Consider the following 57671-nt stretch of genomic DNA (forward strand, 5'->3'; position numbering starts at 1 on the left):
AAGTTGGGGAGGGAGTTTGTACACACCAGTTCGCCGCGTTCGTGATTGACCTTTTGGCCGGAAGAATTGAACACATTGATGTCGACCCCGAGCCCGGCCTGTTGGCATTCGCCGCGATACACAGGCGAGATTGGGTTACCTAAAACAAAGCAGCCACAAATATCCGTACCGCCAGAAATTGAGGCTAAATGCAGGTCTTGTTTGATGTGTTTGTAGACATAATCGAACTGCTCTGGGTAGAGCACTGAACCCGTCGAGCACAGTGTTCTTAATTTAGGAAGGTTGTGACTGTCGATCGGTGAGAGTTCCGCTTTCTCAATCGCTTCTAAATACTTGGCTGAAGTGCCAAATGTCGATACATCAGCTCGCTGCGCTAAATCCCACAGAACGTTAGGTTGCGGATAAACTGGGCTACCATCAAAGATAACCAAACACGCACCGCTCGCGAGCGCAGAGACGTGCCAGTTCCACATCATCCAACCACAAGTGGTGTAGTAGGACACGCGATCTCTCGGTTTAATATCGCAATGAAGCTGATGCTCTTTTAGGTGGTTGATGGTAGTGCCACCAACAGAGTGAACAATACACTTAGGCTTTCCGGTGGTACCGGAAGAGTAGAGCACGAACAACGGTTCATTGAAGCCGACACGAGTAAATTGAAGAGGTTTTGGCTGATAGTGATTAATGATGCTTTGCCAGCTTTGGATCGACACATCATGTTCAACTTTGTTCTTCTTTAAATCGTTCCTCTCTAAATCGCTCTTATCTAAATCATTGTTCGGTTTCAAATAACCGATCTCACACACCTGTTTTAATTCGTTTAAGTGCTCGATGATTTCACGGTTTTTGTCCGTCATATCGAACGTTTTGCCATTGAAGGTGTAGCCATCACAGGTGAGCAGCACCTTAGGCATGACTTGGCCAAATCGTTCAATCACACTCTCTATACCAAAATCAGGTGAAGTCGATGTCCAAATCGCACCCAAGCTGGTGGTCGCTAGCATTGCAATCACGGTTTGAGGAAGATAAGGCGTATAAGCAGCAATCACATCACCTTGTTGAACGCCACAATCCACGAGCCATTGTTGAACGCTAGAGACTGATTCACACAGGGTTTTCCATGTATAACTCTGTTGTTCGCCACGCTCGTTCTCAAACCAAATCGCACGCTCGTCAGGCATTATTTGCGCTAAACGCAGTAAGTTCTCGGCGTAGTTTACTTGCGTATTCGGGAACCAAACCGCATCACGATTCGATTTCGGCTGTTGCCAGCGGCTCTCACCTTGAGTTTTGATGCGCTCGCCTTGTGCTTTATTAATACAGTCTTGCGAGCCGACCATTCCACAAAACTGCCATACGTTCTGCCAAAACGACTCTGGATGTTCCACAGACCATTGATGGAGATCCGTGTAGTTTTTCAATTCCTGCTCGAGTATGCCCTGCTGAACGAGGTTATCCATAAATCGGGTTACGTTGGCGTGTGCGATGCGCTGGTCGCTAGGTTGCCAAATTGGCTTATTGCTCTCGTGCATTCCTTTACCTTTAACAAAAAGTTAACGTTTTCAGTCTGGTATTTAGGTTTTACAAAGTCAAAAGAACAGCAAAATAAGGGGTTTCTGGAATTGTGTAAATAAAATGTTACACGATCGCCTATTTCGAAAAGTCGCGCAAATTGGCGGATATAACGAGTGGAGATAGGCTTAAAGTGAGACATTCGAAAGGAGGTGTGTAATGACTCAATATCATTCTAAGCCCGTGAGCCAAGAGGGATGGGTTGAGTGGAGCCTCGAAGAAGACGCCATTTGGCAAGACTTAGTGAAAAGGCAACTGGACGTCATTAATGACCGCGCATGCGATGCCTATTTGCACGGTTTGACCCTGCTAAACCTGCCATTAGACCGGGTTCCCCAGCTTCCAGAGATAAATAAAGTGCTAATGGAAACAACAGGTTGGCAGGTTCAGCCTGTGCCTGCATTGATCGATTTCGACCGTTTCTTTGATTTGCTCGCCAACAAGAAATTCCCAGTCGCGACATTTCTGAGAACGCGAGATGAGTTCGATTATTTACAAGAGCCTGATTTCTTCCATGAAATTTTTGGCCACTGTGCCATGCTCACCAATGCCGATTTTGCGACATTCACTGAGCATTACGGAAAACTAGGCCAAGCAGCCACACCTAAACAGCGCGCGTATCTTGCCCGTTTGTATTGGTTTACGGTTGAGTTCGGTTTAGTAAAAGAAGGTCATCGGCTGAAAATCTATGGCGGTGGCATTCTTTCGTCTCCGGCGGAAACCATGTATGCGTTGGGAGGGGACTTGGCCGTTCGTGAGCGGTTTGACCTGCAAACCGTGCTAAGAACGCCTTATCGTATCGATATTATACAACCGAAATATTACGTGATTGATGAGCTGTCTGAGCTCTTCAAAATCAGTCAGGAAAACCTATTGCAGCAAGCAGATCTCGCGATAGACGGGGGATTACTACCACCACTTTTTGAACCTAAGGAACCAACACATGTTGAATGAACAAAAATGCGAAGCCTGCAGTATCGACGCGATTGCCCTCAATAAAGATGACCAACAATCTTTACTGTGGGAGTTATCTGATTGGCAGATCATCGAAAGAGATGGCATCCCACAGCTTGAGAAGGTATTTAAGTTTAAGAACTACAAACAAGCATGGGCATTCAGCAATAAAGTGTCAGAGTTGGCAGAAGAAGAATTCCATCACCCTTCGATTTTATTGGAGTGGGGCAAAGTCACTGTAACGTGGTGGAGCCACTCAATCAAAGGCCTCCACAAGAATGACTTCATCTGTGCCTCACGCTGCGATGTGTTCGCCGTGAGTGAATAGTCTTTTTTGGTCTAGATGAGGCTTTTTTCCGACATCTGTGATGTGATTATCTTATTATTCGGCTCATAAGGTGAGTCGAATAACTGCTTAAACGGCTCATGGTATGAGTTGAATAAGCGATACTTTCGTATCATAGAGCGTAACTTCTCCAAAACTAGCTTGACCTGCATCAGCGACTTGCTGGTTTCTTGCCCCACAACCCCCTCTATTGCTCATAGTATTGGTTTTATGAGGCTGCTCTATGATATATTTCTCGGCCAAGTGTATTACAGACGAAGGCTAATAATGTCTATCAACCTTTCACTCCTTCCACCCAGTGAGAAAAATAAAATCGAACTGGATAAGCAGGCATCGTTTCTTGTATGGAAATTGAAGCAGGCGAAATGTGGCCCTGAAGCCATTGTTGAAGAAGCAATGAAGCTAGGTGACCCAGAAGAAAAGGCTTGGTTTGATCAGTCTGTAGAAAAATACAAACGGGTAATGGGTGTCGCATAAACGCACATAAACCTTACCCAGCAAAGCTGTAGAATTGAAATGACACAGTAATTTGCTAGAATTTGCTCCGTTAATTGAATCAGAGAGAAGATCCCGATGGGAAGAAGTTTTGAAGTGCGCAAGGCCTCAATGGCGAAAACTGCAGGCGCAAAAATTAAAGTTTATTCTAAATACGGTAAAGAGATTTACGTACTGGCTAAGAACGGCAGCTCTGACCCAGACATGAACTTACCTCTTAAGCACCTGATTGCTAAAGCTAAGAAAGACCAAGTACCCGCTCACGTTATCGACAAAGCGATCGATAAAGCGAACGGCGGCGGCGGTGAAGACTTCCAACCAGCTCGTTACGAAGGTTTCGGCCCTGGTGGCACAAGCGTAATCGTTGACTGTCTAACTGACAACGGCAACCGTACTTTCCAAGACGTTCGCCAATGTTTCGTTAAGACTGGTGCGAAAATCGGTGTTGAAGGTACTGTTTCTCACATGTTCGCTCACCAAGCTGTATTCCAGTTTGCTGGCGAAGATGACGAGATCATCCTAGAAACGCTAATGATGGAAGACGTAGACGTGACTGACGTTGAGCTAGAAGACGGTGTTATCACTGTATTCGCTCCAACGACTGAGTTCTTCAAAACGAAGACTGCACTACACACTGCGTTCCCTGAGCTAACTCTAGACGTTGAGGAAATCACTTTCGTTCCTCAAACAACTACGCCAGTAGCTGAAGAAGATTCTGAGAAGTTCCAGAAGTTCTTAGACATGCTTGACGACTGTGATGACGTTCAGCAGGTTTATCACAACGCTGAGCTGTAATATCAATCTATAATTGATAGCTTTGCTCTTGTGAGTAGAATGTAGAATACAAAAAACCGAGCCTAGTGCTCGGTTTTTTTATGCCGTTTATTCAGAGATAGAAGAACTTAAAAGTGTGCCTTTGAGTGTTGGCTGTTTTCTTTGGTCTGCTTCTGTGATTGCTTACTGTTTTTATTCACTGTACCCGTTCGTAGTATCTGTTCGGAACCGCTGATCGAATTTCCCTTGATCATCGTTCCGTGGGTAGCGACATGATCCGCCTGGCCTCGAGATCGACTTAGTTAGTCGTTTCAGTTGAAATTAATGGGTTAGGTATCGTTTTAGTTCTTGGCTTACATATCCACGCTGCTAATTTTCGAATCAATGGCAGTACGGTTAGGTTAAGTGTTAATGCGCAAGGCCAAGCAATAAAGAAGCTTTGTAGCCAAATAGGTGGCCATTCGTGGCTAACCCCCATTTTGTAGCCTGAGATAACCCCAGACATAATCATTGCCATGGTCAGGGAAGATAAAATAGCAGTTACCCAAAATTGTTTATTGTTCATTGTATGTTTCTCCCGTGATTTTCTGTTGTTGATGAGATAAGGTTACATCTATCCATTAATGAGAAAAATAGGCACATATAGAAGTATGAATTCCATATTTGGAAACATTGATGATCTGTTCTTATTCTGTGCAGTGGTTGAAGAGGGTTCTTTGCTTTCGGCATCGAAACGCCTGCAATTACCTGTGTCGACCATGTCGCGTCGATTAACCGCATTGGAAGAGCGCCTGAGTATCCGACTTTTAGAAAAGAAAGGTCGTGAGTTGGTGGCCACTAAAGATGGCGAGGCGGCCTTTGCTGCGTTGAGCAGCGGTATGGAGTCGCTGCATCAAGGATTCAGTAGCTTGTTGGAAGAGCGCGATGCGATTCAAGGTAAGATAAAGCTTGCAGTGCCTCATAACTTCTACAGTGGCTTTCTACGTTCGACCATTGAGCAATATCTTGTTGAGTATCCCAATGTGCAGCTTGATTTAACTCTGAGTCAGCAGCAAGTGGTTCCTCAAACTGATCGTGATTTGTTGATTACGTTTAAGATTTCCGACATGGAAGGCATGATTGCTCGGCCACTGTTTAAAGCCAAGCACGGTTTCTTTGCGAGCCCAGATTATTTGGATTCCCACAGTGCGATTAAAAATCCAGGTGATCTAGAGCACCACGACTGGATTAATGTCGATGATGTTTTTGATATGCCGCTCTACAAATCCGACCGCTTAGAGCAGATGGTGACGATTAAACCGAAGTTTATTGTTAATGACATCAATGCTGTGGCCGCCGCAGCGTTGAAGGGGTTGGGGCTTGCTTCACTGCCTTTTCGCCATGTATCTCCAGATATGAATCTGATTCAAGTGCTCCCTGAGTATCATCGGGGTGATCGCCAAGCGTATTTAGTGTACAAAGAAAGAAAATATCAGCCAAAGGCTTTGACCCTGCTTATCGATGCATTGATTGAGAGTGTTCGATCTTTCCATAGTGATGACTTGGTCAAATAAAAGGAGAAAGGAATGAAAGTAAGTTTTATCGGGCTAGGCGTTATGGGTTTTCCAATGGCAGGCCACCTAGTCAAAGCCGGTTTTGAAGTAACGGTATTTAACCGCACTCATAGTAAAGCGCTAGACTGGGCTGATAAACACCAAGGTAAAGCCGCAGAAAGCGTAGCTGAATGTGTAGCAGATGCGGATGTTGTACTTGTCTGTGTTGGCAACGATGACGACGTACGCAGCATGACGACCAGCGAAACAGGCGCACTGGCTGCAATGAAGCCAAACGCGATTCTTGTCGATCACACCACAACGTCTGCAGTACTGTCTGAAGAGCTTGAAGTTGCATCGAAGGAAGCAAATGTTCGCTTTATGGATGCACCAGTGTCTGGTGGCCAAGCGGGCGCAGAAAACGGCGTGCTAACCATCATGTGTGGTGGCGAACAAGATTTGTTTGATGACCTTCAATCTGTGTTCAAAGCTTACGGTAAGTCGTCGGTTCTGATGGGTAAAGTAGGTCAAGGCCAACGCGCGAAAATGGTCAATCAGATCTGCATCGCAGGTGTATTGAATGGCCTTTCTGAAGGCTTAGTGCTTGCCGAGAAATCAGGCTTAGATATCCCAACTCTGGTTGATTGCCTTAAAAATGGCGCAGCTGGTTCATGGCAGATGGAAAACCGCGCAACCACAATGGCGCAAGACAAGTTCGATTTCGGTTTCGCGATTGATTGGATGATCAAAGACTTAGGCTTCTGTCTAGATGAAGCTGAACGCCAAGGTATCCAACTTCCACTGACTGAAAAGACCAACAACGCATACAAGGCACTGTCTGCCCAAGGACAAGGCCGCATGGATACATCAGTATTGATGAAAGCTGTGGTTGAAGAAACTAAAAAGTAGAAGAAACGAAGAAACAGTCGCAGCGAAGAAGCCGTAAAAGCTTTGCTTAGATAACTAAAAATAGCCGCTGATTAGCGGCTATTTTTGTTTGCGTGAAACGATAACGAGCCTTTTTAACTCGTTTCGGGGCACTAACTATCTAGATTAAAGCCTATCTAGATTGAAGCATGACCCTTTTAATCACGTCATGAACGGCAAGGTTTAGAGGGCTTTGGCGATCGACAAGACGCATGCAGGACACAAGGTTTAGATCGATTCTAAACTCTTTGGGTGGCTCTATGGTATTAAGCGAAGCATCCTTCCAACTATCGCTTAGTACGCAGGCGTGTTCCCCCTGCTCTAGAATTTGCCTCGCAACTGAAAAATTGTCCACCGTGATACTGATGTGAGGCTCAATACCACTACTTTTCAACATTTCTAAATATCGGTAACGATCTTCATTCCAACCTTGACTGCGGATCTTGATAAAAGGCAATTGCAACGCCTCTTCCCATGTTAATTGCCCCAATGACTTTGAAACGGCGATCACCAGTTGATCGGCCATGATGCGTTTCTGGAAGATATTCGTACTGCGGTCTTCATTTAAAAAGTGCACACCTAGAGTGATGTCACCCTCTTCTAACTTTTGCTCTGTATCTGATGCCCAAGTCTTCAGCTCTATTTGCGCTTTGGGAAACGTTTTCGAGAGTTCCCTAAATAGATCAACACCTGAAAACTCCAGTGTGTAGGCGAAAAAAGCAAGAGTGATTGACCCATCATAGGTGGCAGAATCGAATGTCACAGGTGAAGTCGCAGAGTGCATCAAGGACAAGGCGTGTTCAATATTGGGCAAAATAGATTTGCTATAATGTGTTGGCCTTAGTCCTTCAGTGGTGCGTTCGAAAAGTGGGTGCCCTAATTGATCTCTGAGCTTGGTCATTTGCTTGCTGACTGCGCTCTCAGAGATCCCTAGCTTCATCCCCGCCCTTTTCAGGCTGTTCGACTGACACAGCAATACAAAAGTACGCAGCAAATTCAGGTCTATACTTTCCATTTGGGCAAGTCCTATTTTCCACACTTTCCTTTTGGGAAGTATAAAGTAATCACTATCGGCAGAGCAAATAATACTCTTCCAAATGACATTCACTTTGAAATATAAAGGTCGCTATTATGAAAAAGTTATTCCCTCTTACTGCTGTCGCTTTATTCTCAACCAGCGTTTTTGCAGCGCCAACTATCGTCACGGAAGATAATTTTGCTCAGGCATACACCAACATGCGTCTCGGCTCGGTGGTAGAGAAAGCCGGTGGTATTAATACATTCTTTGAGATGCCAGTGCCGAGCAGCGTTCCAGAAGAGCAGTTCGTTGTACGAATGAATCGAGACACTTTTTATTCCGTTTCTGTCATCGATATGTCGAACGATGATGTCTATGTGACTGTTCCAGAAACTGACCAATATGTGTCACTGCAAGTCGTAGACGAAAACCACGAGACGCAGCCAATGATCTACGGTTCAGGTCGTCATAAAATCAGTGCAAAAACCGATCATGCATTTGTCATTGTCCGTGCTCTTGAAGATGATGCACGCCGTAACCTGAAGATTGAAACAGGCAGTGAGAAACCGTTTGAAGTAAAAGAGTGGGATATGGCGTCGTTCAGTTCCACAGATAAAGCTGGCAACATAGATTTCAGTGACGGATATGACCAATCAAAGGCGTTTGGTAACAAAGAAAGCGGCCAAACTGATTATATGAATTATGTTGGTGCAGCTGGCGGTTGGGGTGGCGCGATGGTCGAAGACAATATCTATCAAACCAGCCAGTACTTCGATGCGAATGCATGTTATGAGACGACTTTCAAAGATCCAAAGGCAGGCTCATTTTGGTCCGCGACCGTATATAACGCTGATGGACGAATGTTTAACGATAAAGCCAATATTTCGAGTGAAATGGCACCCGTTATGAATAGCGATGGAACCTACACTCTCCGTTTTGGGTGTGAAGGTCAGCCAAACAATATCCCAACGATGGAAGGTAATAAGACCGGTAAATTTAATGTTCTTATACGCCATTACAACCCGAGTGAGCCAGTTAGCAAAGGCGAGAAAGGTTACAATCCAGCGACGATGATTAAAAAAGTAGGCTAATTTAAGTCGTCGGTTCTGATGGGTAAAGTCGGTCAAGTCCAACGCGCTAAAATGGTTAATCAGAACTGCATCGCAGGTGTATTGAATGGCCTTTCTGAAGGCTGGGTACTTGCTGAAAAATCAGGTTTGGACATCCCAACGCTGGTTGATTGCCTTAAAAACGGCGCTGCAGGTTCATGGCAGATGGAAAACCGCGGTTGAAGAGACAAAGAAATAGAAGAAATTAAGAAGTAGAAGATACGAAGCACAAGAGGCTAAAAGTCATCGAAGCTTCGTTTAAATAGTTTAAAAGTAGCCGCAGATTAGCGGCTATTTTTTTGCCTAAGATAACTGAGAAATACAGAGAAGCGTTTGTTTTGAAACTCGTTAAATAATAACAATTATGATAATTCACATCAAAAAAAATGATAGAAAAAAACAAGTAAAGCACTGATTTAATAAACGATGTTTTGTTTCGATTAGGTAGTGTATAGGCCTTTTTACAAATTGTTCTCTCAAATTAGACTTGAGGTATAGCCTTGTCCTTGATGAAAATTGTAACAATTTGTGATCTAAATCGGTTTTCCCTTAGATTATTGCGATTTATATCACGATATTAGTACATATTTCGGATCAATAATTTACCTCTAAAAATAACCACTTAGTAAATAAAAGAACGTGATATGAAATATAAAAGCTTGCTACTACCTCTATCTTTAGCCATTTCAGCAACAGCAATGGCTGGAGGACACCGTGAACCCTATCAAGCCCAAACCGATTTGATTGATAAAACTTTTACTGAGCAACAGGCTCCAACAATACGTGTGGCTACATTCAATATGGCTGCAGCTCGAGTGTCATCATTGACCGAAATTGCTAAAGCGATTAAAGCGCTTAATGCTGATGTTGTAGCAATTCAAGAAGTTGATGTATTAACAGACCGAAGCGGAAACGTCGATCAGCCTAAAAAGTTGGCCGAACTGACAGGGCTAAATATTGAATTTGGTCGTGCCATCGATTTTGATGGTGGCCAGTATGGTCTTGCCATAGCCTCGAAGTATCCTATCTTAAAAACTGAAGTTACCCAGCTTCCTTCAGGAAATCGTGAGCAACGTATTGTATTCGAAGCGCATATCGACGTTCCTGGCTTTAATGCACCGATAACAGTTTTCAATGCCCATTTAGATACGAAAGAAGATCCAACAATGCGAGTGGGGCAAGTTCGAGAGCTGAACGATACTGCAATTGATACACGTGGCATCAAAATTTTGCTTGGCGACATGAATGATGTTCCTGAATCTGTGACCTATCGAGAGCTTTCTCGATACTGGAACAATATTACTGACCAAAATGTCGATTTTCGCAGTTGGCCAGCAGGTAACCCTGAAATTCAAGTGGATTACGTCATGACCAGCAAAGCACAAGTTTGGAAAATCAAAGAGATAACTGTACCGCAAAATAATGCACAGTATGCTGACACTAATTGGCCTGCGGTTACAGATCACCTTCCCATTGTTGTCGAAATGAAAATGCTTGAACAATAATCTATCCGGTTTAAGTTTTGTTTAAGTCACTACTCTATCTTAGGTTAGGTAGTGACTTACTTATCCTACTCTACTCTACTCTCTTGAATTGCAAACTCTATCATCCTACGGGGATGTTATTACGGTGAGGATTTCCAAGAATGAAAAATATCTTGGACAAGAATTCTTACAATTCAGAGACATCCGCAAAGATTTTATATTGATGTATCAACCCCTGCTTGAAAGATAAGAAAGTCGCAAACTTAGCGGCATGCGCGCTGCCATTTAGGCGCACGTAATCCACCTGCCCCTCACACGCAACCTTATCATCGTTTACGTAGATCCCAGAAAACGTATGCGTCATTGATTCAATTGATCCAAAGAACGCTGCGTTGACCGCTTCGACAGCTGGCTTTCCTACTACTGGTGCGGCGTTCGAAAAATGAAACGACACGTCATCATGCAGTAGTGCCATTAGGGCGTGAACATCCTTTTGGTCGACGATTTGATATAGATGTTTTGTCTGTTCGATTAATGGTGACATAGCAGTTGCTCCTTTGAATTTGAAATAATTTGGATTTGAACGAGATTAAGATTTAGCGTGATTAAATAAGTACAGGCTTATCAACAACAGTATTACGGCTGCGATCAATTGCAGCGTTAATGGCTCGCCATACCACGTGATCCCAATGGATACGCCGACGACGGTCACCACATTTCCCACTTGGCTAAAGCCCAGCCCATCGGTGATCCGTTGAAAACGAAATGTTAGTAAATAACTGAGTGCTGATAAGCTTGCCATGAGCGCAAGTACGCCCGCTCCGTTTGTAATGAATTTACCATCGACTGCATGAGTAAACGGAAGCCATATCATGCTCTGTAATGTCAACATGCCAGTGGCCAGAACAATTGGATTGGCAAGGGGAGGGAACGCGTGACTGCGATAGACATTGCCTGCGGCCAAAAATATAGGGACGAGTAGCGCAATGGCCAGCGCCGACCAAGGAGATGACGTATTCATTTGTGGTGATAAAGTTACAGAGAGTGCGGCGATTACACCAACCATGATCCCGAGTACTTTTCGTCTGGTTAACGAGGAGCCTTGCAAAGGTAAGGTGAATAATAAGGTAAAGATGGGTGACAAAGTGACGAGTACACTGAACGTACTGGTATTAAGGGATTGTAGGGCGCAGGTTGACGCCAGATTCGGGATTGCGACACCCAGTAAGCCAGCCCAAAGATAATAACGGTAATGCACCAATGCGGTTCGGTTGAGCTGACCTCGCATAACCAATAGCGTCATCAACAATAAAGCTGCACCTGCCATCGGTATTATCGCAACATCAATCGGTGGAATGCCAATGGTCACAGCATATTTGGCTAACGCAAAATTCACGGCGACAAGACTGCCAATGCTGACCACGTATAACGGAGACTGGAATTGCCGACCGATACCATTAATGTGCTTTTTTGCCGTTACCGGTTTTATCAGTGATTTCATGTCTTGCTCTATTATTGAAGTCGATGAAATCAGCATAAAAGACCTAGATTGATTAGAGAATAGGCTCTACACTCTCCACACTGTATCCAAATTAGCGACAATCATGCAGCACTTAGACGCTATTCCCTATTTCCTTGCGGTGGTAAAACAATCGAGCTTTGCGGGCGCAGCGCGTGAACTGGGCGTGTCACGTTCGGCGGTCAACAAACGGGTGATCCAACTAGAGTCGAGCCTTGGAGTGCGTTTGCTGCATCGTACTACGCGCCAAGTATCGCTTACTGAATCTGGTGAGCAGTTTTATGATCACCTCACCAAAGCCAATTATTGGCTGCAAAAAGCTGAAGATGCAGCAACCAGTCAGCAAAATCAGGCAATTGGCACATTGCGGGTTAATGCGCCAATGTCTTTTGGTCGTCTGGTATTGGCCCCTCTCATCCCACAATTTCTTAAGCGCTATCCTCATATTCACATAGACATGACGATGGACGATGGTTACGTCGATATCGTCGAAGGAGGGTATGACGTCGCGATTCGAGCTGGGGATTTAAATGACTCGAGTTTAGTGGCGAAGCGGTTAACCAGTGTCCGTAGCGTCATCTGCGCTTCTCCTACGTATTTTTATGAGAATGGTTTGTCGATCCCAACCGAGATCTGCGAACTCAGTGCGCACAACGCTTTGCTCTATCGTCATACATCTGAGAGTGCCGAGTGGTTTTTTGGTCACCAAGATCAGGTGACCAGTGTTGTCGTGAAAGGCAATTACCGAGTCAACAACAGCGAAGCATTACTGTGTGCGACCACGGCAGGGCTTGGGATCGCTAGGCTTCCCGACTTTATTGCCAATGCCCCCATTCAGTCAGGGGAATTGCTGCCCTTGCTACCTAACTATCTGATGCCAGAGAAGAATGTCTATGCATTGCTTCCTGAGCGAGATCCAATGCCACTCAAACTACGATTGTTTATCGATTTCCTTGCAGCTTCGCTCAATGATCGTTAAAAGTTTATGAAGTTGATAAGAGGTTTTAGGCGTACCTAGCCTTTTTATTTTTCACAAATCGCGCTTTTGGTTTCCCACTCACACCCTCGTTCAGATGATCAAAAATTTAAGCTTCTGTCTAGATGAAGCAGAGCGCCAAGGTATTCAACTGCCATTGACGGAAAAGACCAACAACGCATACAAGGCACTGTCTGCCGAAGGGCAAGGCCGCATGGATACCTCGGTATTGATGAAAGCTGTCGTTGAAGAGACGAAGAAGCAGAAGATACGAAGTACAAGAGGCTAAAAGTCATCGAAGCTTAGTTTAAAAATAGCCGCAGATTAGCGGCTATTTTTTTGCCTAAGATAACTTAGAAATACAGAGAAGCATTTGTTCTGAAACTCACCATTGAACAAAATTTTGTTACGAATTTAACGCCACAGGGTGATCTCGGATCATTTCCGCGACTGTAAAAACCTTCCTCCCCTAGAAAGTCATGCTCGATTTACTCATCCACTACAACGATTTTACTCATCCACTACAAATTGTTACCAACGTCTTCTGATGGGTTGAGTCCTTCGCTAGAGATTGGTTTGGTCAGTATTCTTCATTAATAATTGCCGCATAAACCAAAAACACAGATTTACTTTCTACCTAATTAAGGCGTCAAATCATGACAAAACCATCAAAACTCTTTACCAGTATCGCTTCTGCTTTGGCATTGACCGCTAGTGTTTCAGTATGGGCTGATGAGCAAGACTTTAGTTCGATGCAAATGCAAGGCGTCGAAAAAGTGGATATTCAAGTTGATATAGAAGGCGCTGCGCAACGCTTATCGCAAGCGGTTCAGTTTCAAACTATCTCTAACCAAGATCGCAGTGATTTTGATGAACAGGCTTTTCGTGACTACCACCAATTTCTTGAAGAATCGTACCCATTAGTGCACAAAACACTCAAGCGAGAAGAAGTCGGTGACCCGCGCCCTTTCAGCTTGATTTACACTTGGGAAGGTAAAGACCCATCACTCGCTCCCGCTATTTTTATGGCGCACCAAGATGTGGTACCAATTGCAAAAGAGTCTCGTGATGAGTGGAAAGAAGATCCGTTTTCAGGTGCGATTAAAGACGGTTATATCTGGGGCCGTGGTTCATTAGATGACAAAAACCAACTTCAAGCACTGTTAGAAGCCACTGAAATGAAGCTAAAAGAAGGTTTCCAACCTGAACGTACCATTTTGTTTGTATTCGGCCACGACGAAGAAGTTGGTGGGCCAGAAGGTGCTAAGCACGCCGCTGACATCATTGAACAACGCTATGAGAAAATTGCGTTTGTTATGGATGAATCTGCTCCTCTTGTCCCTGGTATATTCCCTGGCATCCGTGAAAACACGGCACTAATCGGTATTGCTCAAAAAGGATTCGTTAGTCTAGAGATTGCCATCAATGGTGTTGGTGGTCACTCATCACAACCGGGTGAAGAATCGAATATTGTCGCGTTAGCAAAAGCCGTTGAGAAAGTTGAAGCAGCGCAATTCCCTTACAAAATTCATGATGCGGTGAGATACCAATACCGATACATGGGGCCGGAACTTCCAGAAGCGCAGCAACCACTTTACAAAGCCGTAGCCTATGGCGAAAACGACACGGTGACGGACCTAGAGAAAAAATTTATTGATGTAATGTCTAAAAATGAGGTTACTCGCGCCATGCTTCATACCACAACGGCAGTTACTATGTTTAATGCTGGTATTAAAGACAACGTATTACCGCCAGCAGCAACTGCAGTTGTAAACTTTAGACCAATGCCAGGTGATACTCCTGAGGTGATTATTGAGCATGTGAAGAAAGCGATCGGCGACGAAAGAATGACCATTCGTGATATCTCAGCATCAACGCCTGCAACTAATGTTGCGGATCCTAGCGGTCCTGGTTATGCCATGTTGGAGAAAACGATTCGCCAAACTTGGGGAAATGACCTGATTGTCTCACCGTTCTTTGTTATTGGTGGTTCAGATTCTAAGCACTTTCAAGCACGAGATTTTGCCCCTGATGTATATACAATGACGGCGATACAATTAGAAAGCGTAAAAGAATTCGAAGGCTTCCACGGTGTGAACGAGCGTATCTTAGTTGAAGAATACGGTCGCTCTATTGGGTTCTTCTACCAACTAATGGATAACCTCGAAAGTCTGTAATTCAAATATTATTGACTGATATAAAACGAGACAATGGCTAAGACTTTCTTAGCCATTTTTTCATTAGCCCTTGTTCTAATTAGAAAATATTGATATGAAAAATACATTATTAATGGTTATGGCTTGTTGTTTTAGTTTGTTCACACAAGCTGCTGAAACGATATCTTGGGAGTCATTAAGACCTGTGCAAAATCAGTATCAGGTTCTTTCTCCTGGGAATAAGGCGCTACTTTCTGAGATTTACGCCTACGAAGCTGTTCAAAAAACGCGTCAGTTAAGTCCAATGGAAAACGATGGATACAATCAACGCGTGGTATTGGCTGAAAAGTTTGGCTTAAACGTACGTGAGCTGCTTTTACAAAGAACACAACAAGCGAACGATATAGTTCCCGAGCTTAGTATTAACGATATGAAACTGGCCGGGTTTTTAGTACCGCTCGAAATGGAAGGTTTAATAGGAAAGCAGTTCATTTTGGTGCCAACTGCAGGGGCTTGCATTCACACACCTCCCCCACCTGTAAACCAAACGATTTTAGTCGAATTTCCTGAAGGTCATGAATTACAAAGTTTATACACACCAGTATGGGTGACAGGGAACATTAAAACAGGGGCGGTTGATACGTCGATTGCACTTTCTGATGGCAATCAAGATATTGAAACTGGATATGTCATTGACGCGTCGGATATTGAGCTCTATCACTAAACCTGATCGGTATGTGCCGTTTAATTCACTTCTCTTCATGCTCTACACATAGCAGCGCTAAATATAGTAAATATTAGAATCACTTGGGGTAGGTAAACCACCGAGAAAACAATATTCATGTATCTAACTTCAATGTTTGATGGAAGCAATCCATCGGAGGCGATGAGGCGTTATTCCGTTTTCCTTGTAACGTGTCTGTATTAACAAAGGCAACTGGCTCGCAGCTTTTGCATACAGTTCGCACTACAGCAATTATATACCAATAGGAAAACCAATATGAAAAGCTTAATCGCTATATCCATAGTAACGGCTCTATCTGCAGGCTCAGCGTTTGCTAATGAGATCGTTAATGAATCATCCACAAATGTAGATGTTTACAACACTCATGACTTCTTCTTGCAAAAAGGCAATCGCGTTAAACTTCAGTTTCCTATTGAACAGTCTAAGTTTGCTTGGCAGAACCTAAGCCGTTTCTATCCTACCGCTCAAATTGAACGTGATGGACCTGTCTACCAATTCCCATATCAGATTGACCAAGAAATTGGTGAAATATCAGCGACTGTGCACGGTGAAAGCAAGACATTAAATGAACACCTAGATTCTTACCCTGTCGATGCTTTTCTTGTTGTTAAGAGTGGAGAGGTTGTCTTTGAACGTTACAACACGATGCGAAAAACAGATAAGCATAATTGGTTTTCAAACTCGAAAATTACAGCAGGTATAGAGCTGGCTAAGTTAGTCAATGAGGGCAAAGTTAACCCTAATGACCCTATTTCTAAATACATTCCTGAATTAAAGGGATCTGACTGGGATACAGTATCTGTTTCTGATACTGCAAATATGGCGACAGGCTTGAACGCAACAGAGCACGATGAGCCAGAGGCAGACTCACGTATAAACCCAGAACAACCTTGGTTTAAATGGGCGGTTTCCATTGGCGTGTTTGAGGGTGAAGGCAACCAAAGCCCACTTGAAGTGCTGGCCGAAATGAAGCGAAGAGCACCGGGCGGAAAAACATTCGAATACAATTCAATTAATACGTTTGTTCTGGCTCGACTTATTGAGAATGTTCGTAACTTACCCATGAATGAGATTGTCAGTCGTGATATGTGGCAGAAAATGGGGGCAAATAATGACGCTTACACTGTCGTTTCTCCACAAGGGGGATACCCTTTAATGTTTTTCTCAATGAATACCACAATTGAAGATATGACTAAATTCGGTATGTTACTTACTCCGTCAGCCACAAAGTTGGGTAATGGTGGTGTTAGCAAAGAAGTCATTACGTTAATTCAAGACTCTGGTAACCCAGAAGCTTACGGTGGTGGTTATGTTGGTAAGATGATGGAAAACTCTTTCTACAACGACACAAACATCAAGAATGGTTATCAATTTGATGCAATCTTTGAGGATGGCGACTTATTCAAGGCCGGTGTTGGCGGTCAAGGTGTGTATATTTCACCAGAAAAAGACTTAGTTATATCTTTCTTTTCAACCAGTAACGGCAAAAATCAAGAAGAAACTTATGCTCGTGAGATTGCGAAATATTTTAGCCGCTAATTATGCAATCGGTGATTGCCACTTGATGTGATTAATCATTGATAGATTTGATCATTGAATAGAGTTTTATCTTTTTGTAACGCCAGTCGCCTGACTGGCGTTTTTTTGTTTGTTGAACTTGGTTATTGATTCCCTGTGATTGGGTGATTAAGTACCACGATATCTTTGAGTCATCTCAACACCACTATCCATTATCGCTTGTGTTAACGCTTTTATGCGCTTTAGGCTCGTGGTTACACACTAATGCCATGGCGTAAAGAAGTTCACATTATATAGATACGATTGTTTGAGCTTCTTCCCGTTACTCATTGAGTTCAGACTATACATTCGATCTCCTTACCCTCTACTCATTGGCAATGCGCGTAGTGTTGGGATGCTAAGTAAGCTCAAGAGTGGCTTCGTTTGAATTCACTTATCTTGATGGGGTTAGGTATGCACTAGCAAACGTAAACAGTTAAATATCAATCAATAACGGCATTGAAATAGGCCGCTAGAATAAGGTTTTGAGTGTTGAATCAATATGGGATGTAGGCGTAACTTGATAGAGATAGAGATAGAGATAGAGATAGAGATAGAGATAGAGATAGAGAGTCAGTTCAAGGTAAGGCCGAACTGAATAGTCAATCGTCGCTATTTTAATAAAGAAGAGTGAGAGGGTGTAAGGAAAACAAAACTAAAAAAAGGCGAACCTCTCAATTCACCTTTAACATATTATGGATTTTGGTCGTTTTAGAAGAATACTTTGTATTGGAACCAAACCACGGTGTCGTCAATGTCTAGTTTTTGATTGGTTGATTCCATGCTTCCATAAGTATTTTCAACCTTGACTTGTCCCCAACGTGTTTTGTCTGCCGAAAAAGGAGTCGCTGCGAGTAGAGTGGTTTTAACGGTACTCGTTTCAATATCACCATCCATATATGTAAATTCTGGGTAGGCTGCGAAATAAGTACCATCGGCGCCCGGTTTCCAAACTGCATAAGCAGCAGCCATACCACCTACGATGCTATTGTCTGTCACACCGAAGGCACTTGTTGTGCTGTCTGAATATTCACCGCCCATTACTGCTGCACGGCCAAAAAAGGTCAGAGAGTCGATTGGAGTTCTAAAAATAGCGACACCACCTACTGCAGCAGTAGTAAAGCTTGCATTATCAATGATATCTAATGATGCGGCTACACGAGGTGTAATAGCACTATTTATGTTGAACACATGGAAATATTGAGCTCGGCTGTCTTTATATTTACCTTCATTATCCATCGAACCTTCCAATGTGAACATAGACATCTGCCCGTTGTCATAAGCGTATGATAGTGCCCCTGATAGCTTTAGGTCACCTTTGTTGTTGGTTGCTACATACATATTAGAGCTGGCACGAGTCATATCGGATGGGTCGACTTTTTGAATGTCATCGCCAGCAAATGCAGAAATAGAAATAGTAGCAAGTAAAGCCGTAGACAAAGCGGTCATTTTTAGAGTGTTCATGGGACGTTCCTGAGTTATTTAAGTTAAGTTGCCGAAGCAATGACGCAACTTTACACAAGGTTTTTAGACTCATTAACTCTCTAGCGATGGGCTCGAACCATCGTTGTCATCCAAACAGCGTCGGTAAAGGGGGAGGGCGGTTTCTCGTGGTAAAAAGTATATTAATTCGTATGTTTAATGTGTATTTGGGAAGATATTTGAATTCAAGTCAGAACGTGCTGATAAAAATGTGTCACTTAACAAGAGAAACATACGTTGTATTGGTTAATGTAAACTCTGGTGGTAAGATTTATTATCGAATATAAGGACTCGCAGGGCATGATATGAATTTTAGTCTTGAACAATTAAATACTTTCGTTGCGGTATATGAACAGCAAGCTTTTAGTAAAGCTGCGATAAAATTGAATAAGCACCGAACAACGGTTGCACAAGTCATCACGAGTTTAGAAGACCAGTTAGCGATCACTTTATTCGATAGATTGAGCCGCAGTGTCGAACCGACTGAAGATGCAGTACTCCTTTATCATTACGCAAAACAAATTCTAGAGCAGGCTAAAACTCTTGATCGATTTGCATTAAGTCTTTCATTTGGCGGGCTAGAGTCAGTGACGATAGCCTATGCGAGCTTTTTACCTCATCACGTTGTTTCTAAAATTCGTCGACAGCTTTATGAAGACTTCCCATCCATGCGCGTTAATTTTTTGGTCAGAACGAAACCAGAAATAAAAGCAGGGATCGAAGACGGAAGCATTCATTTTGGGATTGTGAATATATACGAAAGCAAAGTGATTAATAGTATTGATTTTACCTTTTTGGGGAATATGCCTTTTGTTCCATTTGCTCATGCAGGAAGTGAATTATCGGCTAAGCCCTCAAACGAAACGCTCTCAACGATGAAATCTTTACGCCAGTTTGTACTCAAATCTATGGTCGATGATAAAATGACGGAGAAGGTTGTTGTTTCTTCAAAACATGAGTATGTTGATCAATTAGCGGTCATTGTTAAGCTTGTCCAAGATGATTTTGGCTGGGCTCTTTTACCAAAGTCGATAATTGAATCTGAATATATGACAGAGAATTTGGTAGAGATAAAATGTGACGAGATCAAACAAGAAATAATGGTTCCAATATCCCTTTGGTGTCCACATTCAAAACAGATTGCTCAGGTAAAAAAATCGATCATCAAGGTCGCTGATTATTATATAAATAAATCAGCGTACTAAAAACGGACACTGTATTGGGATGAGTTCATCAGGCTATAGAAGTATTTATCTTGATGAGCTGTCTATTATGAGTTTGTTTTAGCGCACTTTGAGTTATAAAGTGCCAAGAGTTAAAAATCGGTCTATCCAAGTTGTGGGCAAAAGCTTGTCAGCTACATTACTAAATTAGAATATAACGGATTAATTGGAGTATGGAAAAATAACACTCTTCTAAGTGGCTAGCAACGCAAAACACAATATTAAAACTAACTGCCATAAACACTAAACTAGACTAGCACTAAAATTGGGACCGAAATTTGTTGACCACTACAGGTCGGATTTAGAGAGTTTGAACCTCCACCTCCCCAAGTTACCTTCAATAAACTTTAGTTTTCCGGTGAAAGAGAACGTTTTATATTAGAAAAAACAAAAGCACCAATCGTAATAATAGGTAAAGAAATCATTATTCTTAAATTTCCTTCTAATTGAAAATAGCCATCTAAAATTAGAGAGGAATAGACAGTCGGTACAGATACTAATGCGAATATGCATGATTTTTTAACTCAAAAAAATACTTTTCTCTAATAACTAAAATCCAGAAGATAAAGTAACTCAATAACGATAATATAAAAAATCCCTTGAAATTAAGCACTAAGGTTAAAAACCAAAGAAATGCGATAATCAATATTTTTTCACTTCTCTTCATAACACCCCCACTATCAACATTTACCCACTCCTACATCCCCCTCAGATGAGCATGATCTTATCCTCTTTCATCGGATTATATTGGATAGAGGAGAATCAAGCACCTGAATTTTGTAGAGCTTGATCTAAATAGCTTTTGGACAGAAGCTAGTTAGATTAAATCGGCTAGACTCCCACTTTCAGATAACTTTTCGTATCCAAAAACATCAAAGACCACCATTGTTTGCGGTGGTCGATTTGCTCGGAACTGGAAAAATCTGTCACCCGATATGTTTAACTCCAGGCTAAATTTGATTTTCTAGTATGTATGCAGTACGTACCAGTATAAACTCCTACCTTGACCTATCACACCGTTATTTAGCTCATAAGCAAGTCCATTCTACTCATCTCAACATTAGCCTTACCCGATATAAATGCGTTTCTTTGAGCTTCGTAAACTTCCATACACTTACTATACTGCTCTTCCCTTAGTTTGTTTGTATCAACAAATGTCTTAACAACACCAGCCTCAACTCTGGTACAGTTTAAATTACTAATGGATGTAAGGAAAAACATGCCAAGTAACTCATCATTGTCACCCAAATACGGCTTGGCAATGTCCACCTCATTCAATCCTGGAGTTCTCCACTTTTCTTCAATGTTGATGGCGAAGTCTTTCTCAGGGCAGAAAAGATACTTTGTCACTGAGTGAATGGCTTTAGCAATCCCCAGCCTTGGTTTTTTCATTTGTAGCCGTAGGATTAGTCTCTCAACTGAGTGGACCGAAAACCTAATATTGCTGTCATAGATGGACAACACGCCATTTACCCTGGCTATGTATGCACCAGCGAACTTCAGGGAGCTTTCATCGAACAGGACAATCATGCCATAGATGTTTTTCTCATCGATGTAGAAGCCTGACATTGTTTTATCTTGAAAGAGATTCTTTACCTGCTTTCTGAGATTCTTTTCGCCCTTCTCTTTGATGTGTATCTTCTTGAGGTTTTCAACGCATTCCCTTTGTAGAAACTTTCTTGCCTTTACTGAATACTTCTGATCAATAGGAAGTGTCGGGTCCAAAACAAACTTACTAGCGGTAGTGCTCATACTTCATTCCATTTCTGGTGTTGGTGGAACATCAACAGCCACAATTATTTTGTCTATATTTGTGGCCAGTGACTGTTATCTTTGGGAGTTACGATTCATTTAATAGCCATCTATTGCAGGATGGTAATCAACGTCCACGTAATTATCCCATTCAGCGTCCCACGCTCTGGAAATATGATTGTTAATTAGCTTGCCGTCTAGATAGAAGAACTCTCGGTAATTGCGCCCAATCTCACTCTCCACTTGTTCAATCACAAGCTTCTCAGCATCTTCGATTGTCCACGGGTTATCTTTCTCTCTGACAAACTCAATGCAGATATAGCCCCAATCATGCAGATAGTCTTTGTCGCCATTCTCCGACCCGCCGGGAGCAATTAGACCACGTTGTTGTAATTCATCTACTGTGAGCAAACGTGCACCGATACGTTCAGCGAAGCCTTTGTTTAAGTATTCCTCTTGGAAGCTCTTTCTAGTCGTGATGAAATCACCTTCAACCTCTTTGTAGTCAAAAAGCTCCAAATCATCGTTGAACACTACAAGTAAGGAACTTTGCAGGTCAGGGTTAAACGGATTGATGGTAGCGCTAAACTCGTTTTGTTTGAGTCTTTTCAGGTAGGTATCTAAAGCATGGAAAGATGGGTAACCAATCTCTTGAGCGGCAACTTCAAGTGCTTTCATGTGACCGATTTTCTTCTCTTTTTTGATAGCTTTAGCACGAGATTTTACTTTAGAAATGGATGGTCGGGCAATTTTAGTCATGGTCTTATTCCTACACGGATTAACCTTTAGATTCACTCCTAATCATCAGTCATTCCGCTTATCAAAATAAGATCAGCTAAAACGATAGATATGTTCATGGTTCCAATATTGGAGTTTGCCTTTGGAGTGGGCTGGCTGCCATATAGCCGCTGGATAAGATATCCAATGCATAGTTGATTGTCAAAATGTTTTATATTTCTTCAGCTCGCAGCTTGTTATTTTATAAAGCTACCGTTGTGTGTGCTAGGCAGTCATCTAGCCCTCAACCTCTCATGACAAAAATTGATCAATTTTTATTGGATCTGACCAAACTATTTTGTACTCCGACACTTGTATGCCTGGTACTTTGTATATTGGAGTTGGACATTTCCGAATTAGGGTTGGACTCCAACTCGTTTCATTCGGATAAGGAAAAGTATCTGAAGCCTAAACGCTGTATGCACACATTACTTACTTGTAGCTAAACGGGCAGCAAGTCCCAAAAATACCGCACCCAATACACCATCGATATGACGGTTTAAATTAAAGTTACGACCTAGCAAAGAACCCAGTTTACTAAAAGAAAATGAAAAAATAGTATTGATACATAAAACAATACTACTAAGAATGATTCCAAGTATGAGTATCTGACCGGTTAAAGCACCATCAGAATGCGTAAACTGAGGCAAGAACATACTAAAGAAGAGTAACGCTTTGGGGTTCATAATATTGTTAAGTAAACCACGGTAGACTAGCTCTTTATTACCCAAAGACTGAATCGTCTGACTTGCAGATACGTCTCCTTTATTCTTTAGCCATCCACGTAATAAATTTATTCCAAGCCAAGATAGATAAATTGCCCCAACAATTTTGATTACCAATACCAAAGGTGGCATCGCTTGCATCAGTTTTCCTAAGCCAAATGCTACTAACAGTGTTTGAATTAGCCCCGCAATGAAAATACCAAGTGACACCATTACTCCAGCTTTAAAGCCACGAGTCGAAGAATATGTTGATATGAGCACTAAATCTGGCCCCGGAGAAATTGCTAAGAATATAGTGGTAACAAAGAATAGCGGTAATATCGTGGTATCAATCATTTTTTACTGGCTCCTTTCTGTTTGCCAGACTTTACCGACTAATCATTTGAGATGAAAGCTGAATGACTGCCACAGGTAAAAATTCAGCTTGTGAAGTTTCTGGACATTTGTGAGTTAGAGTCTGCAGTCTATCTCGCCTGTATAGGATTAGTAAATGTATGCCAAAAGCATCAGAACAAAACGCAAGACCTGCCCCCGTTAATTTTAAAAGTTAACAATACGTGTAATAAGGTTTCTAATGATATTATAGAGTGAATGTTACTATTATTTTCATGTGGTTGAGGAATATTCATGCAAGAATGGCTGACGAAGATCTTCTCTTCTATTATATCGACTAAGACCGCTTCAATAGCTCTAATCACAATCATCTTGGCTATAACAAGTTGGCAGACTGCTGACGCATTTATCATATCGAAAGGTGCTCCAAGTACCTTAGCTCCGTTCTTTATATTGATGGGAGCATACGGCTTAGCACACATCATTGTAGAGCTTGTAATGTACTGTAAGGGTCGTTTCGTTAAGTGGTGCAAAGATAATAAAGAAGCCTCTGAACGAACGGCTAAGAAAGAATCTGATATAGCTAATCAAAAACATGTATTGGAGGCTTTCCAAGCTACTGCTAGAAAAGCTATTCCCCATTTACCTAGCAGGCAAATTAAGATATTGATGGAGCTTCATGAAAAAGAACATGTTCAGTATCACAGGCATAATAAGGATGGTATTTCCAACCTTATTAAACTCAATTACATCTATGCAGTAAGTCTCGTCAATGAAAAGGACTATTTGTTTGCTATTAGCCCAGACGTATTCGAAGTGGTCGATTCATACTTAAAGAAACAGAGAGAAGAGCTGCTTGTTAAGTTTTGTGAAGAACTAACTGATAACGATATCGAGTTCTTAAGAATCTTCTTCGATGAGAAGGTACCTTTTGGTGTGCCAGAAACAGAAATGATGCAAGCTCTAGTCTGGAGGTCGGGTGAAGCCATGCTTAGGAAAGGGATTCTAAGAAGCTACGATAAGAAAAGAAGTCAAAGGAATAACACGCACACAGTGTTTGAGTTAGTAGCAGATACTGAAAAGAAGCTTCAAGAGTTGAAAGGGTTTGGTAATAGCTACCGACAAGAGGCTGAATTAGCTTGGAATCTTATATTAGTAGGCATGAATGACGGTAGAGTATCTAAAGAAATCCTATTAGTTAGTGCTGTGGATCATTGAATTTTCCCTCGCTTTTAAGAGTTTTTTATCATTATCTCTACTAAGGTAAAACTCGCTCACTTTGAATCATGTGAAGTGCTGCTGAAACTCATAATGGGGCAGAAATGAGTCAGCTCTGATCAAGGCCTGAAGTAGGAAATGTCAGATACGTTTTTTCCCACTCATTTTATCCTTTCCTACTCGTGCTTTTTGTTTGCAGCTCCCACCACTCACACCCCCTCTCAACCATTCGCTCCTTGTAATTACCATTCGTCGCATTGGTAAAACTGCACGACAAATTCTAGTTAACCTTTCAACGTCAACATTTGAAAGGGATTAGAAATCATGACTACTTCACAATCATTAAATTCAGGCTCTACCACTTCTGTGCTTAAGCGTTCATTACTGATTGCACTTGTTTCATTCGCACCCACTTTGGCGCAGGCCAACCCAAGTTCAGATGTGCTCGATATCTACAACCAAGCCGCTCAAGGCAATGAAGATCTGGTTGAGGTGGCTTATGAACGCCTTAATGACACGCTGCAACAAGATGGAGCGACACCACTGACGTTGGTTTACCTCGGAAGCACAGAAACCCTGATGGGGCGTGATGCGTTCTTACCTTGGAATAAGATGAAGTATGTGGAAAAGGGTTTGTCGACCATTGATAAATCACTGGTGCTGCTTAAAGACGAAGACCAACCAATTCATGAGCAACCTCGTGTTCAAGGGCTACCAGATTCTTACCTAACTCGCGCAATGGCCGCCGTTACTTACACCTCTCTGCCAGACATGTTTAACCATTTCGATCGTGGTTATGACCTGTTCCTTTCGTTACTTGCGGAAGATGATTTCCAACAACAACACTTCGCTGCGACCTCATGGATTTACCGTTATGCCATTACCGCATCGATTCGTGCTGAAGACTTCGAGCAAGCACAGATGTGGCTTGAAAAAATGGAAAGCACCGATGCAGGCAACATCGAGACAATGACGGCTAAAGCCCTAATAGCGAAAGCCAAATAACAGCTGCGAATGCTAAATAGCGGTTTACTAAAGCTCATTCACAACAGCGAACGCTTAAGAATGATGGGTGATCGGAGGGTAAGGGAATGATTGAATTTAAAAATATCGGTAAAGCGTATGTCACGGGTGGGCAACGTGTTGATGCATTAAACGGGATCGATGGACACATCCAGCGCGGCGAAATGGTGGCCTTGTGCGGCCCGTCTGGGTCAGGAAAAAGCACACTGTTGAACATCCTTGGTTTGTTGGATATGAGCTATCGAGGACAGATCAATATTGATGGCCAACCGTATCCGACAGAGCAAATCGCTGCTGCACGTTTTCGTCGTCAGTCGTTGGGTTTTGTGTTTCAGCGCTTCAATTTGGTTCCTGTAATGACGGCTCTTGAGAATGTCGCTTATCCATTGATGTTGAACCAATGCTCAAAACAAGAACAGCAGACCAGAGCTCAAGAGATGTTAGAGCGTGTTGGGCTAGGAGATTACGTTCATCACCGTCCAGACAACCTTTCAGGCGGTCAGCAGCAACGTGTTGCGATAGCCAGAGCGCTAATCCACAACCCAAGCTTGGTGATTGCCGATGAGCCGACTGCTAGTTTAGACAGCCACACCGCCAACCTTGTGATCGACATTATGAAAGAGCTTGGCCACGAAATGGGCACGACTTTTATTGTTGCGACGCACGACCCAAGAATGGCGCAGCGTTGCGATCGAGTGATTGAACTTATCGACGGTCAATTGGCTCCACAAGCTGCAACCACGGAGGCGATCTCATGGGCAAGTTAACACAAAGAATGAGCACGTTTTTACTTCCAACTTCGGTGCGTTTAGCGTGGCTTAATTTATTAAGAAACGGTCGACGCAGCCTGCTTTCAGTGTTGATCATCGCCATTGCGGTATTTGCACTGACCAGTGCCGGTGGTTATGGGCTTTACACCTATGAGTCACTGAGAGAATCGACTGCGCGTGATACTGGCCACCTTACTTTGAGCACGCCAGGTTATTTTGAACAAGATGAAGACATGCCGCTGAGCAATGGTCTGGACAACGTGCAAGCGCTAACCAAGAGCATTATTGGCGATAGTGATGTGCGTGGTGTGCAGCCGCGAGTCTATTTTAGTGGCTTGGTTTCTAATGGCAGTAAGTCGACCATTTTTATGGGAACGGGCGTGAATGAGCGTGAATTCGACATGAAAGGTCCTTTCCTTGATGTACGCAGCGGGCAAACCCTGTCGGATGTGCAATCCCCAAGATACGACAGTCAAGAACCACAAGTGATGCTGGGTACTGACTTGGCTCGTAACCTTAAAGTTGCGGTAGGAGATTGGGTGATTCTGCTCGCGACCACAAGTGACGGTGCTTTGAACGCTTTTGATTTTAAGGTGCAGGGCATCTACTCGACTGGGGTTCCTGAGCTGGATAAGCGTCAGTTGTATGTTCATATCACTGCCGCTCAAGAGCTGTTGGCCTCAGACAAAGTCAGTACCTTGTCGGTGTTCCTATTTGAAACAAGCAAAACCTCGACCGTTCAACAGCGCATCCAAACTGCTTTAGAGCGAAATAGCGCTAGCCAAAACGATCCAGGCTCAGAGATCGAGATTACCCCATGGCAAGATCGCGCGTTTTTCTACACCAAGGTTAAAGATCTTTACGACCGGATCTTCGGCATCATGGGCGCAGTGATGGCGTTGGTGGTGTTTGTGTCGTTGTTTAACACCATGACTATGTCGGTGACGGAACGTACTCGAGAGATCGGCACCTTGTCAGCACTCGGCAGTTACCCCTCTGAAATCGTCGCAGGCTTCTTAAAAGAGGCGGGTTTGCTGGCACTGATTGGTAGCGTTATTGGAGCACTAGTGAGTGGCTTGATGTCGTTGCTACTGCTGGTGGTTGATATACAAATGCCGCCACCTCCCGGCAGAACCGAAGGTTACCCACTCAACATTTACTTCTCATTGGAATTGGTTGGTTACGCCACCTTAGGTGTGCTGACAATATGTTTAATCGCTGCTTATTTCTCTGCTCGTAAAGGCGTGAACAAGCCAATCACGGAGGCGCTAGTTTATGTCTAAATTAACTCGTTCAATTAAAACGTTGGGCTCTGTTTTGGCTTTGGCCTCGGTTTTAGCACTAACTGTAACATCGACGCCAAGCTGGGCAGTCGATTCACAACAAGTCACTGAGATGATTGCCAAGGCGGATAGCTACCGCTTGAACAGTGCACAAGCCTCTAAGGTAGTGTCTTTGGTGGCGTTATATCAAGACGAGCAACTGGACAAAACCCGTGAATACAACGTTTACACAAGACCAAACCGAGAGTCGTTGGTCGTCTTTAAATCAGCTGTTGAAGCTGGTCAAAAGATGCTGATGATTGAAGATAATTATTGGTTACTGATGCCGAAATCGCGCCGACCAATTCGTATCACACCGATGCAAAAGCTATTGGGTGAAGCCTCGGTGGGCGATATCTCGACACTCACTTGGAGTGAAGATTACCAAGGTGAGTGGGTTGCCGAACAACTGGTTGAGATGCCGACTGGCGAGACAATTGATACCCATCACCTAAAGCTAGCGGCGAAAACCAAGGGTGCCAGCTATCAATCGATTGACCTGTGGTTAACGGCAGACCGAGCGTTTCCAGTTAAAGCGGATTTGTACCTGCGTTCAGGAAAGTTAGCGAAGCAAGCGTGGTTTGCTGAAGGTGTGCGAGATGGCTTGCCAAGTGTGGTATCGATGACCTTGCTCGATAAGATTCAGCCGAGTAAGAAAACCGTGATTGAGTATCGTGAAGTAATAGAACAAAGCTTGGAAGACAAATACTACAACCCTGCTTATTTGTCGCGTAACAGTGTATCTGGATTGTAGGTGATCGTATGAGAGCGCCCAATCGCCGATTCCACATAAAGTCTTCAATCACTACTTTGCTTGCTTTGTCTTGTGTGAGTAACACGATTCAAGCAGACGATCTGAGCTTGGCCTGGGATTGGCAACTGAGCGCTGAGTCGGTTGAATCGCGAGAGTCGCCATTCAGTCCTTTAGCATCAGATAATCGCCAGTCACTTAATGGTTTGCTGGATCTAGAGGTTGGATATGGCAATTGGCTTGGTCTGTTCGCAGTGAAAGCCAATGATATTGTGAGCAACAACCCTCAAGAACAAGACGCGACCTTTGAGTCTGAATTCATTGTGCGTGAGTTGTTTTGGCAAGGTGGTGTTGAGTTGTCGAATTCAGTAATCGGTGACCACTACCTTGATGTCACGCTTGGTAAGGTTCGTTTGGATTGGGGTGTGGGTTATGGCTATCGACCGTTAGACATCATCAAGCCGTATCGACAAAACCCAGTAGGCATTGTCGCAGAAGAGGGCGCGGGAGTCGCTTCGGCGTCACTGTTCGATATGACGGGCGAATGGACACTGCTTTACAGCGATTCCTCGTGGACTTCCCAAGACGTGAATGAGTTCGAAAAGCAGAACCAACAACAAGGTGTTGGCCTACGTCGTTATAACCTGATTGGCGACCACGAATATCAATGGGTCGCCTATTATGACGATGTACGCCACGGCTTGTTTGGAGCGAGCTTGGTGTCGGTGTTGAACCTCGCTTGGGAGTTTCATGGTTCGATGGTTTATCAGCGACAAAGCCTTGGCTACAGCCAGTCTGATTCCATACTTAAACCTGTTTACTTAGAAGAACAGGGCGAGGCCTATCAAGCGTTAGCCGGATTAACATGGGCCAATGACACTGGCCACAATGTGGTGTTGGAATACTGGTTTGATAGCCGTGCTTGGAGTCATTCTGAGTGGCAAAGCGCAATAGAAAATGCCGAGTCTTTGTCGGTTAATCCAATGATAGCATCATTGGCTGGTTCTTACGCTCAGGGCTATCAACACGCCAATTTGGTTCAACACAACATCATGTTTCACTGGTCTTTGGATTCTACACATGGCTGGCTTGAAGATATCACGCCGACATTCGACGTCATGTTATCTCCACAAGACGGCGGCTTTATTGCTACGCAGTGGCTCAACTATCAGGCTTTAGATAATGGCGACTCATCGTTGGATTTGGAACTTGCTGCACGCTTTCTAGGCGGTAAAAGTGATTCTGCTTACGCCAACTTACCCGATAGTCATATGATTCTCTTAAATATCAAAGGACGGTTTTAATGAGTACTTCTTCTAAAAGTGAATTTTCGTGGCCAAAGAGTTTCACTCTGACCACCATTTTCTGCGCTTTGATTGCTGTGACCACGCAAACCATATGGGGAGGCGATTTCATCCTCAACCTCGCGATCAGCTTTGGTTTTGGTTTGAGTGCGGTCGGCTCTTCTTTCATTTTGGTTAAGTTGTTCAAAACCGAATCTCGTGTGTTTGAAGTGGGTATCTCGATGTTGGTGGCGATGACGGTTGGTACGTTAAACGCACATTATTGGTTAAATGGTTTCTTTGGTGACAATTTCTCTGGGCTGAAATCGGTGATGTTGTTGGGTGTCATTTTCTGCTCGGTTTGTTACTACTATTTTTATACGAGAGGCGAACAACTCAGAGCCGAAAATGAGTTGGAGATTGCTAAACGCCGTCAAGCTGACCAAGAGAAAATCGTGGTGATGAGTCAGCTAAAGCAACTTCAAAGCCAAATTGAACCTCATTTTTTGTTCAACACTCTCGCCACCATAAGCGTGCTAATTGAGACTGATGGCGCTAAAGCCAAGCTGATGTTAGAAAAGCTGACGGATTTACTGCGCGTGACATTAAAAAATAGTCGTGCCGATCAATCTACGGTTTCTCAAGAAGTCGATTTGATTGATGCTTACCTTAATATTCAGAAAATTCGATTGGCAGAACGATTGGAGTTTTCGATTGAAACGCATGGCATCAGCGACTTGCAGGTGATTCCGCCATTCTTGATTCAACCTTTGGTCGAGAATGCACTCACGCACGGTATCGAACCTAAAGCCGCGGGTGGCCAAGTGAATATCCGCATAGCTCAACAAGCGCAGCAGCTAAAAATCGAAGTTGTAGACAATGGCGCTGGGCTGAACTCCCCTTCTATTAGTGCGGGCCATGGTGTGGGACTTAGCAATATTCGTCAGCGAATCGAAACCCTTTACGGTGAGAAAGCTAGCTTGACGATCACTGAGCAAGCTGAGGGTGGGGTGGTATCGACAATCTTATTACCGCTTATCAGCGAAACTAGATCTGAGAACGATGAGCCGAACCTCTAAGATCAGTGATTACAAACAGACGATTTACAGTGTGAATTTAAAGGAATAATAATGACTAACCCAGCAGTAAAGCCGAACGTAACGGCAATTATCGCAGACGATGAAGCACTGTTAAGGCACCATTTAGACAAGAGCCTTGCTGAGGTTTGGCCTGAGCTAGAGATCGTCAGTAAGGCAACCAATGGTTTAGAGGCGATGCAGAGTATTCAACAGCTTAAGCCCGATGTGGCCTTTCTCGATATTCGCATGCCAGAGCTCGATGGAATCTCGCTGGCGAAACAATTGAACAAGTTAGACTCTCCGCCGTTGGTGGTATTCATCACAGCTTATGACGAATATGCAGTCAAAGCCTTTGAGCACAATGCGATGGATTACTTGCTTAAACCGATCAATGAAGAGCGCTTACTGGCCACCTGTCAGAAGGTTCAAGCGCGCTTGTCGAGCAATCAAACACCATCCTGTATTACGCCTGAGCAGCCTGATATTGCTGCGTTAATGAGTCAGCTTCAGCAATTATCTCAATCAACATCACAGCAAGCTCAACCTCCTTATCAATCGCAGCCCCTTTATCAACAGCAGAAGAAACATCTCACATGGCTTAAAGCCAGTGTTGGGGAAGACATTCATCTTATTGCCGTCGATGATGTGGCCTACTTCAAAGCGGAAGATAAGTACGTGTCTATATTTAAAAAGGGTCAAGGCGGTTCGTTAGAAGAGTTTATTCTTCGCGTGTCGCTAAAAGAACTGATCGCTCAGCTCAATCCTGATGAGTTTTGGCAGATCCACCGCTCCGTGGTGGTGAAGGTCTCCGCTATTGATAAGGTGAAGAAAGGGCTCTCAGGCCAGATGTCGGCGTATGTTTCTGGAGAGAAGTTACCGATTAGCCGCGCTTCGCAAGCGCTCTTTAAAGGTATGTAGAGAAAGAGCTTAAGGGGATGTAGCCATTGATTTTAAAGGTATGTGGAGTAAGCGAGTTTAAATGGATGTTTTAGGCTCTTATCAAAACGCCGCTTTAAACGAGCACATTCGATCTTACATAACGTATAGCGATTTATAAAATAAAGATCCAGATCACAAAGATACTCATCCGGTTCAATATTAAATAATAATCGTTAACTCAATCTGTATATTGTCGATGAATGACATTAAGAGGTTGTTATGAAAACATATTATTTAGCGGCGGCAGTATGCCTCACCTTAGTTGGCTGTAGTTCAACATCAAATATCACCGAAACCTTAATCCAGCCGGATCCGGCATGGACTTCAGGCCAGCTAGAAAATGGCCTTACCTACCATGTTTATCCAGATCATGAAGAATCCGTATCTGTTCGTTTAGTTGTGCACGCGGGCTCAATTCAAGAGACTCATCAGCAAGAAGGCTACGCGCACTTCTTGGAACACATGGCATTCAATGGCAGCAAGAATTTCTCTGAAAATGATGTGATTCGTCTATTTGAAGATGCAGGCGCTAGCTTTGGTGCAGATATTAATGCCTACACCTCTTATGAAGAGACGGTCTACCAGTTAGATTTGCCAGATAACATCCAATTGCAGTCTGCTTTGACGTGGATGCGTGACATTGGTGATGGCCTGGATCTATCAAGTTCAGAAGTAGAAAAAGAAAAAGGCGTGGTTCTTGGTGAGTTCCGTATGGCTCGCCTCGATGATAAGTCATTCGGAGAGATATTTTATGATCACTTCATTGAAGGCGGCCCGTACCAATCGCAAGATGCACTAGGGACTAAACCGTCGATTGTGAATGCCACTCCTCAAGGCATCACCAACTTTTATCAGACTTGGTATCAACCTCAAATAGTTGAGCTGGTCGTTTCTGGTGATGTGGATATCAAAACCGTGATTCCACTCATTGAAGAAAAGTTTTCTAGCTGGGAGCGTGGCGACACGCCGCGACCAGAGAAACAGAAAGTGACGTCATTCAATGAAGATGATTATGTTGAGTACGCAGGAAGAGAAGCGCCAAGCATCACTCTGACGTTTAACCGAGGTTTAAATAGAGTTGACAATCATGCTCAGCAGAACCAACGCAGGTTAGATGAAACCGCTCAACAATTGATTCGACAGCGATTAGAAGCGGTGTTCAATGATGCCGCGCTGCCGACTCAATGGATAGCGTCTGATAGCTATCGAATGGGTTCTCTGTACTATTCGTCAATAAGTGTTGGGTTTCCGACTGGAGGCCGCGAAGTTATCCAAAAAGATCTGCTTTCTACATTGGCATCACTGCGTGATTTTGGTGTTTCGGAAACGGATATTGCTGGCGAACTGCACTACTACCAAGACTTGCTGGATAACATTGAGCATGACTGGGATAAAATGGACAGCGTTGAACACGCGAACTACAAAGTGAGTGCGTTAGTCACTGATCGAATCGTCCAATCACAGAAAGACTATCAAGTCAGCTTGGAAGCCTTCATTGATAACTTGAGCCTTGAAGTGATTAACGACAACATCAAGAATCTACTTTCTGATGATTACTTTATTGTTATTGGGATGGATGATTCCGAAGACAGAACAGCGGTCATCAACTCTCTAGATAGTTTAAAAGCCGCGTATAGCGAGGCGGGAGTTCCGCCGCTTGCGATTGGGACAGCCAGTGCCTTTGCTATACCTAGCTCGCAAGGCGAGGTTGTACTTGCTGAACAAATGTCCGTAGACCCATACATCCAAAAGTGGACGTTAAGTAATGGTATCGATATGTGGTACCTGCGTGATTATGTGGCAGGTGATGATGTCGGTGTAATGTACATGAGCCTCGGCGGAAAAGCCGCTTTGGATCCGAGTTTGTACCCAGCGGTTGAGGTTGCGTTACCTACCTTCGCTCGAAGCGGTGCCGGTGAGTTTACGGGCTCTGAGCTTTTAGCGTACTTTGATCGGGAAAATATTCGTGCCGATTCCTTCATTGGTAATACTCGTCATGGTATTGAATTTAATATTAACAAAGATGGGCTTGAAGACACGTTTGCTGCGCTTTATACCTTCATCACTGCGCCTAAAATTGTTCCCGAGCAGTTAGAGGCAGTGAAGCAGGAGTTTGTACAAGGTCAAGAATCTTTCTTGAGCAGCCCTGTTGGCCAGTTTGAGCGCGCAAGAAACCAGAACATCTATGGTCAGGACAGTGGCCACCTCTTTGTTGACAAAGAACGTGTTGAAGCGGTTTCTGTGGAAGACGTCGCTAATCTTCACCAGCAGCTGTTTGGTCAAATGAGACATAACCAATTGGTTATCGTGGGTGATATCGACCCAAGTGAGTTAAAGCCTTTGGTTGAGCAATACTTGGCTTCGATTCCATTAGAAAAAGCCGAGGTTCCTGACTTTAAGGTGGCTTACAAGCAGCCATCTGAATCACGCATTGATTTAGCCATCAACAATGTGAATAGCGCAGAGTACGTCTTACGAGTCATCTCTGAACCTGCAACCGAAACCGACCAAGGCGTAACGGCAAAAGATATCTTCACGGAAAGCTTGCTAGAACGACTGTTGGCGACTCGCTTAGATGCTTATATTCGTGAAGAATTGAGTTTAGATTACTCACCTTATGCATATTCGGCGTCTGCAGATAGAGAGCTGAGTCATGAGTGGGTTATTGGTGCGATGATAGCGCCTGAGAACGTTGATAAAGTGGAAGTGGCGATCGATAAGGTGATTGCAGACCTTCTACAAGGTGTCTCTGAAGAGGAAATGCGAGCGGTAGTGAAACAGTTTGAAGCTGACTTCACGCCTCTCGAGATGAGCTCTATCGACCAAGCGTGGTACCTGTCTCGTTATTTACTTCATGGTTACGACATCGAAGCGTTGTCTCAAGTTAAGCGTGTTGCGAGGTCGATCACTGCGGATGACATGGATCAACTTGTGCAGCGTGTATTTGGTGAAAATAGCCGTAAGGTTAAGAATATCATGCGCCCTAAAGCCTAAAGCCTAAAGCTATAAGCAAACAGAAAGAGATGACTCAAAGCCAAGCACACACTGCTTGGCTTTTTTGTTTTTTTACATCATTCATAGCGCCAATGTATTACGTGTTGTTGACCGTATTTAAAGGCATGTAATTCTAAATGCGAGGGTGCTTAATCGGTTGCTTCGTATCATTTTCTAAAAAAATGTTTTAAATCAAGACAGCATTTCATTTGTATTGTAGATTGGCGATCTACGAGAATGTTGTTTGGATATTAGATTGCTTAAATTAGGTACCCGATTAGTCTTAATGTTGTTTTTACTGAGCTTTGGCTTAGTGAATTCTAACGGCTATTCGTTCCCTTCTAAGCCATTCCAAATCCACTCCGCTCAAGAGCAGCCTTCGCAGAATAATCTTTGTAAACAAGCTGCTGCGGATAACCCGTCGAGCTACATGGAATGCGATCAGGTTCAGTTTGACACTGCGTCTTTAGGTGATAGTTCCAATTATCACGACACTGAATCGAGTCTCCAAGCGGTAACCTTTAGACGTATGCTCAGCAACGAGCAAGAAAGCGTGGCCGACCTTGAGCCTGCTTATCATCTATTGATCGACTTCTCTCCCCCATCACTACTGGCTTCTCTGCTCTTCAATACGCCGATGTTGGATACTAAGCAGCATTGGACCAGCATTGTGAGTTCTCCGTCCTCCCGGCTTTCGGGGTGGAAAGAGGGCAACATCCAATACTCGCATTTCCGAGAACTTCTTAGCTAATCGTTTGACCCTAAATTGGTCGTATCGATGGTCATTTGTGCCCGTTGAACTCGCCAATTAACCAAAACAAACATAGCGACATCAGCTTTAGCATCACTACCGTTCAATCAGCTTGTTCTGGTTTCAGCTATCGATCGTGTTCGCAAAACATTAGTTATACCAATCGTAGTAAATAACTGGTCACCCTAGCTGGTTAAAATGCTCGATCACTGCGTTTTTCCTACGCTATTTTCGAGCACTTATTTACTGTGATTGGTAAAAAGAAGAGATCTTGACTGTGAAAAAACGCATTCCAAGAAAACAAATCAACCACTACTCAAAGTGGAAATACGTGGTGCTTATCGCCACTATCATCGTTATGGTTCTGAGTGCTTTACCTTCTTGGTATGGCGAGAACGCCTCGGTTCAAATTAGCAACCGTTCTGAACAGACGATCGACGCCACTCAAATTACTCAATATCTCGCGAGCGAAGGCATCCAAGCGACATCAGCCTTTCAAAAAGACAAACGCTTAGTTGTGATTTTAGAAGATGCAGAGCAGCAAGCGAAAGCCAAAGAAGTACTTAATGAGCGCCTACTAGACAGCGCAACCGTTGCTCTAGCGATGGAGCCAGCTGCACCAAAATGGCTGACTGACATGGGCTTCGCACCGATTCAATTAGGCCTTGATTTACGCGGTGGCGTGCAGTTCTTGCTAGAAGTGGATATGGCACCGGTTTATCACGCGCAAGCTCAAGCGGTGGTCGACGAGATCACTAGCGAAGTGCGTTATGCCCGTGGTGAAGTGGTGAACAACCAAGTTAAGTTTAATTTCCGCACTGATGCTGATTTCGAACAAGCGCAAAAGCTGATTCGTGAAGAGTTCCCACAATGGCAACGTGATCGTTCAGATAAATCGCTAACGTTAACCCAATCTGACGAAGAGCAAAGAACGCTACGTAACCTAACGGTTCAACAAAACCTGCAAATCATGCGTAGCCGTATTGAAGAGCTAGGCATCACAGAAGCATCAATTCAACGCCAAGGTGAAAGCCGTATTCGTATTGAACTGCCGGGCGTACAAGACCCTGCAGCAGCGAAAGATGTGATTGGTGCAACCGCATCACTTGCTTTCTATTCTGTGTACGACAACCCAACGCGCAGCACTCAAACGCTGCAGGACACAGACGGCAACCGCGTGGTAGTCGACCGCAAGGCTGTGTTGAGTGGCGAACACATTATCGATGCTCGTAGTGGCATTGGTGAGATGGGCAGCGCAGAAGTAAACATCACACTGGATTCTTCTGGCGGCAAGAAAATGTCTGAGTTTTCTCGCCATAACATCGGTAAGCCAATGGCGACTGTTTACAGCGAATATAGCCGCGACAGAGCCGGTAACAGCGAGAAAACCAGTGAAGTGATCAGCGTTGCGAACATCCAATCTCAGTTGGGTAGCCGTTTCCGTATTACAGGTGCTGGCACGCTAGGTGAAGCACAAGAGTTGGCTCTACTCCTTCGTGCGGGTTCATTAACCGCGCCCGTTACCATCATTGAAGAACGTACTATTGGCCCATCTCTGGGTGCAGAAAACGTAACCAACGGCTTTGCTGCTCTGGCGCTTGGCCTTGGTCTTACTCTGACGTTTATGGCGCTATGGTATCGCCGCTTAGGTTGGGTCGCGAACTGTGCATTGGTGGTGAACATGACCACATTGTTTGGCTTGATTGCCTTGCTACCAGGTGCGGTATTAACCCTGCCGGGCATTGCGGGCTTGGTACTGACCGTCGGTATGGCGGTGGATACCAACGTGCTTATCTTCGAGCGTATTCGAGACAAGATGAAAGAAGGGCGCAGCTTTGCGAGTTCTATCGATCGTGGCTTTGACAGTGCGTTCTCTTCTATTTTCGATGCCAACGTCACCACCATGATTGTTGCTGTAGCCCTATACACCATTGGTAATGGTCCGATTCAGGGCTTCGCTCTGACACTGGGCTTAGGTCTTCTAACCAGTATGTTTACGGGCATTTTTGCTTCACGAGCGATCATCAATTTGGTTTGGGGGCGTGACCAACGCCACGATGTAAGGATTTAAGCATGAGTATTTCAAAAATGACTATTTCAGACCGCTATCTTTCAGATAAAAACATGACTCGCCTTCGTAAGGTGATGTCTATGATCTCTATTGTGCTGTTCATGAGCTCTGTGATGCTGGTGGCAGTGAAAGGTTTTAACTGGGGTTTGGACTTTACAGGCGGCGTAGTTGCCGAGGTGCAACTCTCTGAACAAGTGACTAAAGACGCCTTAAAAACAAAACTCGACACGGCTTTCCAACAAGACGTTCAAGTGGTTGGTATGGCAGAACAGGATCGTTGGACGATTCGTTACAGCCAACTGACAGATACCCCACAGCCAAACTTAGTGGATGCTTTGACAACGGTTAGCGACCAAGTGAAAGTACTCAACAGCAGCGTGGTTGGCCCTCAAGTAGGCCAAGACATGGTTGACCAAGGTGGCTTGGCGGTATTGGTGTGTTTCCTAATGATCATGCTGTACCTGAGTGTACGATTTGAGTGGCGTTTGGCTCTGGGTGCGCTTGCCGCGATCATCTATGACGTGACGCTTATCTTGGGTCTGTTCGCTTTTACTCAGTTTGAGTTCAACCTGACGGTATTGGCGGCCGTGCTAGCGATTCTCGGTTACTCATTGAATGACTCGATCATCATCGCCGACCGTGTACGCGAAATGCTGCGCGGCAATCCAAACGGTGATACTGATAACCTGCTTAACGAATCGGTTAAAGCGACCTTCTCACGCACCATGGTGACTTCAGGTACAACGCTAATCACCGTATCGGCACTTTGGCTACTTGGTGGTTCTGCGCTGCAAGGCTTTGCAATCGCATTGGTTGTCGGTATTGTCAGCGGTACGTGGTCTTCAGTGTCTGTCGGCATCACACTGCCTAAGCTACTTGGTCTACAACCTTGCCACTACCAAGTGAAAGCGCCAGTAGAAGTTGAGGGAGAGTACCCTTAGGTTGTCTATGCTCTAGCAGTACAAGTTAGCAAGTAACGTCAGTAAAGCCCTTCGTTTGTAATAAAACGAAGGGCTTTATTTTTTATAAGAGTCAGACAGTTAGCGAAAAGAGAAGCTATTTCAAAAAACGATGGATTGAGCAGGCAAGCCCTCATGATATGAAGTATGTTTAGATGACGTTAGTAGAAATGAGGCAAGGGAATGGAATATCGACATCAATGTCATGTAGGCGACCATGGTGATGCACTGAAGCATCCAGTATTGAGTGCACTTGTTCAGTCATTAATGCAGCAGCATTCACGCCTCAATGTTATCGACACGCACTCAGGTACAGGGTGTTATGACCTCACTACCGCACCAAGTAATCACGCCGGTGAGTTTGCTGAAGGGGTCGGGTACTTGTGGCGCAATAAGGCTTCTCTTCCTCCGGCATTCGCTTCTTTTATGTCGGTACTGGAGTACTATAATCCGAATCAACTTATCTCTTTGTATCCGGGTTCTGCCGCCATCACTTACCAACAAGGTCGCAGCCAAGATAGCTTCTATTTTTCAGACATTCAGCAAGATGAAGCTGATTTACTGCAAATCAATATCGAGAGGTTACAGTGTAACTTAGATATTTCAAGCAAGCTTACGATTAGCGCAGGTGATGGGCTTAAAGCGTTACCTGATGATGTAGCTAAACATGACAATCATCATCTGATTGTTATCGACCCACCCTATGAAACCGATTCAGAATATCTCGCGGTGATTGATGCCTTAGTTAAGGCATATCAGCAGTCGGAGAAAGTATCTGCACTAATTTGGTACCCGCTCTACACGGATGACAAGAGCTCACTGATTTTGAACCACTGTGTGACCGCAGTGAAAGATGGTTTGCTGCCAAGTCCGATTAAGTCGGAGCTTCGCCTTCGAGATCCTAAGGGTGATGATCGCCTGATCGGTAGTGGTTTACTGTTGTTCAATCCACCACAAGGCATTGCCGGACAGGTTGCTGATACGCTTGATTATTTACACAGTCAGCTCGCAACCAATGGTGAGGGTTATTGGCAAATGAGAAGTCTATAAATCTGATTTCTATAGGTTTTATGATGATTTTCTAGACGCCGTTCACTAAATCACTGTTATTTATGTGGTTTAAATTGACCAAACGCTAACTTTTATCGATTGATTAATTGCAGTGAATCATTTAAAAATAGAATATCAATGCGCATAAGTGCATACTGGTTCATAAGTTAAATAATTAGTCTCTGATTAATATCAGATTGTGGTTTACCCCCTAAACTGCATAAGGCTCGCACTAGTCACGCGAGCCTTTCTTTTGCCTGTCGGAAATGTTTCTAGCCGTTAGTCTCCACCAGTTTTCCCAATTCACTACAACGCTGGATAATCGATATAGCCCTTTTCGTTTCCTCCAAACAGAGTCGCGCCGTCAAGATCGGATAGTTCGTTGCCATTTTGTAGGCGTGAAACGAGATCTGGGTTAGCAACGAATGGGCGGCCAAATGCGACGAGATCGGCGTAGCCTTTGCTCAATACTTCTTCGGCACGTTCTGGTGTGTAACTGCCAGCGACGATGATGGTGTTGGAGAACAATTCTCTTAGTTCTACGCGGAAGCTTTCAGGAATAACCGGAGCGTCATCCCAGTCGGCTTCTGATAGGTGCAGATAAGCGATATTACGAGCTTGCAGTTCCTTTGATGCCTCTAAAATCGTTGGCACGATGTCTGAGCAGTTCATATCTTTGAAGGTGATGAATGGGGCCAAACGCACGCCCACTTTGTCAGCACCAATCGCTTCAATCACAGCATCGACCACTTCGATTAGGAAGCGAAGTCGGTTCTCGCGGCTGCCACCATAGTTGTCGGTGCGTTGGTTTGAATTGGTGCGTAGAAACTGATCGATGAGGTAGCCATTGCCACCGTGGATCTCGACGCCGTTGAATCCTGCCTCGACTGCTTTTTTCGCTGAGTTAGCAAAATCTTGAACAACGCGATCAATATCGGTTTGAGTCATCTCTCTTGGTTGGATGCAATCGACCATATTGCCGTTACCATTCTCATCAGAAATCCAAACTTGAGTTTCGACTGGAGCAAGTGCAGAAGGGGCAATCGGCAGTTCACCTTTTTGAAAGGTAGGGTGAGACACGCGGCCTACATGCCATAGTTGGCAGAATATCGCGGCACCTTGCTCTTTTGCTGCTGTGGTTACGCCCTTCCAACCTTCGATTTGCGCATCGGTATAGACGCCGGGTGTGAATGAGTAACCTTGAGAGTCATCTGAAATTTGTGTGGCTTCAGTGATGATAAGCCCTGCACTTGCTCGTTGTTGGTAATAAGTCGCCATCATGTCGTTTGGCACGTTTCCAGGTTGGCTAGTGCGAGCGCGTGTCATGGGTGCCATAACGACACGGTTTTGCAGCTCTAGGCCTTTCAGTTCTGATGTTTCGAATAACTTGTTCATGCTCTCTACCTTTATGAATTTTTAGTGCTGTGCCAACTCCAGTTTGATAATGAATTGGCACTTTGAAGTTACGGAGTTCTTAAATTATTTAGCTTCTGTTGGTTCAAATATTGAGTTGCTTTGTGGTTTCTCGTTTCGGTTAGCTTTAGCGATTAAGAACAAGCCGACGATAGGAACCACAACGGCTGCGAACGGGATCACTCCTGCGCCTAGTTGGCTATCGAGTACCATGCCGCCAAGGAAACCACCGAAGGCATTGGCCAAGTTAAACGCTGAGATATTCGCGGTTGCTGCTAGCTCTTGGCCTTCGCCACCGTGGTTCATTACTCGAAGCTGCATGGCAGGGACGTTGGCAAATGAAGCGATACCAAAAATGAATGCGGCTGCAACGAATAGGATTTTGTTGTCTACCACAAGGCCAACCACTACCAATGAGATGATCATCGCGATAGCCCAAAACATTGAAGCTTTGCCTAGGTTTTTGTCAGAAGATCGTCCGCCCAAGGTGTTACCGATGATTAAGCCAACTCCAACAATCACTAAAATCCAAGTTACTGATTCTTGACTGTAGCCAGTGATGTGCATGGCGATTGGCGCAAGGTAGCCGTAAAGCGTCATGAAGCCAGACCAAGCAAAAGCGGTGATTGCTAAGCTGAGAATGAGCATTGGGTTTTTGAATGCCATGAGCTGAGTTTTGATGTCTTTCGCTTCATTGTGACCTGTGGATTTGATTGACGTTAGGATAGAGATCATTGCAACTGTGCCAAGTGCTGCCACGGTAAAGAAAGTGGTGTGCCAGCCGAATTGCAAGCTCACCCAAGTACCTGCGGGAACGCCAAGAACGTTAGCGAGCGTTAAGCCTGCGAACATTTGGCCAACGGCTCTACCTGCCATTTTCTCAGACACTAAATTGGTCGCGACAACTGCCCCTATGCCATAGAAAGGACCTTGCACTAAGCCTGCGATAACACGGCTTGCAAGTAGAAGTGGGTAGCTAGGAGCAAGGGCTGATAAGACATTGCCAATAATGAACAGAGCCATTAAACCGATTAGCACTATCTTCTTATTAAAGCGTGCGAGGTAGATGGTTAAGATTGGCCCTCCGATAACGATAGCAAGCGCGTAAGCACTGATTAGGTAGCCTGCTTGGCCTTCGGTGATCGAAAGTGATGTAGCGATTTGTGGGAGAATACCTGCAATAACAAACTCAGCCGTACCTATGGCAAAAGCCGCGAGTGTCAGTATCCAAACCTGAAACGGCATCTTTTCTTGTTTCATGACTTGTTGTTTCATGTTGAGTGACCTGTGTTGATATGGTTGTTAAGGGCGCTTGAATTACGCGCCCTGCCTTCAATTTTTCTGTGAGTTATACAGCCTGAAATTTTGAAAAAATCGGGAACTAGCCGAGCAGCGCACCGCCATCAATGTCGATGATCGAGCCCGTAACGTAAGGGTTATTAATCGAGAACAAGTAACCCATAGCTATCTCTGAAGGTTCACCAACCTTGCCTGCGGGTAGGTTGTTTTTGGCGTTGTCATACATGCTTGAACGAGTTGAGTCGTCCATGTTTTTGTAGGCTTCCGTCATGGTAAGGCCGGGGCTGACGGCGTTTACTCGAATCGGTGATAGTTCTTTCGCTAACACTTTAGTGACGCTTTCTAGCGCTGCATTTATCGCAGTTTTCACGTAAGTGCCAGCAACAACTTTGCGTGACAGCATGCCGGTCGTGAGTGTGATAGAGCCGTTTGATGTCATGTAACGTGCAGCATGCTTAGCAACGTTTAGGCTTCCCCAGAATTTGGTATCAAAGGCTGTTTTCGCGTCTTCGATGGCAACGTCGGTGACTTTTCCGCCCGGAGCGTATGAGCCTGCCGTTACTACCAAATGATCAAAGGCACCAATTGATTCAAAGTAATCACAAATCGATTTTTCATTGCTGATATCAACGCCGGTGTGTCGGCTTGCAATGTGTACTGTGTTGTTTTCGTTTCTCAATTGCATTGCTAATGCTTTGCCGATACCTGATGTTCCACCAATGATGACGAATGTGTGTTTTTCTTGGTTTTTAAGTTCGTTGTTCATGTTCTGAATTCCTGCGTTGTTCTGCTGATGGTTGTTATTATATTTATTCGATTAATTTTGATAATTAGCTAAAATATAAAATCATTATTCGGATATAGTGAATAATGAGATTAAGTAACAGGGAATAGGCAATAAGCGAATAAGCGAAAGGGCGAGAAATGGACAAATTTTCAGATATGGCAATGTTTGTGGGTATCGTGAAGCATCATGGGCTAGCAGCGGCAGGGCGTGAATTGGGCTTGTCTCCTGCGACAATGACAGCAAGGCTGCAGGCGCTTGAAGAGCGATATGGTGTGAAGCTATTGAACCGCAGCACTCGACATGTGTCGTTGACCGATTCAGGGGAACTGTATTACAAGGCGTGCCTGGAGATTTTAGACAACGTCAGTGAGGCTGAGAACCTGATTCAAAATGGCGTAAAAGAAGTCAAAGGTTCACTAAAAATCGCTGCGCCAAAAGACATCGGTAAGCAGTACATATTGCCTATTTTGTCGGAGTTTTGTCAGCAATACCCCGACGTTATTCCCTACCTGTATTTGAACGACAATCTGTCGAATATCGCTGAATCTGGCATGGATATCGTTATCCGATATGGTGAGTTGGTCGACAGCAGTTTGATATCCAGACGCTTATCACCGAGCCGACGTGTGCTGTGCGCTTCCCCAGAATACCTCGCCAAACACGGGACGCCGATCAAACCTCAAGATTTGGTTGATCATGCGTGTCTGGCGATGCTTCGTAGCAACGAAGAACTCAAAACTTGGCACTTCCAAGATCATGACATGAAGAAGGCTGTGACGGTGGTTCCTAAGCGATTTTCGGATGATGGCGAAGTGATCCGTTATTGGGCGCTACAAGGAGAGGGGATTGCACTGAAATCCATTCTGGATGTGCAAGATGACATCAATAATCAGCGCCTTGTGACGTTACTTAACGGCTACATGAAGAACTTCAATACCGCGATGTCTGTATCCAGTGCCGACTTGAATGTGGTGTACATCAGCAAGAAATATCAGCCGAAGCGTATTCGACTGTTTTTGGATTTTCTATTTGAAAATTTTGGTGGTTTGGTTGAGAAATCAGATCAGTCAGATAAAGAAAATACAGAAGATAAACCAGATAAAGAAGAATCGCTCACTCGCTAGCTAGCTTATGACGGATCTCTCGAACTCAATGCTAGGTTACGGACAAGGTAAATGGTTCTCGTTAAGATAGTTCGATTACAAGGACGTGATTGGAGAGAAAAATGAAAGTAGTCGGCAATACGGTTATCCAACCTTTTCATAAGGCACGCTGTCACTGCGGTGCGGTGGAATTAGAGCTCAGCTTACCTAACGGGATAGAAAAACCACGTCGTTGTGATTGCTCTATCTGTCGTCGCAGGGGAGCGATTGTGGGCTCTGTTGCGCTAGATGGCATCAAGATCCTCAAAGGTGCGGAGCATCTTAAGCTTTATCAATTTAATACCAACACCGCGAAGCATTACTTCTGCTCAAACTGCGGTATCTATACCCACCACCAACGCCGCTCAAGCCCAAATGAATACGGTTTTAACATCGGCTGTTTGGAAGGAGTGAACCCTTTTGATATTGGTGATGTGGTGACCAACGATGGTGTTAATCACCCAGCTGATCGTTAATTTATTGAGTATTAAAAGGGAAGGAATTATGTCTGAATACGGAGCAGTCATTCGCTGGCAAAAAGCGGACGATGAAGCCTTTAGCGACAATCAATACAGTCGCGGCCACACATGGGAATTCGATGGTGGTGTCACGGTGCCAGCTTCGTCTTCTCCTCATGTTGTGCCACTTCCACTGTCGGTTGAAGCGAATGTTGACCCTGAAGAAGCCTTTATTGCGGCACTTTCTAGCTGTCACATGCTGACTTTTCTGGGAATTGCCGCGAAGCAGAAGTATGTGATCGACTCTTATGTGGATGATGCGATTGGTGTGCTTGAGGAAGATGAATCAGGACGCTCATCGGTCACTAAGGTGACTCTGCGACCTGACATTGTGTTTCTAGGCACCAAACAACCAACCGCCAAACAACTCGAAAAACTGCATCACTTGGCACACAAAAACTGCTTTATCGCGAACTCGGTAAAAACAGAGATAAAGGTCGAGATGCGAGATTGATTTAAATTAATCGCAAGATTTCTTTAAAAGCTTCGTCTTTTTGATTTTGCCGTCGTCTTAAGGGTATTCATGCAATTCAGTTGATTGCAAAAAGACCGAACACACTATTTGAGGACATCTCCATGACAGCGTTTAACAGTACATCGAACTATGGTGAAAATGCGTTTATCAAAAGCAAACCGCAGATGCTACAGAACATTTATAACACCACAGATGTATTCCCTTATTGGGTTGCCGATATGGATTTTCAGGTGGCGGAACCCATAACTCAAGAGTTGAACCGTTTGGTTGAGCGCGGTGTGTACTCTTATGAGTTTCATGAGCAGGCTGTATTTGAAGCGCTTTCTCAATGGTATTCAAAGCGTCATGGTTTGAACCTATCTGCTGATAAGTTCGTTCAGGTGCCGGGTGTGCTTTCTGGTATCGCGCTGTTACTGCGCCAATTCACCAACGAAGGCGATGGTGTGCTGATCCATACGCCGGCGTATCACCAGTTTGCTAACTTGGTGAATAAAGCAGGACGTCAGGTAGTGAGAAGCCCATTGCTCAATGATGAACAGGGTTACCAGATTGATTTCGATGGTATGGAGCAACAGATCATCGAGCAAAAAGTGAAGACGATGATTTTCTGTAATCCACATAACCCGACTGGGCGAGTGTGGACACCTCAAGAAATTGAACAAGTCATCGAAATCGCCAAGCGCCACGATGTGCTGATCATCAGCGACGAAGTTCATTCCGACATTATTTTTGAAGGTCATTCTTTTACGAGCTCGACCAGTTTTGACTACGATAAGGTCATCACCTTGATTGGATCTCCGGCAAAAACCTTCGGCATGCACAGCATCTCAAACGGCTATGTGTACACCAACAATGATGAGCTATTTGAAGCGTTCAAAACCAATGTGGTCGCGATGTATCTTGATCACGGGAATGCATTCAGCACGTTTGCAACCGTGGCGGCCTTTGAAAAAGGCGAAGAGTGGTTAGATGGCATGTTGGTGTACCTGCAAGACACGGTTAAGTGGATTACCGAGTTTGCAGAGCTGCGCATTCCTCAATTGAAAGTCTTTCAGCCGCAAGGGACTTACCAAGTGTGGTTTGATTTCTCAGGCTTAGGCTTTTCGGAAGATGAATTGAAAAACGTGGTGTTTGAGCAGGCTAAAATGGGATTAACGCCGGGCGGTTGGTTTGGTGCTGAAAGTCCTAACTTTATGCGAATGAATATCGCAACGTCACGTGACAATATCGAGCAATCATTTACTGCTTTAGCAGACGCTATTGATGGCTTTGAGCGAGGAAGTCAGGAGAGTTCAAACTGCTGTGATAGCAGAAATTCAAAAAGCTGTTGCTGATTATCCATGTTGAATTGAAAACAGCTTAGCTGTTGATGCTGAGCGTTGGGCTCTAAAGAACAAAAAACCGCGAGGCTGCTTAGTGCATCACTGGCGGTTTTTTTATGTCTGTGTAATCCTACGTACGGTTTTATTGAGTGACAGTTAGAAAGTACTGAGAGATAGGTAGCGATCTCTTGAATGGTAGGAATAGATTGGTTAGCAGAGAGTTATGTTTAGTGTCCCACTGAATAGTTTTGTACATCGTGTGAGTGATAAAAGCCAAGTGATGGCGAATGCGACAGAGTGTGGATGCCAGTTGAAGCGAGTGCGACGTTCACGCAACTGGCTGTTGGTGGCTCAAGATCATCAACTCATTGAATTTAAAACCATGTTAACTCATGAAAAAGACGATTGGATAGCAACTGCTATAGATAAAGTACTGCCTAAGCCTGTGGTGTGTTTGGCATCGTTGTTAGCCGCTACGCCCTCGATGACGGTCGCGCAGTTAGTGATGGAATCAGGATGTTCAATGGCAGAAGCAAGGCGTGCGATTGATGAGCATGAAGGGTTGTAAGCACAAACTATAAGTGAATAGGTTGGTTGTGAAAAGAGAATCGCGAGCAGCAAAAAGCCCGTAACGATATTATGCTTTTTCAGCGGAATATCGTTACGGGCTTTATTATCTGAGCTTACGGTGAAGCTAGATAAAGAGACCAGTCATTTGATGATTGCTGTTAACGATCAATCTGCTGTTAACGACCAATCTGATGTTAACAATCAATCTTAAGCTATAAGCTAACAACCAGCCTTTGCTAAGTGCTTGCTCTAATTAAGAGTTAGCGACTTTTACACGAATCGTGTTGCTGCCAAGCTTTGACATGTTCAGCTTGTTTAGTGCCGCTTTCGCTTCTTCGTGCTCTGGCATTTCAACAAATGCAAAGCCTTTAGATTCGCCAGTTTCTTGGTCTAAAACTAGGCTGCACTCTTTTACTGAGCCGAACTCAGAAAATAGAACACGGATGTCTTGCTCAGCAGTAGAGCGCGATAGGTTACGAACTAGAAGTTTCATAATAAACCTTGAATATGAATTTACGCCGAGCATTGTCGCACACTTTCATGCTCACCCTCACAAATAATTAGCGGAATAGCTCGGTTTACCTGTTCGCTGCTCTCATTAGCCGTTAACCGCGGTTTATCGTGATATCTGACACATATCCATGCTCGGTGCTGGTTAACGCCTGCTGCAGCATTTGAGCGGCTTCTTGTGCGGTCATAAAGCTTGAGGTATCCATCGCTTTGCCGCTGGTTCCCCAGAACTCGGTTGCCATCCCGCCGGGGTAAACTGCAACGATCTTCATCGGATGACCTTTGAGCTCCAACCTTACCGATTCGATAAAGCCTTTAACGGCCCATTTTGCAGCGCAGTAGGTGGATTCTTCTGCTTTAGCGCCTTGAGCCGCGGTCGACATCACGACCGCAATGGTGACGGGTTGATCTTTGTAACGCTGAACAAGCTCACGAATCAGAAAAATCGAGGACTCGATATTGTTTTTCAGCATGTCGCTGATGGCGGCGGGATCTTGTTGTTCAATTTTACCGAAGTACCCACTGCCTGCGCTATGAACCACCAGCTTTGGTGTTTCAGGCAACGCATCCAATAACTCGCTCACTGATTGTGGATCACACAAGTCACAGGCTTGGCTAACAGTATTCGCTGGCAGGCTTTTCGCTAATTCAGCTAAACGTTGGGAGCTGCGGCCAGTGATCATTAAGCGCTGACGGCTGTTCGATGTGTTCGCATATTGTTTGGCTAAAGCTGCGCCTAAACCGCTGCTTGATCCGGTGATTAAAATCATGGTGACTCGGAATTGTTGAATTGAATCGAGATAGTAAGGCTTTGAATATCTGTTTGCTGAGATCTAAGACCAAGATGCAGAGATCCATGAGTAAGATCGATAAAACAGAGGTTTGAGAAAGTCGTAGGAAGATAGGAAGATAATCAGAAAGGAAAAAATGCCTAAAGGTAAAGCGCGTAAAGGTAAAAGCGCCGGCATAGAGCCAGCGCTTTTGAAATCAGATTACTCTTCGTCGAACTGTTTGGTCGTGAATGAGTCTTCGATTCTGTTGAGTTCTTCTTGATCTTTCACTCGCTGTTCTTCTTGGCGAATGACTTTTGCTTCATTGAAGCGTTTCTTTTCCGACTTAGTCAGGAATTTTACAGCTTTCTTGTTGGTCAGTGCGTAAGCAACTACGTCTTCGCCTTTTTCTCTGCGGTCGTTTACACGTTGTGAGAAACGTTCATTGTCGCGAGCTTTACGCTCCGCTGAGGTCAACTTGCTCATGCTTTAAAGCCTTTTCAATTATTCATGGTAGGGAATCTACGCTTAGCGAAACAATGGGGAAGTGCTCTGAATTGGTGGAACTGTGTATCACATCCGCTCAACTGAGTTTAGCCCATTTGTATGCTGGTGGCGCATCTTAGCACAAAGGCTTGAGCATACAGGTATGCTATTCGAGGGATTAAACAGAACAACCCACAATTTTCTGTTGTGGGTTGAGATTGCATTGTGGGCTGAGATTATATGGTAGGCTGAAAGTGTCTTTTGGGGTAAGGGCTACCGTTGATGAAAATGGGAACAGGACAGAGCGGTTAAATTAAATCTTCTCTATGTATAAGATGACCTCTCCGACTTTAAAGCCGAACTTAGACATCTCGGTTTTATTGAACAGGCGTTTGTCGTCCATCAAGAACATCCAGTCGTCTAATACGACTTCATAGGTGCTGCCGTCGACTTCGATTTCTAAGTCATATTTCCAATACAGAGCAGAACCTAGAGTCTCGCCATTAGCGGTACCGACTACATCATTAGCAGTGCCTGAATAGGTGTTTTCGCCGGTTTTTATCAGGTTCCAAACGCGTGTTGAGCGCTCGCCATCAGCAAAAGAGAACCACTCTTTGATTTCGCCTTTGTCACCGTCCCAAGTCGCGACAAGCTTAGCGTCAAAACGGCGTAGTAGGTTACCAGAGCGGTCTAGTACCATGCCGTAAGCCATTAGCTCCCCATTGAAAAAGGTTTCTAGCTTGAGCTCTGGCGTAGTGTCTACGTGGTTTTCTAAACTAGCAGAGCCACACCCCGTCAGCCAAGTGAGTGAAAACAGTGCCAAAGCAAATTTTATTATTGTTGTTTTTGGATTCATTTGTTCAAACCTAATAGTTGTTTGCGTAGACCAGGCTCAGATGTGTTTTCAGATAACCAAATCGCGAGAAAGGCTTCACCAAATTGCTTGTCTTGGATGGTGCCGATGGGTTGCTCATCAAAATAGAAGCGACTTACGTTGTCTTCAGCAACTCGGATAGTCAGCGTGCTGCCTTCCTCAACGTTGGGCCACATTGCGTACAAAGGCTTCAACCAACGTTGGATATTGTTGCTTGAGTAACCGAGTTTGCTCCACTGGTCTTTGGTTGCGTCTACAAGGTCTTTGCTGTCAATTGCTCGGTAGTACTCAAGTTTCAAAGCACGCTCAGAGTTAGACGGAGTGGTGTAGAACTCTGCAGAATACAAAGTCCAAAACAAGTAGCTCATTTCTCCCTGACCGCGCTTATTTAAATCATCGACAGCAGAAGCTTTGGCATTCCCGGTAAATAGGAGTGCTGCGTAAATGAGGGTTAAGGTGACTAAGCTAAATAGTCGGATTCTTGATTGCTCGCTTGTTTGAGTGCGAACGCGACTAATATCGCTCTCAGATTTGAACGCTTGCGTAGGGTTGCGTGGAAAAGCCATAAGTCACCTCGTTGTTGCCATTTTGGGTTGTACTAAGTTGGAGTAAGCGGCCACCAGTAAGGGCAACAAAATCCCCCAACTTATTGCAAGGGCAGCTAACACCGATGCGTCTGGCCAAGTAGTCAGAAGGGCGCCTGCTTTGATGCCTCCCCAATAACTACTAGTACCTGCTACGAACCCTATGACAAACAAGATCACTTTCGAGCATTTTAAAAGCCAATTTAGGCTGTGGTTAAAGCTGATTAAAAACATGATCCACAGGCAAACGAGCCAGACTGGAAACCACGATTGATTCGCAATTTCAGAGTCGACTGCAAACACGCCGAAGTGAAGCAAGAGGCTATCAAGCAACAGCCCTAATGGTAATAAAATGAGTATTTTCACATCGCTACTGCGAGTAGGGGAGAGAAGGAAGTGAACGGCCACAATCAGTGGCGCCACGAACGGGGCTTGCGCGGTAAAGAACGCGCTGCAAACCCAGGTCGCTTGAAACAGAACGAGATTAATAATCCAAAACCGTTTCATCTTTTGCTCCAAAGTAACGAGGTTTTCTTGCAACTAGGTGGTGAGTGCTGATCACGCGCTCTTTGAATGCACCTTCACAGTAGCAGAAGTAGAAGATCCACAAGCGCTTAAACTCTTCTGAATAGCCGAGAGACTCTAACTCTTCCCAACTGTTTTCAAAGGCAACATTCCAATCATTAAGCGTTCGAGCGTAGTGCAGGCCAATGTCATCGATTTCTTGGACAACAAGGTCTGTACTGGTCGCAAGGTGTTGGGTCATCACTGAGACCGAAGGTAGGCAACCGCCTGGGAAAATGTATTTCTGAATAAAGTCGACGCCTTTGCGGTATTTGTCATAACGACTGTCGGCGATGGTGATTGCTTGAATCAGCATTTTGCCTGATGGTTTCAACAGTGAAGAACATTTCTCAAAGAAGGTCTGTAGATATTCATGGCCGACCGCCTCAATCATCTCGATAGAAACCAACTTGTCATACTCACCAGTGAGGTTACGATAATCCTCTTTGAGCAGGGTGATTTTGTCGGTTAAGCCAAGCGCTTTGACTCTCTGTTCTGCAAGCGCGTGTTGGGCATCTGAGATTGTGGTTGTGGTGACATGGCATCCGTAGTGTTGCACTATGAATATCGCTAAACCACCCCAGCCCGTGCCTATCTCGACCACGTTATCGTTCTCTGACAACTCTAATCGCTCACAGATGGTTTTCATTTTGTTTTGCTGAGCTTTGGATAGGGTTTCTGCTTCTTCGCTGTAGATAGCGGAAGAGTATTGCATCGAGCTGTCTAGGAAGCGCTCGTACAACTCATTACCAATATCGTAGTGCGCAAGAATATTACGTTTAGAGCCTTGCTCGGTGTTAGCATTCTTACGACGCAGCAATAGATTTTTGATGCGAGAAATCCATTGTGTTTTATCGTCAAGCTCGTCGAGTTGAGATTGATTTCGAGCCATGATTTGAATCACTTTGGTGAGATCTGGGCTTGTCCATTTTCCATCAATGTAGGCCTCAGATGCGCCAATACTGCCGTCAATCACGACATCTCTAAAAAAGGTTGCATCGTGAATCACGATTCGACCTTTCAAGTCGGCTTCTCGATCGCCGAACACCGAATGCTGGTCGCGCTCAATGATCTCAAGCGTCGCGAATTGCAGGCTTTCTAAAACCTTAAAGATTAAAGCTCGATATTTACAGTTGCTTGAAACAGCAACGGCTTTAGCTTGTTGTTCAATGTTGTTGTTTTGTTTGGCAAGCTGTTCCATGTAAACCTCGCTGATAACTCATTCTAATATTTTGTGCCAACTTAGCTGGGTTGTGCCCCTTGGTTGGAGCCAACCCAAGCTTGGGTCGAGTTCTATTATTTAGTTGCTGTGAAGACACTTAAGATGTTGAATCTGGATGCCCCACAAACGGTACTTTTTTCAGGAATAATTTGAGAGCCTGATAATAAATTCCCATCACGACTTTAATCGTCATTGCCGGAATCTTGAATACCGTTCGTCTAATGTTTGTCTTGGTTACTGACTGTTTCGTCAAAGCCAGTGTCGCATCGAAAAGCTTGTCGTCTCGGCGGCTTTCAATGTGGACCAAGGTGCGTTTCGCTGGTGGCTTAATCTTCCAAAAATAAGTCATGTTCAAATCCATAAACGGCGAAACGTGAAACTCTTTTTTTACTTTCAACTCTTGGTGCATGTCGATCAGATAATAGTGTCTTTCTCGCCAAGGCGTGTTACTCACCTCAGCCAACATGTACTTACAATCTCCAGTTTCGTCGTAACAGAAGAAACAGTTGATTGGGCTGAAGTAGATACCTAAACAGCGGCACTGAGCCAGCATCGTCACACGGTTTGAATCAGACCAAACCCCACCAAGTTTTTGCACTTTGGAAGCTATACGTTGTTTAAGTGATTTTGGTTCATCTGTGGTGGCATTTTCTTTTTTTTCAGCCAGATAATCCGATTCGACAAAGCGAATCGGGTTGTACCATCGAGTTCCGAACAGCGCACTACGCACTGTGGTTTGGGGCAGTTCATCGAGATCTAACCCCATCATATACAGCTGATAGCTGAACTCATGAGTGATGTCGCCAAAGCGGCGGTGTCTGACGTTGCCCCAATAGATACCGCTGAGCTCTTCACTCTTTTCAGATGCGATCTCCATTTCGGATGTCAGAGTTTGACTGTTCATAGCGCTGAACTCGTACTCAAATCTAAACCGAAGCGTTTGGTCACGTCGAGTGCACTGTGGACGCCATCTTCATGGAACCCGTTGTACCAGTATGCGCCGGCGAAGTGAGTCTGGTTTTTGCCACAGATCTGTTCGCGCTTGTGCTGAGCCTCTACTGTGTTCGAGTTAAGTACCGGGTGATGATAAACAAAGCTGCGAATGATTTTTTCTGGGTCGATAGCTTCGCTCTGATTCAAGGTCACACAGAAGGTGTCCTGGCTTTCGATGCCTTGCAGAATGTTCATGTTGTATGTCACACAGGCAGGTCGTTTACTGTCGCCATCCAACATGTAGTTCCAACTTGCCCATGCCAGCTTTCTGTCTGGTAACAATCGGGTATCAGTGTGCAGAACCACTTCATTACGGCTGTATGGGATCTCGCCTAGAACCTGTTTCTCTTGCTCTGTTGCATCGCCGAGTAAACGTAACGCTTGGTCTGAGTGACAAGCAAATATCACTTCGTCGAAGTCTTGTGTAGCGCCATCTTCAAATTCAATCGTGATGCCCGCTTCATGGCGAGTGACTTGTTTGATCGATGTGTTCAAAGCGACGGATTTGTTCAAGCGTGAAAGGATGATTTCAACGTAAGAGCGCGACCCTTTAGGAATCACATACCATTGTGGACGGTTCGCGATGTCGAGCAGGCCGTGGTTATAGAAGAATTGAATGAAGAATTTAAGCTCAAATTCTTCCATCTCCTCTAAACTTGTCGACCAAATTGCTGCGCCCATCGGTAGGATGTAATGCTGGCTGAAAAAATCGGAAAATTGATTATCGCGTAGGAAACTGCCAAGGGTTACGTCTGGTGTGAATTCATTGCTTTCAAACTGAGCCTTACACAGTTTGTTGAACTTGAGAATGTCTGACACTAAAGACCAGAACTGAGGTTTGAAAATATTGCTTCGCTGAGCAAACAACGAATTAATGCTGTGGCCGTTGTATTCAAACTTGGTAGTCGTGTTGTGGACGCTGAAACTCATCTCGGTAGGTTGCCTTTCAACACCGAGTTGTACGAGTAGCTGATTGAAGTTTGGGTAGGTTCTGTCGTTGAATACGATGAAACCTGTATCTATCGAAAACGCCGAGCCTTGATGTTCAATATCAACGGTAGCGGTGTGGCCCCCAACATAATCGTTCTTTTCGAATACGGTCACGTCGTGGTGCTTATCTAATATGTGTGCGCAAGTGAGTCCAGAGATACCTGACCCAATAATGGCGATTTTCTTCATTGTTATACCATCCTTGAAGCGAGTTTTTGCCAAACTGGAGTTGGAAGCATTCTTAGTAGCTTCATCAACATGATGAATCGTCTTGGGAAATCGATTTCACTCTTTCCTTGAGTAATACCATTTACGATTCGCTGAGTTGCGGCCTCACTACTAATAATCATAGGCATAGAGAAAGTATTTCGCTCGGTTAATGGCGTTTCAACAAAGCCTGGGTGCACAATTGAGACATGAATATTGTGCTCGGCCAGATCAACCGACAGTGTTCTGCCTAAGTAGGTGAGGGCTGCCTTTGAAGCGCCATAAGCCTCGGCTCTTGGCAAAGGTAAAAAGCTGGCGCTGGAGCTTACTAAAACCAAACGGCCGCCCGGCTTGATGTTTTTTAGCCAGGCTTTAAGGGCGTAGCCAATTGAAATCAGGTTTATGTTGATGACGCGCTCGAAAAGCTCAGCATCAAAATTCACTGGGTCGTTGATGTATTCACAATCACCCGCATTTAAAATCAGCAGATCGAGCGGCTTGTCTTGGTCGAGCTCTGGGAAGTTGGGGTAATCGGTCAGATCGAAACAGAGCGGCGTAATGGATGAATGCGCGATGTCTGTCTCGTGAGAATCAACTAAGGCTTGCAGCTTGTCTGGGTTACGGCCACAAGCAATAACCTGATGCCCTTGTTGAGCGTAATCGATAGCGAGTGATTGGCCGATACCTGAGGTCGCGCCTGTGATCATAATACGCATTATTGGCTCGCTCTCTTTTTGATGGATTTGATGGCGCAGCCCAGAACTGGAATGTGTTCGTACAACATAGAGCCGACATCAAGGTAGTCTCTGTGATAGACCACTTGACCGTCGAGCATCTTAAGGTGGCTGTGTCCTTGTACTTCGATCGGCTTTTGACCGTTCAGCTGCTTGTGAGAAAATTGCATTGTCCAATACACCGAAGCTTCGTCGTTCGCTTCGAAAGTGTGTTCGATATGAAAGTAACAGCTCGTTACCTGGGTGTAGAGGTTCTCGAAGTAGAGCGTAAGCGCCGAAATACCGCTGACATGATGCAGCGGGTCTTGGAATTCAATAGCAGGGTGATAAACCGTCTTAAGCACGTCGAAATTGTCGGTTCCGAGTTCTCGATACATGTTGAGAAAGTTATCAAGCCATAGAGAGTTATCCATAATATTCACTCTAATTATTTGAAGAAGGCTAAGGCTCTCAATCGTGCTTCTTTATGCTCAACGATGGGTTGCCAGTATTCGCTGTCTATTCCGTTTTTAGCGATAAAGTCATGTGGGAAATGCACATGCTTATCTGGGATATTTTGCAGCTCTGGTATGTACTTACGAATAAAAATTCCTTTTGGATCAAACTTTTCACTCTGAGTGATTGGATTGAAAATTCGGAAGTAAGGTTGAGCATCACAGCCCGTACTTGAAGCCCACTGCCAGCCACCATTGTTGGCACTAAAGTCTCCGTCGATAAGGTGCGACATAAAGAAACGCTCACCCCAACGCCAATCGATCAGCAGGTGCTTGGTTAGGAAGCTTGCGACCACCATTCTTAATCTGTTGTGCATCCAACCGGTTTCAACCAATTGACGCATTGCCGCATCAACCAATGGATAGCCGGTTTTACCTTCACACCAAGCTTGGAAGCTAGGGTTGTCGTGATACCAATCTAAGCCGTTGTATTTCTGCTGAAAGTTCGCACCTTTAACCAGTTTAGGATGATGGAACATCAAATGCTTATAAAAATCTCGCCAAATCAATTCATTAAGCCAAGAAAAGGCTGGTAGTTGTGTGTCAAACAACAAATCGGGTTGTTGCTGTATCAACTGAATCGCTAACCAACGTGGGCTCACAGCGCCAATCGCCAAGTAAGGAGAAAGGCCAGACGTGCCTTTTAACGATGGAATGTCTCTAAGGCGAGAATAGTCATTAACTTTATTGGCTAAGAAATTGGGAATCACATTGCCCAGCACATCTTGGCTTAATGGCCAACGGCTTGAATCAACACGCGGAAAGTCGAAATCGTACTCGCCAGAAAAACCACTTAACGATTGTTTCAGTTGTGATGGATTCTGAAGCGAATCCGTTTCAGATGAACCTGCTTGCGCTGATCCTGTTGAATGCACTGGAGCGTGGCTGCAAATGATGCCTTTCGCTTGCACTTCTTTTAACCATGCGTTTTTGAAAGGTGTGAAAACCTTGAACATCTCGCCTTGTTTATTCAGCACGCTACCTAATGGCAGAATCGTATCGCAGTCGGTTATCTTCAGTTTTATACCGCTAGCGATTAAGCGTTTGTCACGTAACTGCTCGTCTACTTCAGGCTCAGAATTGGCGTAAACACACGTAGCATCAAGCTGTTTGTATAGATGAGTGAGTTGTGCGGCTTGGTCGTCAAAATCGCGGGCTTTGAGGTGCAGAAGATCGATCCCAAATTCAGCGAGTTGGGATTCAAGTTGCTGCAGGTGACGATAGATTAAATCGGCTTTGATTGGCGCAAGGTGGTGTTGCTGCCATTGCAGTGGCGTTGAAATAAAAACGGCGATAGAGACGCCGTTTTCAACTGCAGAGACGAGCGCTGGGTTATCGTGAATCCTCAGGTCTCGTCTTATCCATAGAATGTCGCTCAATATCCGTATCTCAGCTTAAGTTCTTGTGGGTGCGGGTTTAGGTAAACCTGTGATTCAAGGTACTCGTTTGGGTATTCCATCAAGTAGTGATTGATCAGTGTGAGTGGAACTAACAGAGGAACAAGACCTTCTCTGAATGATGAAATCTGATTGGTAAGCTCTTGCTTGTGCGCGCTGCTCAATTGTTTCTTAAAGTAACCTTGCAAATGATGCAGAGTATTGGCGTGGCTACCACGGTTCGCGTGGTGAGATAATGCCGTCATCAAGCCTTCAATATATTGTTTTGCCAACTCATCGATTTCAAGATCGTTGCTTGCTAATAATTTCCCAAGTTTCTTATAGCCTTCAATGTGGTGACACATTACCAAGTACTTGTGAGCGCTGTGGAATTGAATCAGCTTGTGTTTAGTTACGCCTTCGTCAACAAGGTTGAGCCACTTCTGATAAGTGAAGACACGTGTCATGAAGTTTTCGCGCAAAATAGGGTCATTGAGGCGACCATTTTCTTCAACAGGAAGTAATGGGTTGCCTTCCATCACTTGTTTGGTGAACATGCCTACGCCTGTCGATTCAGAGCCGCGACCGTGGTGGTGGTACACTTTTACTCTTTCCATACCGCAGGTTGGGCTTTTTTGACACACAATGAATCCTGCGATGTGCTGGTTGCTCTTT

The 57671-nt window shown here is 44.4% G+C and carries 56 protein-coding genes and 2 pseudogenes (2 of these 58 running past the window's edge); 33 read left to right on the forward strand and 25 right to left on the reverse strand.

The genetic code is table 11. The features are described from left to right. On the reverse strand, positions 1-1532 hold the 5' portion of the coding sequence (locus AC3CID_RS23490) for an acetoacetate--CoA ligase (RefSeq protein WP_488527604.1). It extends 520 nt beyond the left edge of the window; the window shows 1532 of its 2052 coding nt (coding positions 1-1532); it begins with the start codon at positions 1530-1532; the stop codon falls past the left edge of the window. A gap of 199 nt (positions 1533-1731) precedes the next feature. Between AC3CID_RS23490 and phhA the strand changes: the two genes are divergently transcribed. From phhA to AC3CID_RS23510, 4 genes are all read left to right on the forward strand, one after another. Beyond that, positions 1732-2526 carry a phenylalanine 4-monooxygenase gene (phhA, locus tag AC3CID_RS23495; RefSeq protein ID WP_488527605.1) on the forward strand — a complete coding sequence of 265 codons (795 nt, stop codon included), beginning with the start codon at positions 1732-1734 and terminating at the stop codon, positions 2524-2526. Further along, positions 2516-2854 carry a 4a-hydroxytetrahydrobiopterin dehydratase gene (locus tag AC3CID_RS23500; protein WP_488527606.1) on the forward strand — a complete coding sequence of 113 codons (339 nt, stop codon included), beginning with the start codon at positions 2516-2518 and terminating at the stop codon, positions 2852-2854. The genes phhA and AC3CID_RS23500 overlap by 11 nt, the downstream gene beginning before the upstream one ends. Before the next feature lie 285 nt (positions 2855-3139). Next, positions 3140-3349, forward strand: a complete 210-nt coding sequence (locus AC3CID_RS23505; protein WP_004732615.1) for a DUF3283 family protein — start codon at positions 3140-3142, stop codon at positions 3347-3349. Positions 3350-3445: 96 nt separating this feature from the next. Next, positions 3446-4162, forward strand: coding sequence for a YebC/PmpR family DNA-binding transcriptional regulator (locus AC3CID_RS23510; RefSeq protein WP_004732617.1), 717 nt, complete (start codon positions 3446-3448; stop codon positions 4160-4162). 277 nt (positions 4163-4439) lie between these two features. Here AC3CID_RS23510 and AC3CID_RS23515 read toward each other — a convergent pair whose 3' ends face one another. Continuing rightward, a complete protein-coding gene (locus AC3CID_RS23515) occupies positions 4440-4706 on the reverse strand; it encodes a DUF2798 domain-containing protein (protein ID WP_171307447.1) in 267 nt (88 codons plus the stop codon). Between the two features lie 85 nt (positions 4707-4791). On the opposite strand from AC3CID_RS23515, the gene AC3CID_RS23520 reads away from it, so the two are divergent. Beyond that, positions 4792-5694 (forward strand): LysR family transcriptional regulator, encoded by a 903-nt coding sequence (locus AC3CID_RS23520; RefSeq protein ID WP_065206510.1) that lies wholly within the window; start codon positions 4792-4794, stop codon positions 5692-5694. Positions 5695-5706: 12 nt separating this feature from the next. After that, complete coding sequence (locus AC3CID_RS23525; RefSeq protein ID WP_488527607.1) at positions 5707-6582, forward strand: NAD(P)-dependent oxidoreductase; 876 nt, start codon at positions 5707-5709, stop codon at positions 6580-6582. A 151-nt stretch (positions 6583-6733) separates the two neighbouring features. On the opposite strand, the gene AC3CID_RS23530 is transcribed toward AC3CID_RS23525, so the two are convergent. Then, positions 6734-7615: a LysR family transcriptional regulator gene (locus AC3CID_RS23530; RefSeq protein ID WP_341634321.1), complete on the reverse strand. Its 882-nt coding sequence runs from the start codon at positions 7613-7615 to the stop codon at positions 6734-6736. A 116-nt stretch (positions 7616-7731) separates the two neighbouring features. Between AC3CID_RS23530 and AC3CID_RS23535 the strand changes: the two genes are divergently transcribed. The 3 genes and pseudogenes from AC3CID_RS23535 to AC3CID_RS23545 all read left to right on the forward strand — a co-directional run bounded on the left by AC3CID_RS23535 (position 7732) and on the right by AC3CID_RS23545 (position 10232). Continuing rightward, positions 7732-8709: a DUF1254 domain-containing protein gene (locus AC3CID_RS23535; RefSeq protein WP_488527608.1), complete on the forward strand. Its 978-nt coding sequence runs from the start codon at positions 7732-7734 to the stop codon at positions 8707-8709. A gap of 3 nt (positions 8710-8712) precedes the next feature. Next, positions 8713-8904, forward strand: a pseudogene (locus AC3CID_RS23540) (NAD-binding protein); the annotation flags it as partial. Between the two features lie 467 nt (positions 8905-9371). Next, positions 9372-10232, forward strand: coding sequence for an endonuclease/exonuclease/phosphatase family protein (locus tag AC3CID_RS23545; RefSeq protein ID WP_145563340.1), 861 nt, complete (start codon positions 9372-9374; stop codon positions 10230-10232). 166 nt (positions 10233-10398) lie between these two features. On the opposite strand, the gene AC3CID_RS23550 is transcribed toward AC3CID_RS23545, so the two are convergent. Together AC3CID_RS23550 and AC3CID_RS23555 are read right to left on the reverse strand one after the other, a co-directional pair. Beyond that, positions 10399-10755, reverse strand: a complete 357-nt coding sequence (locus AC3CID_RS23550; protein ID WP_171307444.1) for a nuclear transport factor 2 family protein — start codon at positions 10753-10755, stop codon at positions 10399-10401. A 45-nt stretch (positions 10756-10800) separates the two neighbouring features. Then, the gene (locus AC3CID_RS23555; protein WP_488527609.1) at positions 10801-11712 is read right to left on the reverse strand and encodes a DMT family transporter; all 912 of its coding nucleotides are present in this window, start codon (positions 11710-11712) and stop codon (positions 10801-10803) included. Between the two features lie 103 nt (positions 11713-11815). Between AC3CID_RS23555 and AC3CID_RS23560 the strand changes: the two genes are divergently transcribed. From AC3CID_RS23560 to AC3CID_RS23580, 5 genes and pseudogenes are all read left to right on the forward strand, one after another. Then, positions 11816-12709, forward strand: a complete 894-nt coding sequence (locus AC3CID_RS23560; RefSeq protein WP_488527610.1) for a LysR family transcriptional regulator — start codon at positions 11816-11818, stop codon at positions 12707-12709. Positions 12710-12803: 94 nt separating this feature from the next. After that, positions 12804-12995 (forward strand): annotated as a pseudogene (locus tag AC3CID_RS23565) (hypothetical protein); the annotation flags it as partial. A gap of 367 nt (positions 12996-13362) precedes the next feature. Further along, positions 13363-14883, forward strand: coding sequence for a M20 family peptidase (locus AC3CID_RS23570; protein WP_017075587.1), 1521 nt, complete (start codon positions 13363-13365; stop codon positions 14881-14883). A gap of 94 nt (positions 14884-14977) precedes the next feature. Further along, positions 14978-15586 (forward strand): DUF3299 domain-containing protein, encoded by a 609-nt coding sequence (locus tag AC3CID_RS23575; protein WP_017075586.1) that lies wholly within the window; start codon positions 14978-14980, stop codon positions 15584-15586. Positions 15587-15862: 276 nt separating this feature from the next. Beyond that, positions 15863-17146, forward strand: coding sequence for a serine hydrolase domain-containing protein (locus tag AC3CID_RS23580; protein ID WP_054546068.1), 1284 nt, complete (start codon positions 15863-15865; stop codon positions 17144-17146). A 729-nt stretch (positions 17147-17875) separates the two neighbouring features. Here the strand turns inward: AC3CID_RS23580 and AC3CID_RS23585 are convergent. Continuing rightward, the gene (locus AC3CID_RS23585) at positions 17876-18628 is read right to left on the reverse strand and encodes a hypothetical protein (protein WP_065206503.1); all 753 of its coding nucleotides are present in this window, start codon (positions 18626-18628) and stop codon (positions 17876-17878) included. A 323-nt stretch (positions 18629-18951) separates the two neighbouring features. Here AC3CID_RS23585 and AC3CID_RS23590 point away from each other — a divergent pair, with 323 nt between their 5' ends. After that, positions 18952-19851: a LysR family transcriptional regulator gene (locus AC3CID_RS23590; RefSeq protein WP_017075582.1), complete on the forward strand. Its 900-nt coding sequence runs from the start codon at positions 18952-18954 to the stop codon at positions 19849-19851. Between the two features lie 1041 nt (positions 19852-20892). On the opposite strand, the gene AC3CID_RS23595 is transcribed toward AC3CID_RS23590, so the two are convergent. The 3 genes from AC3CID_RS23595 to AC3CID_RS23605 form a co-directional block, all read right to left on the reverse strand. Next, on the reverse strand, positions 20893-21621 hold the full coding sequence (locus tag AC3CID_RS23595; RefSeq protein ID WP_171327607.1) for a hypothetical protein: 729 nt from the start codon (positions 21619-21621) through the stop codon (positions 20893-20895). A gap of 99 nt (positions 21622-21720) precedes the next feature. Beyond that, positions 21721-22380 (reverse strand): hypothetical protein, encoded by a 660-nt coding sequence (locus AC3CID_RS23600; RefSeq protein WP_108092377.1) that lies wholly within the window; start codon positions 22378-22380, stop codon positions 21721-21723. 446 nt (positions 22381-22826) lie between these two features. Further along, positions 22827-23459: a LysE family translocator gene (locus AC3CID_RS23605; RefSeq protein ID WP_171311293.1), complete on the reverse strand. Its 633-nt coding sequence runs from the start codon at positions 23457-23459 to the stop codon at positions 22827-22829. A gap of 291 nt (positions 23460-23750) precedes the next feature. Between AC3CID_RS23605 and AC3CID_RS23610 the strand changes: the two genes are divergently transcribed. The 13 genes from AC3CID_RS23610 to rlmJ all read left to right on the forward strand — a co-directional run bounded on the left by AC3CID_RS23610 (position 23751) and on the right by rlmJ (position 39666). Continuing rightward, positions 23751-24674: a hypothetical protein gene (locus AC3CID_RS23610; protein WP_488527611.1), complete on the forward strand. Its 924-nt coding sequence runs from the start codon at positions 23751-23753 to the stop codon at positions 24672-24674. A gap of 324 nt (positions 24675-24998) precedes the next feature. Continuing rightward, a complete protein-coding gene (locus AC3CID_RS23615) occupies positions 24999-25679 on the forward strand; it encodes a hypothetical protein (protein ID WP_488527612.1) in 681 nt (226 codons plus the stop codon). An 86-nt stretch (positions 25680-25765) separates the two neighbouring features. Next, entirely contained in the window at positions 25766-26464 is a 699-nt protein-coding gene (locus AC3CID_RS23620; protein WP_488527613.1) for an ABC transporter ATP-binding protein, read from the forward strand. Further along, a complete protein-coding gene (locus AC3CID_RS23625; RefSeq protein ID WP_488527614.1) occupies positions 26452-27750 on the forward strand; it encodes an ABC transporter permease in 1299 nt (432 codons plus the stop codon). The genes AC3CID_RS23620 and AC3CID_RS23625 overlap by 13 nt, the downstream gene beginning before the upstream one ends. Further along, complete coding sequence (locus AC3CID_RS23630) at positions 27743-28543, forward strand: outer membrane lipoprotein-sorting protein (protein ID WP_488527615.1); 801 nt, start codon at positions 27743-27745, stop codon at positions 28541-28543. Before AC3CID_RS23625 ends, AC3CID_RS23630 begins: the two co-directional genes overlap by 8 nt. An 8-nt stretch (positions 28544-28551) precedes the next feature. After that, complete coding sequence (locus tag AC3CID_RS23635) at positions 28552-29844, forward strand: hypothetical protein (RefSeq protein WP_488527616.1); 1293 nt, start codon at positions 28552-28554, stop codon at positions 29842-29844. After that, on the forward strand, positions 29844-30902 hold the full coding sequence (locus AC3CID_RS23640; protein WP_488527617.1) for a sensor histidine kinase: 1059 nt from the start codon (positions 29844-29846) through the stop codon (positions 30900-30902). The genes AC3CID_RS23635 and AC3CID_RS23640 overlap by 1 nt, the downstream gene beginning before the upstream one ends. A gap of 51 nt (positions 30903-30953) precedes the next feature. Continuing rightward, on the forward strand, positions 30954-31820 hold the full coding sequence (locus AC3CID_RS23645; protein ID WP_488527618.1) for a LytR/AlgR family response regulator transcription factor: 867 nt from the start codon (positions 30954-30956) through the stop codon (positions 31818-31820). Positions 31821-32060: 240 nt separating this feature from the next. Then, complete coding sequence (locus AC3CID_RS23650; protein ID WP_488527619.1) at positions 32061-34835, forward strand: M16 family metallopeptidase; 2775 nt, start codon at positions 32061-32063, stop codon at positions 34833-34835. Positions 34836-35121: 286 nt separating this feature from the next. Further along, positions 35122-35586 carry a hypothetical protein gene (locus AC3CID_RS23655; RefSeq protein WP_010432361.1) on the forward strand — a complete coding sequence of 155 codons (465 nt, stop codon included), beginning with the start codon at positions 35122-35124 and terminating at the stop codon, positions 35584-35586. A 271-nt stretch (positions 35587-35857) separates the two neighbouring features. Then, complete coding sequence (gene secD, locus AC3CID_RS23660; protein ID WP_488527620.1) at positions 35858-37657, forward strand: protein translocase subunit SecD; 1800 nt, start codon at positions 35858-35860, stop codon at positions 37655-37657. A 2-nt stretch (positions 37658-37659) separates the two neighbouring features. Next, positions 37660-38598 carry a protein translocase subunit SecF gene (secF, locus tag AC3CID_RS23665; protein WP_488527621.1) on the forward strand — a complete coding sequence of 313 codons (939 nt, stop codon included), beginning with the start codon at positions 37660-37662 and terminating at the stop codon, positions 38596-38598. 201 nt (positions 38599-38799) lie between these two features. After that, on the forward strand, positions 38800-39666 hold the full coding sequence (gene rlmJ, locus AC3CID_RS23670) for a 23S rRNA (adenine(2030)-N(6))-methyltransferase RlmJ (protein ID WP_488527622.1): 867 nt from the start codon (positions 38800-38802) through the stop codon (positions 39664-39666). A 306-nt stretch (positions 39667-39972) separates the two neighbouring features. Here rlmJ and AC3CID_RS23675 read toward each other — a convergent pair whose 3' ends face one another. From AC3CID_RS23675 to AC3CID_RS23685, 3 genes are all read right to left on the reverse strand, one after another. Next, positions 39973-41061 (reverse strand): alkene reductase, encoded by a 1089-nt coding sequence (locus tag AC3CID_RS23675; protein ID WP_488527623.1) that lies wholly within the window; start codon positions 41059-41061, stop codon positions 39973-39975. An 84-nt stretch (positions 41062-41145) separates the two neighbouring features. Next, entirely contained in the window at positions 41146-42354 is a 1209-nt protein-coding gene (locus AC3CID_RS23680; protein ID WP_488527624.1) for an MFS transporter, read from the reverse strand. A 106-nt stretch (positions 42355-42460) separates the two neighbouring features. Further along, entirely contained in the window at positions 42461-43144 is a 684-nt protein-coding gene (locus tag AC3CID_RS23685) for an SDR family oxidoreductase (RefSeq protein WP_372195188.1), read from the reverse strand. A 158-nt stretch (positions 43145-43302) separates the two neighbouring features. Between AC3CID_RS23685 and AC3CID_RS23690 the strand changes: the two genes are divergently transcribed. The 5 genes from AC3CID_RS23690 to AC3CID_RS23710 all read left to right on the forward strand — a co-directional run bounded on the left by AC3CID_RS23690 (position 43303) and on the right by AC3CID_RS23710 (position 47190). Further along, entirely contained in the window at positions 43303-44289 is a 987-nt protein-coding gene (locus tag AC3CID_RS23690; protein WP_428782850.1) for a LysR family transcriptional regulator, read from the forward strand. Between the two features lie 101 nt (positions 44290-44390). Continuing rightward, positions 44391-44783: a GFA family protein gene (locus tag AC3CID_RS23695; RefSeq protein WP_054546086.1), complete on the forward strand. Its 393-nt coding sequence runs from the start codon at positions 44391-44393 to the stop codon at positions 44781-44783. Between the two features lie 28 nt (positions 44784-44811). Beyond that, positions 44812-45279 (forward strand): OsmC family protein, encoded by a 468-nt coding sequence (locus AC3CID_RS23700; RefSeq protein ID WP_488527625.1) that lies wholly within the window; start codon positions 44812-44814, stop codon positions 45277-45279. A gap of 122 nt (positions 45280-45401) precedes the next feature. Beyond that, positions 45402-46634 carry a MalY/PatB family protein gene (locus AC3CID_RS23705; protein WP_488527626.1) on the forward strand — a complete coding sequence of 411 codons (1233 nt, stop codon included), beginning with the start codon at positions 45402-45404 and terminating at the stop codon, positions 46632-46634. 211 nt (positions 46635-46845) lie between these two features. Beyond that, positions 46846-47190, forward strand: coding sequence for a ribosome recycling factor family protein (locus tag AC3CID_RS23710; RefSeq protein ID WP_099165963.1), 345 nt, complete (start codon positions 46846-46848; stop codon positions 47188-47190). A 255-nt stretch (positions 47191-47445) separates the two neighbouring features. On the opposite strand, the gene AC3CID_RS23715 is transcribed toward AC3CID_RS23710, so the two are convergent. The 13 genes from AC3CID_RS23715 to AC3CID_RS23775 all read right to left on the reverse strand — a co-directional run. Further along, positions 47446-47685 (reverse strand): RNA recognition motif domain-containing protein, encoded by a 240-nt coding sequence (locus AC3CID_RS23715; RefSeq protein WP_017106751.1) that lies wholly within the window; start codon positions 47683-47685, stop codon positions 47446-47448. Between the two features lie 112 nt (positions 47686-47797). Beyond that, on the reverse strand, positions 47798-48472 hold the full coding sequence (locus AC3CID_RS23720) for an SDR family NAD(P)-dependent oxidoreductase (protein ID WP_017084997.1): 675 nt from the start codon (positions 48470-48472) through the stop codon (positions 47798-47800). Between the two features lie 222 nt (positions 48473-48694). Continuing rightward, positions 48695-48958, reverse strand: a complete 264-nt coding sequence (locus AC3CID_RS23725; RefSeq protein WP_004732701.1) for a hypothetical protein — start codon at positions 48956-48958, stop codon at positions 48695-48697. Between the two features lie 313 nt (positions 48959-49271). Continuing rightward, complete coding sequence (locus AC3CID_RS23730; protein ID WP_488527627.1) at positions 49272-49814, reverse strand: DUF3833 domain-containing protein; 543 nt, start codon at positions 49812-49814, stop codon at positions 49272-49274. Further along, entirely contained in the window at positions 49811-50398 is a 588-nt protein-coding gene (locus AC3CID_RS23735) for a chalcone isomerase family protein (protein WP_114634382.1), read from the reverse strand. Before AC3CID_RS23735 ends, AC3CID_RS23730 begins: the two co-directional genes overlap by 4 nt. A 3-nt stretch (positions 50399-50401) precedes the next feature. Next, entirely contained in the window at positions 50402-50923 is a 522-nt protein-coding gene (locus AC3CID_RS23740; protein ID WP_488527628.1) for a DUF2878 domain-containing protein, read from the reverse strand. Continuing rightward, complete coding sequence (locus AC3CID_RS23745; RefSeq protein ID WP_488527629.1) at positions 50901-52181, reverse strand: class I SAM-dependent methyltransferase; 1281 nt, start codon at positions 52179-52181, stop codon at positions 50901-50903. Before AC3CID_RS23745 ends, AC3CID_RS23740 begins: the two co-directional genes overlap by 23 nt. A gap of 118 nt (positions 52182-52299) precedes the next feature. Further along, entirely contained in the window at positions 52300-53106 is an 807-nt protein-coding gene (locus tag AC3CID_RS23750; RefSeq protein ID WP_488527630.1) for a DUF1365 domain-containing protein, read from the reverse strand. Continuing rightward, positions 53103-54374 carry an NAD(P)/FAD-dependent oxidoreductase gene (locus AC3CID_RS23755; protein ID WP_488527631.1) on the reverse strand — a complete coding sequence of 424 codons (1272 nt, stop codon included), beginning with the start codon at positions 54372-54374 and terminating at the stop codon, positions 53103-53105. Before AC3CID_RS23755 ends, AC3CID_RS23750 begins: the two co-directional genes overlap by 4 nt. Before the next feature lie 2 nt (positions 54375-54376). Beyond that, positions 54377-55108, reverse strand: coding sequence for an SDR family NAD(P)-dependent oxidoreductase (locus AC3CID_RS23760; RefSeq protein WP_488527632.1), 732 nt, complete (start codon positions 55106-55108; stop codon positions 54377-54379). Next, positions 55108-55539, reverse strand: coding sequence for a nuclear transport factor 2 family protein (locus AC3CID_RS23765; protein ID WP_488527633.1), 432 nt, complete (start codon positions 55537-55539; stop codon positions 55108-55110). Before AC3CID_RS23765 ends, AC3CID_RS23760 begins: the two co-directional genes overlap by 1 nt. Before the next feature lie 14 nt (positions 55540-55553). Next, positions 55554-56999, reverse strand: a complete 1446-nt coding sequence (gene phrB / locus AC3CID_RS23770; protein ID WP_488527634.1) for a deoxyribodipyrimidine photo-lyase — start codon at positions 56997-56999, stop codon at positions 55554-55556. Then, positions 56996-57671 carry the 3' portion of a YbgA family protein gene (locus tag AC3CID_RS23775; protein ID WP_054546099.1) on the reverse strand. Its footprint extends 272 nt past the window's final position, so the window shows 676 of its 948 coding nt (coding positions 273-948); the start codon falls outside the window, past its right edge; its stop codon occupies positions 56996-56998. Before AC3CID_RS23775 ends, phrB begins: the two co-directional genes overlap by 4 nt.

It is taken from the genome of Vibrio sp. QJM3NY_21, assembly GCF_057785975.1.

What these genes read in the sequence shown, in the direction of transcription:
- phhA (WP_488527605.1), top strand. Translation starts at nt 1,732, where the DNA reads ATGACTCAATATCATTCTAAGCCCGTGAGCCAAGAGGGATGGGTTGAG.
- AC3CID_RS23500 (WP_488527606.1), top strand. Translation starts at nt 2,516, where the DNA reads ATGTTGAATGAACAAAAATGCGAAGCCTGCAGTATCGACGCGATTGCC.
- AC3CID_RS23505 (WP_004732615.1), top strand. Translation starts at nt 3,140, where the DNA reads ATGTCTATCAACCTTTCACTCCTTCCACCCAGTGAGAAAAATAAAATC.
- AC3CID_RS23510 (WP_004732617.1), top strand. Translation starts at nt 3,446, where the DNA reads ATGGGAAGAAGTTTTGAAGTGCGCAAGGCCTCAATGGCGAAAACTGCA.
- AC3CID_RS23515 (WP_171307447.1), bottom strand. Translation starts at nt 4,706, where the DNA reads ATGAACAATAAACAATTTTGGGTAACTGCTATTTTATCTTCCCTGACC.
- AC3CID_RS23520 (WP_065206510.1), top strand. Translation starts at nt 4,792, where the DNA reads ATGAATTCCATATTTGGAAACATTGATGATCTGTTCTTATTCTGTGCA.
- AC3CID_RS23525 (WP_488527607.1), top strand. Translation starts at nt 5,707, where the DNA reads ATGAAAGTAAGTTTTATCGGGCTAGGCGTTATGGGTTTTCCAATGGCA.
- AC3CID_RS23530 (WP_341634321.1), bottom strand. Translation starts at nt 7,615, where the DNA reads ATGGAAAGTATAGACCTGAATTTGCTGCGTACTTTTGTATTGCTGTGT.
- AC3CID_RS23535 (WP_488527608.1), top strand. Translation starts at nt 7,732, where the DNA reads ATGAAAAAGTTATTCCCTCTTACTGCTGTCGCTTTATTCTCAACCAGC.
- AC3CID_RS23545 (WP_145563340.1), top strand. Translation starts at nt 9,372, where the DNA reads ATGAAATATAAAAGCTTGCTACTACCTCTATCTTTAGCCATTTCAGCA.
- AC3CID_RS23550 (WP_171307444.1), bottom strand. Translation starts at nt 10,755, where the DNA reads ATGTCACCATTAATCGAACAGACAAAACATCTATATCAAATCGTCGAC.
- AC3CID_RS23555 (WP_488527609.1), bottom strand. Translation starts at nt 11,712, where the DNA reads ATGAAATCACTGATAAAACCGGTAACGGCAAAAAAGCACATTAATGGT.
- AC3CID_RS23560 (WP_488527610.1), top strand. Translation starts at nt 11,816, where the DNA reads ATGCAGCACTTAGACGCTATTCCCTATTTCCTTGCGGTGGTAAAACAA.
- AC3CID_RS23570 (WP_017075587.1), top strand. Translation starts at nt 13,363, where the DNA reads ATGACAAAACCATCAAAACTCTTTACCAGTATCGCTTCTGCTTTGGCA.
- AC3CID_RS23575 (WP_017075586.1), top strand. Translation starts at nt 14,978, where the DNA reads ATGAAAAATACATTATTAATGGTTATGGCTTGTTGTTTTAGTTTGTTC.
- AC3CID_RS23580 (WP_054546068.1), top strand. Translation starts at nt 15,863, where the DNA reads ATGAAAAGCTTAATCGCTATATCCATAGTAACGGCTCTATCTGCAGGC.
- AC3CID_RS23585 (WP_065206503.1), bottom strand. Translation starts at nt 18,628, where the DNA reads ATGAACACTCTAAAAATGACCGCTTTGTCTACGGCTTTACTTGCTACT.
- AC3CID_RS23590 (WP_017075582.1), top strand. Translation starts at nt 18,952, where the DNA reads ATGAATTTTAGTCTTGAACAATTAAATACTTTCGTTGCGGTATATGAA.
- AC3CID_RS23595 (WP_171327607.1), bottom strand. Translation starts at nt 21,621, where the DNA reads ATGAGCACTACCGCTAGTAAGTTTGTTTTGGACCCGACACTTCCTATT.
- AC3CID_RS23600 (WP_108092377.1), bottom strand. Translation starts at nt 22,380, where the DNA reads ATGACTAAAATTGCCCGACCATCCATTTCTAAAGTAAAATCTCGTGCT.
- AC3CID_RS23605 (WP_171311293.1), bottom strand. Translation starts at nt 23,459, where the DNA reads ATGATTGATACCACGATATTACCGCTATTCTTTGTTACCACTATATTC.
- AC3CID_RS23610 (WP_488527611.1), top strand. Translation starts at nt 23,751, where the DNA reads ATGCAAGAATGGCTGACGAAGATCTTCTCTTCTATTATATCGACTAAG.
- AC3CID_RS23615 (WP_488527612.1), top strand. Translation starts at nt 24,999, where the DNA reads ATGACTACTTCACAATCATTAAATTCAGGCTCTACCACTTCTGTGCTT.
- AC3CID_RS23620 (WP_488527613.1), top strand. Translation starts at nt 25,766, where the DNA reads ATGATTGAATTTAAAAATATCGGTAAAGCGTATGTCACGGGTGGGCAA.
- AC3CID_RS23625 (WP_488527614.1), top strand. Translation starts at nt 26,452, where the DNA reads ATGGGCAAGTTAACACAAAGAATGAGCACGTTTTTACTTCCAACTTCG.
- AC3CID_RS23630 (WP_488527615.1), top strand. Translation starts at nt 27,743, where the DNA reads ATGTCTAAATTAACTCGTTCAATTAAAACGTTGGGCTCTGTTTTGGCT.
- AC3CID_RS23635 (WP_488527616.1), top strand. Translation starts at nt 28,552, where the DNA reads ATGAGAGCGCCCAATCGCCGATTCCACATAAAGTCTTCAATCACTACT.
- AC3CID_RS23640 (WP_488527617.1), top strand. Translation starts at nt 29,844, where the DNA reads ATGAGTACTTCTTCTAAAAGTGAATTTTCGTGGCCAAAGAGTTTCACT.
- AC3CID_RS23645 (WP_488527618.1), top strand. Translation starts at nt 30,954, where the DNA reads ATGACTAACCCAGCAGTAAAGCCGAACGTAACGGCAATTATCGCAGAC.
- AC3CID_RS23650 (WP_488527619.1), top strand. Translation starts at nt 32,061, where the DNA reads ATGAAAACATATTATTTAGCGGCGGCAGTATGCCTCACCTTAGTTGGC.
- AC3CID_RS23655 (WP_010432361.1), top strand. Translation starts at nt 35,122, where the DNA reads ATGTTGTTTTTACTGAGCTTTGGCTTAGTGAATTCTAACGGCTATTCG.
- secF (WP_488527621.1), top strand. Translation starts at nt 37,660, where the DNA reads ATGAGTATTTCAAAAATGACTATTTCAGACCGCTATCTTTCAGATAAA.
- rlmJ (WP_488527622.1), top strand. Translation starts at nt 38,800, where the DNA reads ATGGAATATCGACATCAATGTCATGTAGGCGACCATGGTGATGCACTG.
- AC3CID_RS23675 (WP_488527623.1), bottom strand. Translation starts at nt 41,061, where the DNA reads ATGAACAAGTTATTCGAAACATCAGAACTGAAAGGCCTAGAGCTGCAA.
- AC3CID_RS23680 (WP_488527624.1), bottom strand. Translation starts at nt 42,354, where the DNA reads ATGAAACAACAAGTCATGAAACAAGAAAAGATGCCGTTTCAGGTTTGG.
- AC3CID_RS23685 (WP_372195188.1), bottom strand. Translation starts at nt 43,144, where the DNA reads ATGAACAACGAACTTAAAAACCAAGAAAAACACACATTCGTCATCATT.
- AC3CID_RS23690 (WP_428782850.1), top strand. Translation starts at nt 43,303, where the DNA reads ATGGACAAATTTTCAGATATGGCAATGTTTGTGGGTATCGTGAAGCAT.
- AC3CID_RS23695 (WP_054546086.1), top strand. Translation starts at nt 44,391, where the DNA reads ATGAAAGTAGTCGGCAATACGGTTATCCAACCTTTTCATAAGGCACGC.
- AC3CID_RS23700 (WP_488527625.1), top strand. Translation starts at nt 44,812, where the DNA reads ATGTCTGAATACGGAGCAGTCATTCGCTGGCAAAAAGCGGACGATGAA.
- AC3CID_RS23705 (WP_488527626.1), top strand. Translation starts at nt 45,402, where the DNA reads ATGACAGCGTTTAACAGTACATCGAACTATGGTGAAAATGCGTTTATC.
- AC3CID_RS23710 (WP_099165963.1), top strand. Translation starts at nt 46,846, where the DNA reads ATGTTTAGTGTCCCACTGAATAGTTTTGTACATCGTGTGAGTGATAAA.
- AC3CID_RS23715 (WP_017106751.1), bottom strand. Translation starts at nt 47,685, where the DNA reads ATGAAACTTCTAGTTCGTAACCTATCGCGCTCTACTGCTGAGCAAGAC.
- AC3CID_RS23720 (WP_017084997.1), bottom strand. Translation starts at nt 48,472, where the DNA reads ATGATTTTAATCACCGGATCAAGCAGCGGTTTAGGCGCAGCTTTAGCC.
- AC3CID_RS23725 (WP_004732701.1), bottom strand. Translation starts at nt 48,958, where the DNA reads ATGAGCAAGTTGACCTCAGCGGAGCGTAAAGCTCGCGACAATGAACGT.
- AC3CID_RS23730 (WP_488527627.1), bottom strand. Translation starts at nt 49,814, where the DNA reads ATGAATCCAAAAACAACAATAATAAAATTTGCTTTGGCACTGTTTTCA.
- AC3CID_RS23735 (WP_114634382.1), bottom strand. Translation starts at nt 50,398, where the DNA reads ATGGCTTTTCCACGCAACCCTACGCAAGCGTTCAAATCTGAGAGCGAT.
- AC3CID_RS23740 (WP_488527628.1), bottom strand. Translation starts at nt 50,923, where the DNA reads ATGAAACGGTTTTGGATTATTAATCTCGTTCTGTTTCAAGCGACCTGG.
- AC3CID_RS23745 (WP_488527629.1), bottom strand. Translation starts at nt 52,181, where the DNA reads ATGGAACAGCTTGCCAAACAAAACAACAACATTGAACAACAAGCTAAA.
- AC3CID_RS23750 (WP_488527630.1), bottom strand. Translation starts at nt 53,106, where the DNA reads ATGAACAGTCAAACTCTGACATCCGAAATGGAGATCGCATCTGAAAAG.
- AC3CID_RS23755 (WP_488527631.1), bottom strand. Translation starts at nt 54,374, where the DNA reads ATGAAGAAAATCGCCATTATTGGGTCAGGTATCTCTGGACTCACTTGC.
- AC3CID_RS23760 (WP_488527632.1), bottom strand. Translation starts at nt 55,108, where the DNA reads ATGCGTATTATGATCACAGGCGCGACCTCAGGTATCGGCCAATCACTC.
- AC3CID_RS23765 (WP_488527633.1), bottom strand. Translation starts at nt 55,539, where the DNA reads ATGGATAACTCTCTATGGCTTGATAACTTTCTCAACATGTATCGAGAA.